The organism is Curtobacterium sp. MCBD17_023 (genome assembly GCF_003224415.1).
Taxonomy (GTDB): domain Bacteria; phylum Actinomycetota; class Actinomycetes; order Actinomycetales; family Microbacteriaceae; genus Curtobacterium.
Genome location: NZ_QKLJ01000008.1, coordinates 1 through 57,671 on the forward strand (window position 1 = coordinate 1; position 57,671 = coordinate 57,671).

A 57,671-nucleotide genomic window follows, 5' to 3' on the forward strand; every position below is an offset into this window, starting at 1 on the left:
GAGGCACCGCTCGGCGTGTTGATGACGATGTCGACCTCGTTGCGGGCGAGCAGGTCGACGACGCTCTCCTGCCCCTGGCTGTACTTGCCGACCGTGCCGACCAGGATGCCGTTGCGGCGGAGCACCTCGGCGGTGCCCTCGGTCGCGATGATCCGGAACCCGAGCTGCTGCAGGCGGTGCACCGGCAGGACGATGGCGCGCTTGTCCGTGTCGGCGACGCTCACGAAGACCGTGCCGCTGGTCGGGAGCCCGCCGTACGCGGCCTCCTGGCTCTTCAGGAACGCCCGCGGGAAGTCGCGGTCGATGCCCATGACCTCGCCGGTCGAGCGCATCTCCGGGCTGAGCACGGAGTCGACGACCTGCCCGTCGGCGGTGCGGAAGCGCCGGAACGGGAGCACGGCCTCCTTGACGGCGACCGGCGCCTGCGCCGGGACGAACGCGCCGTCGCGGGCGGGCAGCATCCCCTCGTCGACCAACCCGTCGATCGTCGAGCCGGTCATGATGCGCGCGGCGGCCTTCGCCAGGGCGATGCCCAGTGCCTTCGACACGAACGGCACCGTGCGGCTGGCACGCGGGTTCGCCTCGAGGACGTAGAGCACGCCCGCACCGATCGCGAACTGCACGTTCAGCAGACCGCGGACGCCGACGCCCCGCGCGATCTCCTCGGTCGCGTCCACGACGGCCTGGATCTCGGCGCGACCGAGGCCGACCGGGGGCAGGGTGCAGGACGAGTCACCGGAGTGGATCCCGGCCTCCTCGATGTGCTCCATGATGCCGCCGACGTACAGCCGCTCGCCGTCGTACAGCGCGTCGATGTCGATCTCCACCGCGTCGTCGAGGAAGCGGTCCACCAGCAGCGGCAGGTCCGGGCCGATGATCGCCTGGTCGGCCATCCGGTCGAAGTAGTCGGCGAGGGCGGCGGAGTCGTAGACGATCTCCATGCCGCGCCCACCGAGCACGAAGGACGGGCGGACGAGCACCGGGTAGCCGATGCCCTCGGCGACGGTGGTCGCGCTCGCCAGGTCGTGGGCGGTGCCGTTCTTCGGGGCGAGGAGGCCGGCGTCGTCGAGGATGCGGGAGAAGGCCCCGCGCTCCTCGGCGAGGTCGATGGCGTCCGGGCTCGTGCCGAGGATCGGGATGCCCGCGGCCTCGAGCGGCTTCGCCAGGCCCAGCGCGGTCTGCCCGCCGAGCTGCACGACGACGCCCACCACCTGCCCGGACGCCTGCTCGGCCTCGATGACCTCGAGGACGTCCTCGGCCGTGAGCGGCTCGAAGTACAGGCGGTCCGAGGTGTCGTAGTCGGTCGAGACCGTCTCCGGGTTGCAGTTCACCATGATCGTCTCGAACCCGGCGTCGCTCAGCGCGAAGGACGCGTGCACGCAGGAGTAGTCGAACTCGACCCCCTGGCCGATGCGGTTCGGGCCGGAGCCGAGGATGACGACCTTCTTGCGGTCGCTCGGGGCGACCTCGGTCTCGGTGTCGTAGGACGAGTAGTGGTACGGCGTCAGTGCGGGGAACTCGCCCGCGCAGGTGTCGACGGTCTTGAACACCGGCCGGATGCCGAGCGCGTGCCGCTGGTCGCGGGCCTCCTGCTCGGTGATGCCCCGGAGCGCGGCGATCTGCACGTCGCTGAAGCCGTGCTCCTTCGCCCAGCGGACCGTGTCGGCGTCGAGCGTCGCAGCGTCCCGGACCTCGGCCGCGACCTCGTTGATGAGGACGATCTGGTCGATGAACCAGGGGTCGATGCCGGTGGCGTCGAAGACCTCCGCCGTGGTGGCGCCGGCGACGAGGGCCTGCTGGACCGTGACGATCCGGCCGTCCGTCGGGACGCGCGACTTCTCGAGCAGGGCGGCCTTGTCGAGCTGGTCCGCCGGGACGTCCCAGTGGAAGCTCGACCCGCGCTTCTCGAGCGACCGGAGCGACTTCTGCAGCGCGGTGGCGTAGTTGCGGCCGATGGCCATCGCCTCGCCGACGCTCTTCATCGTCGTGGTGAGCGTCGCGTCGGCGGCGGGGAACTTCTCGAACGCGAAGCGCGGGGTCTTCACGACGACGTAGTCCAGCGTCGGCTCGAAGCTCGCCGGGGTGACCTGCGTGATGTCGTTCTGGATCTCGTCGAGCCGGTACCCGATGGCGAGCTTCGCGGCGATCTTGGCGATCGGGAAGCCCGTCGCCTTCGACGCGAGGGCCGACGAGCGGGAGACGCGCGGGTTCATCTCGATGACGATCACGCGACCGTTCGAGGGGTCGACCGCGAACTGGATGTTGCAGCCGCCGGTGTCGACGCCCACCCGACGGATGATGTCGATGCCGATGTTCCGCATGTTCTGGTACTCGCGGTCGGTCAGCGTGAGCGCGGGGGCGACCGTGATCGAGTCACCGGTGTGCACACCGACCGGGTCGACGTTCTCGATCGAGCAGATGACGACCGTGTTGTCGGCGTTGTCCCGCATCAGCTCGAGCTCGTACTCCTTCCAGCCGAGGATCGACTCCTCGAGCAGGACCTCCGTCGTCGGGGACGACTGCAGGCCGTCGCCGACGAAGCGGACGAGCTCCTCCTCGTTGTAGGCGAAGCCCGAGCCGAGCCCGCCCATCGTGAAGGAGGGCCGGACCACGAGCGGGTAGCCGAGGTCCTGCGCGAACTCCTTCGCCTCCTCGAGCGTGTGCGCGATGTGGCTGCGGGCGACGTCCGCGCCCGACTCGAGGACGAGCTCCTTGAAGAGCTGTCGGTCCTCACCGCGCTGGATGGCGTCGACCTTCGCGCCGATGAGCTCGACGCCGTGCTTCTCGAGGATGCCGGCCTCGTCGAGCGCGATCGCGGCGTTCAGGGCGGTCTGCCCGCCGAGCGTCGGCAGGACCGCGTCGGGCTGCTCGATGCGGATGATCTCCTCGAGCGAGGCGTTCGTGATCGGCTCGATGTACGTCGCGTCGGCGAAGTCCGGGTCGGTCATGATCGTCGCCGGGTTCGGGTTCACGAGGATGACCCGGACGCCCTCGGCGCGCAGGACGCGGCACGCCTGGGTGCCGGAGTAGTCGAACTCGGCGGCCTGCCCGATGACGATCGGACCGGAGCCGATGACCAGGACGGAGCTGATGTCGGAGCGCTTGGGCATCAGTTGCCCTCCTTCGTGGTGTCGGCGGTCGTGACGTCGGCGGCGGGGGTGGTCGCGTCGGCGGTGGCCGCGTCGAGCGGCCCCCCCTGTCGTCGGGCGAGGACCATGTCCCGGAAGCGGTCGAACAGGTACATGCTGTCGTGCGGTCCGGCGGCCGCCTCGGGGTGGTACTGCACGCTGAACGCGGGGATGTCGAGCGCGCGGAGGCCCTCGACGACGTTGTCGTTCAGCGAGTAGTGCGACACCTCGACCCGGCCGAAACCGACCGGCGACTCGAGGGTCTCCCCGACCGGGGCGTCGACCGCGAAGCCGTGGTTCTGACTCGTGATCTCCACCTTGCCCGTCGTGGTGTCGAGCACCGGCTGGTTGATCCCGCGGTGGCCGAACGGCAGCTTGTAGGTGCCGAAGCCGAGCGCGCGGCCGAGCAGCTGGTTGCCGAAGCAGATGCCGAAGAACGGTCGGCCGTCGCGCAGGCTGTCCTGCAGGAGCGACACCTGGGCGTCGGAGGCGGCCGGGTCGCCGGGGCCGTTCGAGTAGAACAGCGCGTCGGGGTCGAGCTCGCGGAGCCGCTCGACGGTGACGTCCTGCGGCAGCACGTGCACCTCGAAGCCGCGCTCGGACAGGTACCGCGTGGTGGACGCCTTGACGCCGAGGTCGAGGACGGCCAGCGTGCCGATCCGCTCCCCGACCGGCGCGACCACGTACTCCTCGGCCGTGGAGACCTCGGCGGACAGGTTCCTGCCCGTCATGCCGGTCTGCTCGGTGACGATCCGGAGCTGCTCGTCGGCGTCGAGCGTCGCGTCGGCCCCGCTGAAGACACCGCCCTTCATCGCGCCGGCGTCGCGGATGCGCCGGGTCAGGGCCCGGGTGTCGATCCCGGAGATGCCGACGATGCCGTCGCGCACGAGGTGCTCGTCGAGCGAGGCGTTGGCCCGGTGGTTCGACACCACCCGGCTGGGGTCGCGCACGACGTACCCGGCGACCCAGATGCGCCGGGACTCGGGGTCCTCGTCGTTCACCCCCGTGTTGCCGATGTGCGGTGCCGTCTGCACCACGATCTGGCCCGCGTACGACGGGTCGGTGAGCGTCTCCTGGTAGCCGGTCATGCCGGTCGCGAAGACCACCTCGCCGAGCGTGCGCCCGCGGGCGCCGTAGGCCCAGCCGTCGTACCGGGTGCCGTCCTCGAGGACCAGTACGGCCCGTTCGCGTGTCATCAGTTCGTCCCTTCGCCCGCGGTGTGCGGGGAGTCGTTCGTCGTCGCCGGTCCCTGCAGCGCGCGGAGCGCGTCCGCGTCGCCCTGGGGGAACCGGAAGTAGGTGTCGAGGTCCGTCGCAGCTGCGGCGCCGGTCGCCGTCCATCGCAGTCGGACCAGTCCCCCGGGCTCGACCACCCGGTCGATGGCCCACGTGGCCCGGTCGGCACCGCGCACCGCGCTCCGGGCGATCCAGCGGTCGTCCGTGCCGGCGTGGTGCAGCACGACGCCGGACCGGTGGACCGTCACACCGCCGCGGCCGCGGAACCCGAGGCCGCCGGCCGTGATGCGTTCGAGCGGCTCGTCGGCGCGGGTCGTCGCGACGGTGAACCCGTCCCACGACCCGACCACGGGCCCGGGGTCCGCTGGGACCGGGACGGGAGGCACGGCCTCCGCCTGCCGTCGGCTGCGCGTCCGCCACGTGCGGGCCATCGCGACGAACAGCGCCGCCACCGCGAGCAGGATCACCCCGCCGAGCAGCCAGCGCGCCGTGTCACCGCTCATGCGGTCGCCGCCCGCTCGTGCGCGGCCCGTGCCGCGACCGTCCCGGCGTCGAGCAGTTCCCCGTCGAGGACGGTGGGCATGCCGTGGTGGAACGTGGCGACCACCCGGCCGGGCAGGCGCATGCCGAGGTACGGCGAGTTCTGCGACTGTCCGTGCAGGTCGTCGACCGAGAACGTGCGCACGGCGGCCGGGTCGTACAACGTGACCTCGGCCGGTGCCCCCTCGGCGATCGCGTGCCCGTGGCCGGCGACCTGGCCGATCCGGGCCGGCGCGCTCGAGAGCACCCGGGCGACGTCGGCCCAGTCGAGGCGTCCGTCGGCCACCACGGCGGCGTGCACGACGCTGAGCGCCGACTCGAGCCCGACCATCCCGTTCGCGGCGGCCGGCCACTCGCAGTGCTTCGCCTCGGCCGGGTGCGGCGCGTGGTCGGTGGCGACGATGTCGATCGTGCCGTCGGCGAGGGCCGCGCGGAGCGCGTCGACGTCCTCACGACTGCGGAGGGGCGGGTTGACCTTGTAGCGGGCGTCGTACCCGGGCGCACCGTCGTGGCCCGCGATGAGGTCCTCGGTCAGGACGAGGTGGTGCGGGGTGACCTCCGCCGTGACGTCGATCCCGCGGGACTTGGCCCAACGGATCACCTCGACGCTGCCCGCCGTCGAGACGTGGCAGACGTGCAGCCGGGCACCGACGTGGTCGGCGAGCAGGACGTCGCGCGCGATGATCGACTCCTCGGCCACGGCGGGCCATCCGGCGAGGCCGAGCTCGGAGGACAGCCGGCCCTCGTTCATCTGCGCGCCGATGGTCAGACGGGGTTCCTGGGCGTGCTGCGCGAGCACCCCGCCGAAGCCCTTGATGTACTCGAGCGCGCGCCGCATGAGCAGCGGGTCGGCGACGCACGAGCCGTCGTCGGAGAACACCCGGACGGCCGCGCGCGAGGTCGCCATCGCGCCGATCTCGGACAGGTGCGTGCCCTGCAGGCCCTGCGACACGGCGCCGATCGGCCGGACCGTGACGTAGCCGGCGTCGTCCCCGAGCGCCTGCACCTGCTCGACCACCCCGGCGGTGTCGGCGACCGGCGAGGAGTTCGCCATCGCGTTCACCGCGGTGAACCCGCCGGCGGCGGCGGCCCGTGAGCCGGACAGCACGGTCTCGGACTCTTCGTGGCCGGGTTCGCGGAGGTGGGTGTGCAGGTCGACGAGACCGGGCAGGGCGAGCAGCCCGTCGGCGTCGACGACCGTGGCACCGGCCGTGTCGAGACCGGACCCGACCGCGGTGACGAGCCGACCCTCCAGGCGGATGTCGGCCCGGGTGCCGTCGACCAGCTGCGCGCCGCGGATGAGGTGTGCGGTCATGCGACGGTCTCCTTCTGGTGGTCACCGGTGAGGGCGAGGTAGAGCACGGCCATCCGGACCGAGACGCCGTTCGCGACCTGCTCGACCACGGTGGAGCGGGCGTCGTCGGCGGCCGCGCCGGCGATCTCGAGCCCGCGGTTCATCGGGCCGGGGTGCATCACGAGCGTGCGCTCGGGCAGCCGGGCGAACCGCGCGGCGGTGAGCCCGAAGTGGCGGGTGTACTCGCGCGGGTTCGGGAAGAAGGCGTCGTTCATCCGCTCCTGCTGGATGCGCAGGGTCATCACGACGTCCGGGTCCTCGGCCAGTGCGGCGTCGAGGTCGTGCTGGACCGCGGCGCCGAAGGGGCGGTCCACCGCGGGCAGCAGCGTCGGCGGCGCGGCGAACGTGACGTGGGCGCCGAGGGTCCGGAGCAGCCAGGCGTTGCTGCGGGCCACGCGGCTGTGCAGGACGTCGCCGACGATGAGCACGCGGACGCCGTCGAGGCCCTGCCCGCGGCTCGCCGTGCCGTGCAGCCGGCGGCGCATCGTGAACGCGTCGAGGAGCGCCTGCGTGGGGTGCTCGTGGGTACCGTCGCCGGCGTTCACGACCGGCACGTCGATCCAGTCGGCCTCGGCCAGGACGCGCGGGGCGCCGGACGCCCCGTGGCGGATGACGATGCCGTCGATGCCCATCGCGTCGAGGGTCTGCACGGTGTCCTTGAGCGATTCGCCCTTCGAGACGCTCGAGCCCTTCGCGGCGAAGTTGATGACGTCCGCGGAGAGGCGCTTGGCGGCCGCCTCGAACGAGATCCGCGTGCGGGTCGAGTCCTCGAAGAACAGGTTGACGACCGTCCGGCCGCGCAGCGCCGGCAGCTTCCGGACCTCGCGCGTGTTCACCTCCGCCATCTCCTCGGCGACGTCGAGGATGCGGACGGCTTCCTCCCGCGACAGGTCCGCGGTCGAGAGCAGGTGCCTCATGCTGCACCGCCCTGCTCGATGACGACCTCGTCGATGCCGTCGGTCTCGGTCAGGTGCAGCGAGACCCGCTCGTCGCCCGCGGTCGGCAGGTTCTTGCCGACGTGGTCGGCCCGGATCGGCAGCTCGCGGTGGCCCCGGTCGACGAGGACCGCCAGGCGGACGGCGCGTGGTCGGCCGATGCCCTGCAGGGCGTCGAGCGCTGCGCGGACCGTCCGGCCGGAGTAGAGGACGTCGTCGACGAGGACGACGACCTTGCCGTCGACGCCGCCGGCGGGGATGACCGTCCGGTGCGGGGACCGACCGATGCCCCGACCGAGGTCGTCGCGGTACATCGTCACGTCGAGTGCTCCGACGCGCTCGGTGCCGATGCCGCCGGACGCGGACTCCCACCCGGGCTCGATGTCGGCGAGGACCCGACCCAGGCGCTCGGCGAGGACGGCCCCGCGGGTCGGGATGCCGAGCAGCACGAGGTCCGAGCCGCCGTGGTTGGCCTCGAGGATCTCGTGTGCGATGCGTGTCAGGGCACGCGTGATGTCGGACTGCTGCAGGACCGTTCTGGTGCCCACGCCGACCTCCTTCCTCGTCTCTCTGGACGACCCCCGCCTCACTGGACGGCATCAAAGGATGCTGGTTGCGTTCGAGCCTAGCGGGACTCCCGGTCCTCCGCGACAGTCCGACCGGACGGTCCACGGCCCTCCGCGACGGCGCCGAGGACGCCGTTCACGAAGCCGGCCGAGTCGTCGGTGGACAGCGACTGGGCGAGCTCGACGGCCTCCGCGATCGCCACGGCGTCCGGGACCTCCGGGTTGAACCGGATCTCCCACACGCCCATGCGCAGGATGCAGCGGTCGAGGACCGGCATCCGGGCGATCGCCCAGCCCTGCGCGTGGTCGGAGATGACGCCGTCGATCTCGTACCGGGCCTCGTCGACGCCCGTCACGATCTGCCGCGCGTAGTCCCAGCTGGAGGCGCGCTCCGGCTGGTCGAGGTGGCGGACCGTCTCGGTCGCGAGGACGTCCGCGATCGGCAGCTCGCGCACCTCGGCCACGTACAGCATGTCGAGGGCGCGCTTGCGGGCCTTCGAACGAGCACTCATACGGTCAGCGCCTAGTCGTTGACGCGGCCGAGGTAGTTGCCGTCGCGGGTGTCGACCTTGACCTTGGTGCCGGACTCGAGGAAGAGCGGGACCTGGATCTGGTACCCCGTGACGATCGTCGCCGGCTTCGTGCCGCCGGAGGAGCGGTCGCCCTGCAGGCCGGGCTCGGTCTCGATCGTGGTGACGATCGAGGTCGGGAGCTCGACGTAGAGCGGGTTGCCCTCGTTCATCGCGATGGTGACCTGCGCGGACTCGAGCAGGAAGTTGCGCGCGTCACCGACGACGGCCGCCGGGACGTTGACCTGGTCGTAGGTGTCCTGGTCCATGAAGACGTACGAGTCGCCGTCCTCGTAGAGGTACTGGAAGTCGCGACGGTCCACCGTGGCGGTCTCGATCTTCGCGCCGGCGTTGAAGGTGCGGTCGACGACCTTGCCGGAGACGACCTGCTTGAGCTTGGTGCGCACGAAGGCGCCGCCCTTGCCCGGCTTCACGTGCTGGAACTCGACGACCGACCAGAGCTGCCCGTCGATGATGAGAACGGCGCCGTTCTTGATGTCAGTGGTACTCGCCATGGGTCTTCCGTTCGATGGTGTTGTGAAGGTGTCCAGGCTCGTGGAGCCCCGGACGAGTGTAGCGGACGGGGCCCGGCGTGCCGGGACCGGACCGCCGGCCTACTGCCGTCTCCTCGCCAGCCACGCGTCGACGGCCGCCCACGCGAGCAGCACGACACAGGTGCCGCCGAGCAACGCCCCGGCCACGAGCGTGCTGATCACGGCCGTCGGCCGGGCCGGCGCGGCCAGGTAGACCACGGCCAGGAGGCCCGCCCCGGCTCCCAGGAGCACGAGCAACACCCGGCGGATCATGCCGGAGACGGTCTGGCGGTCACGCCGGTCGCTGAGCAGCCGGATGTTCACCGACAGCCGCCCCGCCTCGACCGCCTCGGTGATCTTGTCGATGCGGCGCGGCAGCCGCCGCGCCGAGGTCACCAGCCCGAAGAGCTCGCGGACGAGGACGCTCCGCACCGCGGCGGGCCGGAGCTGGTCGCGGATCTGCTCCGCCGCGAGGCCGCGCGACTCCTCGAGCAGGTCGAACGACGGCGCGAGCGTGCGGAGCGTCCCCTCGAAGATCGCCAGCGCGCGGGCGGCCGCCACGAAGTCGGCCGGAGCACGCAGCCGGTAGCGACCGAACACCTCGACCGCGTCGTCCACCGTCTCGACGCCGATCCGCGCGCCCGGACCGAGTTCCTCGGCGACGAACCGCGCCATGTCGCGCCGGAAGTCCGCTTCGTCCTCGGGGTCGCGGACCGGCGCCATCCGGAGGACCGCGTCCGCGATGCGTGAGGTGTCGTCCTGCAGGTAGGCGGCGAGCAGTTCCTGGACCGTGTCCCGGAGACCCGGGTCGAGCCTCCCGACCGATCCGAAGTCGATGAGCGCGGGCCGTCCGTCGGGCAGGAGCAGGACGTTCCCCGGGTGCAGGTCCGCGTGGTAGACGCCGTCGAAGACGACCTGACGGAGGAACGCGCGGAGGACCGAGCGCATCGGCTCGTCGAGGTCGCGGTCCGAGCGCTCGGCTCGGATCGCGCTGAGCGTGTCGCCCTCCAGGAACTCCATCACGAGCACGCGTCGCGTGGACAGGTCGCGGTACGGCTCCGGGAACCGCACCTCGTCGGGACGCGCGCTCCGGGCCTGGGCCGCGCGGAGCGACTCGAGGTTCCGCAGCTCCGCGGTGAAGTCGACCTGTCGGACGAGGTCGGCGCCGTACTGCTCGGCCACCTCGACCACGCCGAGCTGCCGCGCCTGCGCGGACGTCCGGGTCAGGAAGCGCACGAGCCGCAGGGCGATGTCGACGTCCCGCCGGACCGCGGCGTCGATGCCCGGCCGCTGCACCTTGACCGCGACCGCGGTGCCGTCGGCGAGCCGTGCGCGGTGCACCTGCGCGATGGAGGCCGCGGCGACGGGCTCCGGGTCGAAGGACGCGAACACCCCGGCCACCGGCGCGCCGAGCTCGGCCTCGAGCAGCGCGGCGACCTCGTCGGGCGCGGCGGGACGCACGCTCCCCTGCAGGAGCGCGAGGCGCTCCGTCCACTCGTCGGGCAGCAGGTCGTCGCGTGTGGACAAGACCTGGCCCATCTTCACGAAGCCACCGCCGGCCTCCTCGAGCGCCAGGCGCAGGTGGTCGGCCTGGTCCCGGCGGAGGTCGGCCGTGGCCGGCTCCCGCGAGAAGTCGAGCCGACGGATCGGCAGGAGCCCGTGGCGCCGTGCGATCCCGAGCACCTCGGCGAACCGACGGGCCCGACCGCGGGCGGTCCCCGCGTCCGGACGCTGCTGGGTGGAGAAGTCGCTGAGACGGGGCGGGTTCGGCACGTCCTCAGTCTGCTCCGTGGGCCTGGGGCGGACCGGGGTGCCGGGACCCGTCGGACCTCAGGCGCCGACCTCCTGGTATGCGGTGAAGAGCAGGTGGTCCTCCGGGCCCTCGAGCGTCACCGGCTTGCCGATCCCGTCGAGGATGATGAACCGGAGCATGCCGGCGCGTGCCTTCTTGTCCCGACGCATGGTCGCGAGGAGGCTCTGCCACCGTCCGAGCGGGTAGGTGGTGGGGAGCGAGAGCGAGTCCAGCACCGCCCGGTGTCGGTCCACGGTGGCGTCGTCCAGGTGCCCGGTCAGGCGTGCGAGTTCGGCGGCGAAGACCATGCCGACGGAGACCGCAGCGCCGTGTCGCCACTGGTACCGCTCGGCGTGCTCGATCGCGTGACCGAGGGTGTGCCCGTAGTTGAGCACCTCGCGACGGCCCTGCTCCGTGAAGTCGTCCGACACGACCTGCGCCTTGAGACCGATCGCGAGTTCGACGACGCGACGGAACTCGGGCGTCGTCGGGTCGGTGACGCGATCGACGTCCGCCTCGATGACGTCGAGGATCTCCGGGACCGCGATGAAGCCGGCCTTGACGATCTCGGCGAAGCCGGCGAGGACCTCGTTCCGCGGCAGGGTCCGGAGGAGGTCCAGGTCGGCGACCACCGCGCGCGGGGCGGCGAAGGCGCCGACGAGGTTCTTGCCCTCGTTCGTGTTGATGCCGGTCTTGCCGCCGACGCTCGCGTCGACCATGCCGAGCACCGTGGTGGGCATCGACAGGTACGGCACGCCGCGCAGCCACGTGGCGGCGACGAACCCGGCGAGGTCGGTGACGGCGCCGCCGCCGAGCCCGATCACGGCGTCGGTGCGGGTGAAGTCGGACTGGCCCATGACCTGCCAGCAGAACGAGGCGACCTCAATCCGCTTCGCGGCCTCGGCGTCGGGGACCTCCGCGATGAGGGCCTCGAGCCCCGCGTCGACGAGCAGCTGCCGGAGGTCCTCGGCCCGGGCCCCGAGTGTCGGTGCGTGCACGATGAGGACCTTGGCGACGCGCGGGCCGAGCAACGCGGGGACGGCCCCGAGCAGGCCGTTCCCGACCGCGACGACGTAGCCGTCGTCGCCGCCGACTCGGATCTCGGTGGTGCCCTCGGGCAGGGTCGACTCGGTCACGGTGCTCCTTCGTCGGAGGTGGTCGGGGTGCTGGGTCGGCCGTCGGTCCGGCCATCGGTCCGGGCGCTCGCCGGCGTCGTGCGCCGGACCCATGCGACGACGTCCTCCGCCACGCGGGACATCGGCCGCCGCGAGGTGTCGAGCACCAGGTCGGCCAGCCGCTCGTACGTCGGTGCCCGCTCGTCGAGGATCGACTGCCACGCCGTGATGCCGCCGGTCGCGATGAGCGGCCGGTCGCTACCGAGGATCCGGGGCGCGACCGCCTCGGCCGAGACGGTCAACAGGACGACGTGCGCGTCCGCGATCGCCGCGCGCGTGCCCTCGTGCATGACGGCTCCCCCGCCGAGGGACACGACGCCGCCGGTCTCGACCGCTCGTCGGACCGCCTCGGCCTCGAGCTCGCGGAACACGGGCTCGCCGCGCTCGGCGAACAGCCGCGGGATCGGTCCGTGCTCGCGGGCGATCACCCGGTCGGTGTCGGTGAACGGGACGCCGAGTGCCTTGGCCACCCGGCGGCCGACGCTCGACTTCCCCGCGCCCATCGGTCCGATGACGACCACAGGCCGGGGCACGGCCGCGTTCACCGGGCTGGCGTCGGCGCGGTCGGGTCGCTCCGGCGCGTCCGGAGCGTCTCCGGGATCGCGGCGAGGTAGCCCTCGAGGTTCCGCTTCGTCTCGGCCACGCTGTCACCGCCGAACTTCTCGAGCACGGCGTCGGCGAGCACCAGGGCCACCATCGCCTCGGCGACGACGCCGGACGCCGGCACCGCGCAGACGTCGGAGCGCTGGTGGTGCGCACTCGCGTCCTCGCCCGTCGCGACGTCGATGGTCTGCAGCGCGTGCGGGACGGTGGCGATCGGCTTCATCGCGGCACGGACGCGGAGGACCGTACCGGTGGACATGCCGCCCTCGGTGCCGCCCGCACGGTCGCTCGTGCGCACGATCGCACCGTCGGCGCGCTGCAGTTCGTCGTGCGCGGCGGACCCGCGGCGGGCCGCGGTCGCGAAGCCGTCACCGACCTCGACGCCCTTGATCGCCTGGATGCCCATGATCGCCGCTGCCAGGCGCGCGTCGAGCCGACGGTCCCACTGCACGTGCGACCCGAGTCCCGGCGGGACCCCGTAGAAGAGCACCTCGACCACGCCGCCGAGGGTGTCGCCGTCCTTCTTCGCGGCCTCGACCTCGGTCACCATGCGGGCGGAGGTCGCGGGGTCGGCGCAGCGGAGCTGGTCGTCGTCGAGGCGGTCGACGTCGGCGGGCACGGGCAGTGCGGCGTCCTCTGGCACGCGGACCGTACCGACCTGCAGCGTGTGCGCGACCGAGGTCATCCCGAGTTCGGCGAGGAAGGACTTCGCCACGGCGCCGAGCGCGACCCGGGCCGCGGTCTCACGGGCGGACGCGCGCTCGAGGATCGGTCGGGCCTCGTCGAAGCCGTACTTCTGCATCCCGACCAGGTCCGCGTGCCCGGGGCGCGGGCGCGTCAGCGGGGCACCGCGGCCGCGGGAGGCGTCGGTCTGCTCGACGGGCTCGGGGTTCATCACCTCGACCCACTTCGGCCACTCGGTGTTGCCGATGCGGATCGCGATCGGGCTGCCCATCGAGAGACCGTGGCGGACGCCACCGGACAGGTGCAGCTCGTCCTGCTCGAACTTCATGCGGGACCCACGGCCGTAGCCGAGCTTGCGGCGCGCGAGGTCGGCGCGGATGGACTCGTACGACACCGGGACGCCGGCCGGGAGGCCTTCCATCATGGCGATGAGTTCGGGTCCGTGGGACTCTCCAGCGGTCAACCAACGAAGCATGGAGCCATCCTCCCACAGCGCACGGCCGTGCGACGTGCCGTGCGCTGCGGGAGGGACTACTGGTACTCCGGGTGCGCCCGCAGCCAGCTGCGGAAGCGCTCAACCGCGACGAGGTGCTGGTCGTACGTGTCCGAGAACACGGTCTCGCCGGTCTCGAGGTCGACCGTGACGAAGTACAGCCAGTTGCCCGTCGCCTGGTGCACGACCGCGTCGATCGCGATGTCACCGGGGTTCGAGATCGGCGCCGGCGGCAGTCCGTCGTGCTGGTAGGTGTTGTACTCGTTCGACGCGTCCGCACGCTCGGCGTCCGTGGTCGTCACGGTGTGCGTGTTCCCGGTGCCGTAGGCGACGGTCGCGTCGGACTGCAGCCGCATGCCGTCGTCCAGCCGGTTCTGGAACACCCGCGCCACCTTCGGGTAGTCCGCGGCGAGACCGGCCTCCTTCTGCACGAGCGAGGCGAACACCACGACGCGCTCCTGGTCGGCCTCGGCGACGCCGGCCTTCTCGAGCCGCTGCTTCATCGTGTCGACCATGGCCTGGAAGTACTGCTTCGCGGTCCAGTCGGGCTTGATCGGGTAGGTCGCCGGGAACAGCCAGCCCTCGAGGGTCGTGACGCCCGCCGGGAGACCGTACGCCGAGACGTCCTCAGCCGCGGCGGCGACCTCGGCCTTGCTCAGGCCGGCCTTCGAGACCATGCCGGCCTCGATGTCCTGCAGGGCCGTCCCCTCCGGGATGACGAGTGACGGGTCCTCGACGCGGTTCGCCTTGTCCTGCAGCGCCGAGAGCGCGGCCTTCGAGCTCATCTTCTTCTTGAGCGCGTAGGAGCCCGGCTGGAACTGGACCTCGGGCGACGCGAGCAGCAGTTCGTAGAACGCGCTCGAGGTCTTCACCACGCCGCTGCGTTGCAACGTGGCGGCGACGTCCTCGCCGATGTCGCCCTCCTTGATCGTGATGGTCACCTTCGAGGTGCCGTCACCGGTGTAGTCGTCGGTCTCCTTCGCGCCGGAGATCGCGCTCATCACCGCCTTCACCTTCGGTGCGGCGAACGCGTAGGCACCGCCGGCGGCGGCGAGCACCAGCGCGACGATGACGATCCCCGCGATGAGCGGACCCTTGCGACGGGCGGGACGGTCGTCCCGCGGCGGACGGGAGGCTCCCCGGCGCCCGCCCCGTCGGCCGCCGTCGTCCCCGCCCGCGCCACCGCGTCCGGCACCGCCGCGGGGCCCGTCGCCACCGGGTCCGTCGGCACCGGGCCCGTCGCCACCGGATCCGTCGGCACCGGACGCGTCGTCGTCCGTGGCGCCGCTGCCCGTGCCGGTGGACCCGACCGGAGCTGCTGCGACGGTGCGTGCGGCAGGAGCGACGCCGTCGTCGGCGCCGACCCCTTGCCAGGTCCCGCGACGGCGGACCGGGGTCTCGTCGTCCGCCTCGTCGCGCGTTCCTCGACCGGCGGCAGCCGGCACGTGACCGCTGTGCAGGGTGCCGCCGAGCAGGGCGTGCACGTCGGGGTGGACGTCGTCACCCGCCGGGGCGGTGCCGACGCTGCGGCGCGGGCCGGGCCTCCCGGGCTCGCCCGCCGGCTGCTCGGCCGGTGCCGCTGTCGGCTGATCGCGCTGCGTCGCCGCCGACGCGGCCTCCTGTCGCTCTCGTGCCACACGGGCGGCTCGGCGCGAGAGCGGCGCGTGGCCGCTGCTCTGGCCGGAGCCGTCCGTCGGGGTCCCGGTGCGCTCACGGCGCTCGGCGTCGTTGCCGGTCGCGATGATCGCGTTCCAGTCCAGATCGTCTGCCAACGGTCCTCGGTCTCTCGGTCGGGAACTCCGCGGCTCCGGGCCGCGGGTGCGACGTCGGGAGGGCAGCCGATCAGGGGAGCTCGGCCCCGGGTGGGGCGCCGGATGCGCGCTCGTGGTCGAGCGCATGTTGCAGAATGATAACAGCGGCCGCTTGGTCGATCACGGCGCGCGACTTCTTCGTGTTCTTGCCGGCCTGGTGCAGGCCCCGCTGGGCGGTGACGGTGGAGAGTCGCTCGTCCACGAGCCGGACCGGCCGGTGCGCGGCGATGCGGCCGGCGAAGTCGCGCGCGTCGGCGGTGGAGGCGGTCTCCCCGCCCGACATCGACAGCGGGAGCCCGACGACGACCTCGAGCACGTCGTACTCCTCCGCGATCGCCAGGATCCGTCGGAGGTCGGTCGAGTCGTCCCGTCGCACGGTCGCCACCGGGGTCGCGAGCAGACCGTCGCGGTCGCACACCGCGACCCCGATCCGGGCACGGCCGACGTCGACGCCGAGCCGCCGCCCGGAGCGGATCGCCACGATCAGGCCGCGATGCGGTCGGTCACCGCACGGAGCGCAGCGGGGAGGGCCGACGCGTCGGTCCCGCCGCCCTGCGCCAGGTCCGGCTTGCCGCCGCCGCCACCACCGAGCACGCCGGCGGCCTCCTTCGCGAGGGGGCCGGCCTGCACGCCCGCGGCGCGGGCCGCGTCGTTCGTGGCGACGATCACGACGGGCTTCCCGCCGACGACGGCGCCGAGGACCACGACGGCCGCATCCGAGCCGAGCTGACCGCGGACGCCGGTGGCGAGGGAGCGGAGGTCGTCGCTCGACGTCAGCCCCTCGACCACCTGCGCGACGACCGAGATGCTCCCGGTGCGCTGGGCAGTGCGGGCGATCGACGGCACGCGCTGCTGCAGGTTCGCCGACTCGAACTCGGCGATCCGCTTCTGTGCGGTCTTGAGGTCCTCGAGCAGCGCCTGCACGCGGCCCGGCAGGTCGTCACGCTGTGCCTTGAGGGCGCTCGAGAGCTGCGAGACGATCGTCCGCTCCACGGCGAGCTCGCGGAAGCCCTCGAGTCCGACGAGCGCCTCGACGCGGCGGTTCGTCGATCCGACGCTCGCCTCGCCGACGAGGTTGACGAGGCCGACCTGCGCGCTCGACGCGACGTGGATGCCACCGCAGAGCTCGCGGGACCACGGGCCACCGATGTCGACCATGCGGACCTCGGCGCCGTACTTCTCGCCGAACAGCGCCTGCGCGCCGAGTGCCTTCGCCTCGTCGATCGGCAGGATGCGGGTCGACACCTCGAGGTCGGAGCGGATCGCCGTGTTCACGACCTCCTCGATCTCGGAGCGGGTCTCGAGCGACACCGGCTGGCTCCAGGAGAAGTCCAGGCGCATGTAGCCGGCCTTGTTGTACGAGCCGGCCTGGAGCGCTTCCGGACCGAGCACGTCCCGGAGCGCCGCGTTCACGAGGTGCGTCGCCGAGTGCGCCTGCGTCGCGCCGCGGCGGTACTCGGCGTCCACGACCGTGGTGGCGGGGTCGCCCACGCCGACCTCGCCCGAACGCACCTGCACCGTGTGGCTCCACAGCCCGGAGACCGGGCGCTGCACGTCGAGGACCTCGAGGTCGAACCCGTTGCCGACGATCGAGCCCTGGTCGGCGTCCTGCCCACCGGACTCGGCGTACAGCGACGTCTCGCCCAGGATGACCTCGGCGATGTCCCCGGCGACCGCGCGGTCGACGCTGCGCCCGTCGACGATGAGGCCGAGCACGCGACTCTCGGCCTGGAGGGCGTCGTAGCCGAGGAACACGGTCTCCCCCGCAGCCCGGAAGGCGCTGTAGACGCTGAGGTCCGCGAGCGCGGTCTTCTTGCTCTTGGCGTCGGCCTTCGCGCGGGCGCGCTGCTCCGACATGAGCGTCTCGAAGGCGGAGCGGTCGACGTGGACGCCGGCCTCCTCCGCCATCTCCATGGTCAGGTCGATGGGGAACCCGAAGGTGTCGTGCAGCAGGAACGCGGTGTCGCCGCCGATCGCCTGCCGGCCGTCCTGCTTGGCTCGGTCGACCGCGACGTCGAGGATCGTCGTGCCCTGTGCGAGCGTGCGGAGGAAGGTCTCCTCCTCGGCGTAGGCGATGCGGGCGATGCGGTCGTACTGCTCACCGACCTCCGGGTAGGCGTCGCGCATGGCGTCGCGGGAGGCCGGGAAGAGCTGCGGGAAGGTCGCGCCCTCGACGCCGAGCAGGCGCATCGCACGGACCGTGCGACGGAGCAGCCGACGGAGGATGTACCCGCGGCCCTCGTTCGACGGCGTGACGCCGTCGGTGATGAGCATGAGCGCCGACCGCACGTGGTCCGCGACGATGCGCATCCGGACGTCGTCCTCGTGGTCGGCACCGTAGCGCCGTCCGGAGACCTCGGCAGCCTTGTCGAGCACCGGGCGGACCTGGTCGATCTCGTACATGTTGTCGACGCCCTGCTTGATGAAGGCGACGCGCTCGAGCCCCATGCCGGTGTCGATGTTCTTGCTCGGCAGCTCGCCGGTGATCTCGAAGTCGACCTTCGACCGCACGTCGGCGATCTGGTACTGCATGAAGACCAGGTTCCAGATCTCGACGTAGCGGTCGTCGTCGGTGGCCGGACCGCCGTCGACGCCGTACTCGGGACCGCGGTCGAAGAAGATCTCCGAGCAGGGCCCGGCCGGCCCGGGCTGGCCGGTGGACCAGTAGTTCGTGTCCTTGCCGAGCTTCTGGATGCGGTCGTCGGGCAGCGTCGAGTGGCGCTTCCAGAACGCGATCGCCTCGTCGTCCTCCTCGTACACGGTCACCCAGAGGTCGTCGGCGGAGAACCCGAGCCCGCCGTCGGACTCCGGGTCCGTCAGGAACTGCCAGGCGTACTGGATCGCCTGCTCCTTGAAGTAGTCCCCGAACGAGAAGTTGCCGTTCATCTGGAAGAACGTGCCGTGCCGGGGGGTCTTGCCGACCTCTTCGATGTCGTTCGTGCGGATGCACTTCTGCACGCTCGTGGCACGGGGGTACGGCGCCGGGATGAGCCCGGTCAGGTACGGGATGAACGGCACCATGCCGGCCACCGTGAACAGCAGCGACGGGTCGTCCGAGACGAGCGACGCGGACGGGACGACGGTGTGGCCGCGGTCACCGAAGAACTGGAGCCAACGGCGGCGGATCTCTGCGGTCTGCATGGTGCTTCCTGTAGGGCGTGTGGCGGGGACGGGAGGCTCGGGGCCGGTGGAACGGGACCGCGCGTCCTGAGGGGACGGTGCGGCTGAGGGGACGGTGCGGTGGTGTGGGAGGGCGTCAGTCGTCGACGCCGTGGCCGGTGGGACGCAGCTCGGCCTCGCGCGAGCGGTACCCCTCGGCCACGGCGCCCGTGAAGGCCTTCGCCCGAGCGTCGACCTGGGCGAGGAGGTGCGCGGCGGAGGGCGTCCGGCTGACGCGCTGTGCGGCGACGAACCCGATGACCACGCCGACGGCGACGAAGAACAGCTGCTTCACGGTGCCTCCCTCTCGCGCACGCCGGAGCGCGCGTCCGACAAGCGTATCGCGGCACCCCGACGGCCCGGGTCCCGCGACGGCACGGTCTGCGCGCCCGCGGGGCCCGGGAACGCAGAACGGCGGGCCGCCCTCCGGAGAGGACGACCCGCCGTTGCCACCGACGCTGGGGTCAGCGGGCTGCGTAGTACTCGACGACGAGCTGCACTTCACAGGTCACGGGGACCTCGGCGCGCTTCGGACGACGGACCAGGCGGGCCTGGAGCTTGTCGATCTCGACGTCCAGGTAGCCCGGGACCTTCGGGAGGACTTCCTGGTGACCACCGGCAGCGGCGACCTGGAAGGGCTCGAGCGACTCGGAGCGCTGCTTGACGTGGATCAGCTGGCCCTCCTTGACGCGGAAGGAGGGACGGTCGACGAGCTTGCCGTCGACGAGGATGTGACGGTGCACGATCAGCTGGCGGGCCTGCGCGGTCGTCCGGGCGAAGCCGGCACGGAGCACGAGGGCGTCCAGGCGGGTCTCGAGGAGCTCGACGAGGTTCTCACCGGTCAGACCGGCCGACTTGCGGGCCTCTTCGAAGACGATGCGGAGCTGCTTCTCGCGGATGCCGTACTGGGCGCGCAGACGCTGCTTCTCACGGAGACGGACGGCGTAGTCGCTGTCCGCACGACGGCGCGTGCGGCCGTGCTCACCGGGCCCGTAGGGGCGCTTCTCGAGGTAACGGGCCGCCTTCGGCGTCAGCGGGATGCCGAGCGCGCGCGAGAGGCGGGTCTTGCTGCGGGTGCGGGACTTGGTAGACACAGGGTCCTTTTCTCTGTACTGAACTGAAGATGTCACGGGTCTCGGAGCGCGCACGCACCGACGGACCCCGTGACGGGATCCAGAGGGATGAGCCTGTGGGATCGGACGGCTACAGTCCGAACCTCTGCCCCCGTGCCGGGCTGTTGGACCACACGAGGTGGTCCGACCGCTCCGGCACTGTGTCCTCGACGCAGCCGCACGCGAGGACCAGGACGTAGGCCCGTCAACGATAGCAGCACGACGGCCCCGCGCACAGCCTCCATCCGGTGTCGGCGCGTCGGCGTTCAGTCGCCGCGGATGATGCCGCGCAGGCGGTCGAGCCGGGGGCCGATCTCGCGCTCGAAACCGTTCGCCGTCGGTGTGTAGTACTCGGTGCCGTCGATGGCGTCCGGCAGGTACTGCTGGGTGGCGACGCCGTGCTCGGCGTCGTGCGAGTACACGTACCCCTTGCCGTGCCCGAGCCGCTTCGCCCCGGCGTAGTGCGCGTCCCGGAGGTGGTTCGGCACGACGCCCATCCGCCCGGCCTTGACGTCGGCGATCGCCTGGTTCACACCGTTGTACGCCGCGTTCGACTTCGGCGCGGTCGCGAGGTACACGACGGCCTCGGCGAGCGGGATCCGCCCCTCCGGCATGCCGATCAGCTGCACGGCCTGCGCCGCGGCGACCGCGATCGGCAGGGCCTGCGGATCGGCCATGCCGATGTCCTCCGACGCCGAGATGATGATCCGGCGGGCGATGAACCGCGGGTCCTCCCCCGCCTCGATCATCCGGGCGAGGTAGTGCAGTGCGGCGTCGACGTCGCTCCCCCGCACCGACTTGATGAACGCGCTGATGACGTCGTAGTGCTCGTCGCCGGCCCGGTCGTAGCGGAGCAGTGCGCGGTCGACCGCGGCCGCGACCGTCTCGGCATCCACGACCGGTGCCGTGCCGTCCTCGCGCTCGTCGTCGTCCTGGCCGGCGACCGCCGACGCCGCGGCTGCCTCGAGCGCGGTCAGGGCCCGGCGGGCGTCCCCCGACGCGAGCCGGACGATCGCGGCGCGGGCTTCGTCGCCGAGGACCACGGCGCCGCCGAGGCCGCGTGCGTCCTCCACCGCGCGGTCCACGAGCATGCCCAGGTCGGCGTCGGTCAACGGCTTCAGGGTGAGCAGGAGCGACCGGGACAGGAGCGGCGAGATGACGGAGAAGGACGGGTTCTCGGTCGTCGCGGCGATGAGGATGACCCAGCCGTTCTCGACACCGGGCAACAGGGCGTCCTGCTGCGCCTTGCTGAAGCGGTGGATCTCGTCGAGGAACAGCACCGTCGTCGAGCCGTAGAGGTCCCGGTGCGCGAGGGCCTTCTCCATGACCTCGCGCACGTCCTTGACGCCGGCGGTCACGGCGGAGAGCTCGACGAACTCACGGCCGGACTGCCGGGCGATCGCCTGCGCGAGGGTCGTCTTGCCGGTGCCCGGGGGACCCCAGAGGATCACGGAGACCCCGCCCGGGTGCTCCCGCGTGCCCGACGCCAGCTGCACGAGCGGGGACCCGCGACCGAGCAGGTGCTGCTGTCCCGCCACCTCGTCCAGGCTCGTCGGACGCATGCGGACCGCCAGCGGCACGGAACCCTGCGCGAGACCGGCCCGCCCACCCGTCGTCGGCGCGTTCATCCCCGAGCGGTCTGGTGCCATGCCTCGATGGTAGGCGTCCGCACCGACGTGCTCGCCACCGCACGGCACCGACCCGGGCCCGAGGGGGCGACCCGGTACGCTCGCAACCGACACCGCGACGAGAGGTCAGAAGAGCACCGTGGCACCGAAGAACCAGAGCCGTGAAGCCCGCGAGCGACTCCGTCTCTACCAGGCCAGACAGGGCCTCCACGAGCGTCAGCGACGTCGTCGGGTCCGCGACGACGTCGTCTGGGCCGGGGCCCTCGTGCTGGTCGCCGCGCTCGCGACCGGTTCCCAGTTGGTGTACGCGGCGACGCAGGACGACGACCGCGCCACCGCGTCGGCCAGCGCGACCGGCACCGCCACCCCCACGCCGTCACCCAGCGCGACCGCGGCGGGCACCGGTGACGTGCCGAGCAAGGACATCGCGGCGGGGTCGACCTGGACCGGCTCCCTGACGCTCAACGACGACGTCCGGCTCGGCATCGAGCTCGACGGCGCAGCGGCACCGCAGGCCACCAGCGTCGAGATCGACCTCATCCGCAAGCGGTTCTACCAGGGCACGACCTGCCACCGCCTCGCCGACAGCGACGACTTCCACTTCCTGCAGTGCGGGTCCGCGAACGGGGACGGCACGGGGGACGCCGGCTTCCAGTACGGTCCGCTCGAGAACGTGCCCGAGGACGGCCGGTACGCGGCGGGCACCATCGCCATCGCCCGCGGGTCGTCGCCCGCGTCACAGACCACGCAGTTCTTCATCGTGACGGACGACACCACGCTCGACCCCTCGTCGGGTGGGTACACGGTCGTCGGAAAGGTCACGAGCGGCCTGTCGGACCTCGTGTCGCAGGTGACGTCGAAGGGCATCGCGGACCCCGGCGCCGACGGCTCCGGGAAGCCGGAGGTGCCGACGGAGATCACCGGCGCCACGATCGCCCGGGAGAAGTAGTCCACGGCGAAAGCGCACACGCCCGTCGCACGGCCCGACCGTGCAATAGGCTGACGACCTGACCGTGCCGACGGCGACGTCGGTGATGCACGACCACGATCGAGGCGAGACCTGTGGCATCTGACGAAGCAACGACCTGGGGCAGGGTCGACGAGAGCGGGACGGTCTACGTCCGGTACGAGGACTCGGAACGGGTCGTCGGCGAGTACCCGGACGCGTCCGCCGAGGAAGCCCTCGCCTACTTCGCCCGGAAGTACGCCGATCTCGAGGGCCAGGTGAAGATCGCCGAGCAGCGCGTCAAGGGCGGCGCGTCGGCCGGTGACGTCGCCCGTACCGTCGAGCACCTGCGGAGCCTGGTGGCGGACGCGCGGGTCGTCGGGGACATCAAGTCGCTCGAGGACCGCATCGGCGCACTCACCGACCAGGTGGGCTCCCTGACCAAGGAGCAGGCCGCGCAGGCGCAGCAGGCACTGACCGAGGCGCTCGCGTACCGCACCGCGCTGGTGGAGGAGGCCGAGGCACTCGCCGCGGTCGACCCCGCCCGGGCGCAGTGGAAGCAGGTGACCGCGCAGCTCGACGACGTCTTCGCCCGCTGGCAGCAGCACCAGCACGACGGCCCGCGCATCCCGAAGAACGACGCGAACGACCTGTGGAAGCGGTTCCGGACCGCGCGCTCGACGGTCGACCAGCACCGACGCGCCTTCTACTCGGAGCTGGACTCGCAGCACCGCGATGCCCGGGCCCGCAAGCAGGAACTCGTGCAGCAGGCCGAAGCGCTCGCACCGCGCGGCTCGGACGCGATCCCCGCGTACCGCCAGCTGCTGGACGAGTGGAAGGGTGCCGGGCGCGCCGGCAAGCGTCACGACGACGCGCTCTGGGCTCGCTTCAAGGCCGCCGGCGACGTCCTCTTCGAACAGCGGCACGCCGAGGCGTCCGCCGAGAACGAGGAGTACTCGGCGAACCTCGAGGCGAAGCTGGCGTTGCTCACCGAGGCAGAACCGATCCTGCAGATGCAGGACCGCGCTGCGGCACGCAAGGCGCTGACGGACGTCCAGCGTCGCTGGGACGAGATCGGCCGCGTCCCGCGCGCCGACGTCCGCCGCGTCGAGGACCGCATCCGCGCGGTGGAGGACCACGTCCGTGGCCTCGAGGACCAGCACTGGAAGCAGTCCGACCCGGAGCGCAAGGCACGTCAGACCGGGCTCGCGAGCCAGCTCGAGGGCGCGATCGCGAAGCTCGAGGGCGAGCTCGCCGACGCCGAGGCGAGCGGGGACGCGCGCCGGATCAAGGACGCACGCGAAGCGCTCGACGCCCGCAAGATCTGGCTCGACGCGCTGGGCGGCTGAGCGCTCGACCGACGACGGACGGATGCCCCGTGGCCGATCGGCCACGGGGCATCCGTCTGTCACGTCCCGTCAGGCGGAGACGGGCATGCCCAGCAACGCCCGGATGGCGAGGTCGTCCTGGCGCATCTGCGCGGCGAGCTCGTCCATCCCGCCGAAGGCGACCATCCCGCGGACGTAGGCGACGAACAGCACCGAGATCGTCTCGTCGTACAGGTCGATGTCCACGTCGAGCAGGTGTGCCTCGATCTGCTTCTCCGGGACGCCCTCGAACGTCGGGTTGTTGCCGACCGACACAGCGGCCGGGTACGTCACCCCGTCGTACACGACGCGCGCGGCGTACACCCCGTCGGCCGGGACGAATCCCTCGCAGTGCGGGTCGAGGTTCGCGGTGGGGTAGCCCATCTCGCGCCCTCGCTGGTTGCCCCGCACGACCGTGCTCCGGACGGCGTGCTCGCGGCCGAGCAACCGTGCGGCCTCGGCGACGCGACCGACGCCGAGGAGTTCGCGGATCCAGGTGGAGGACACGCGTCGCTCCCCCGCGGGACGGACGTCGTCGACCAGGCCGACGTCGTCGATGAGCTCGACGAGGAACCCGTGCCGCTCACCGAGCTCCCGGAGCAGGGCGACGTCCCCGGCACCGTGTGCCCCGAACCGGAAGTCGCTCCCGACGAACACCAGACGCGCGTGCAGCGTGCCCACGAGGATCTCCGAGACGAACGACTCGGCGGACTTCGCCTGCAGTTCGGGGTCGAACCGGAGCAGGAGGGTGGCGTCGACGCCGACGTCCGCGAGGAGTTCGCGCCGCTGTGCGGTGCTCGTCAGCGCCGGCGGCACCCGCTGCGGGTCGATCACGTTGAGCGGGTGCTGGTCGAAGGTGACGACGGTCGAGGTGAGACCGCGCGCGCGGGCCGCCTGCTCGAGGTGGGCGATCACGGCGCGGTGCCCGACGTGCACACCGTCGAACTTGCCGATGGTGACGGCACTCGGGCCGAAGTCCGTCGGCACGGCTGCCGGGTCGTCGTAGAACTGCATGCTGGCGTCCCTCCCCGTCACTCGGCGGACCCGAGGTGCTGGTCCGCGGCGGCCGCTGCGGGCGTCGTGCCGCGCTCGACTGCTGCGCGGTGGTGCTTCCGGAGCCACCACAGGCCCGCGATCGGCAGCACGAGCGGCGCGAAGGCGTACCCCATGCCGTAGTAGGACCAGATCGTCAGGTCCGGGAACAGCTGGCGGTCGAGCAGCGAGAGCGTCCCGACGACGAGCACGCCGGTCATCTCGAAGACGATGGTCACGCAGGCCACCCGGTACCAGGTCCGGCCGGGCACGATGAGGGCGACCATGGCGAGGATGTAGACCACGGCGGCGATGGCGCTCAGCGTGTACGAGAACGGCGCGAAGGAGAAGTCCTCCGCGATCTGCACGACGCTCCGACCGGTGGCGGCCAGGGCGAGGATGCCGTAGACCGCGATGAGGACCCGGCCGACACCGGTGGCCAACGAGGACACCCTCGGTGCCGAGGTGCGCTCGGCCGCGGTGCTCGCCGAGGAGGATCCACCTGCAGAGGACTTGGTCGCCATTGCACCGATCCTACCGACCACCCGGGACACCCGGGCACGGTGACGCGGGTAGCACGGCCGTCGCGTGCAGCACCGTTCCCGTCAGTTCAGCGCGAACCAGATCTGGTACATCCGGTACACCATGACCGCGGCGGTGAACGCACCGGCGCCGAGCACGACGGTGCTCCAGCGCGTGCGGTCGATGAGGGCCCAGACGATGGTGGCGGGCGGTACCAGGACCACCGAGACGGCGTAGACCCAGAACTCGAGCACGTTGCCCTGCGGCGGGTTGCCGACGGCCGGGGCGATGAGCGCCACCACGAACTGGACCAGGAGCAGGAGCTCGACGAGGGCCAGTGCGCCGACGGTGGCGTCGTCCGGCTTCCGGCCGACGAGGCCGAGGACGACGGCCGCCACCCCGATGACGCAGGCGATCGCGAACTGCACCCACATGAACCACTCGATCACGCGTTCGCTCCTGCCGCTGTGGGGAAGTTCGTGATGACGCGGAGCTGTCCGCGGCGGACGGCGACGAGCCCGACGAGTCGGTCCCCACCGGTGGCGATGGCGGCCACGGGTCCCTCCGAGTCCGGGTGCTCGACGCTGATCCGCTTGCCGTCACCCAGGTCCTTCGCCTGGTGCCCGTCCAGCTGCACGACCGGGAAGAGTCGCCGTGCCACGTCCGCCGGTCGGGCGAGCGCCCCGTGGACGTCCACGGCGTCGTCCTCGAGGTCGACGGCGTCGTCGACCGTGAAGGGACCGACGACGGTCCGACGGAGCGCGGTGAGGTGTGCGCCGGTGCCGAGCGTGACGCCGACGTCACGGGCGAGTGCCCGGATGTAGGTGCCGGACGAGCAGGACACGACGACGTCGAGGTCGATGACGGGGACGTCGGCTCCGTCGACCGACACGACCCGGTCGACTCGGCCGAGGACCTCGAACCGGTCGACGGTCACGCGCCGGGCGCGGAGTGTGACCGCTTCACCCTTGCGGGCCAGGTCGTAGGCCCGGCGCCCGTCGACCTTGATGGCGCTGACGGTGGACGGGACCTGGTCGATCGGACCGCGGAGCGCGGCGACGGCGGCCTCGATCGCCTGGTCCGAGACGCTGTCCGCAGCCGCACCGACTGACGACACCGGCTCGCCGTCGGCGTCGTCCGAGTCGGTGCCGACACCGAGCCGGATCGTCGCCGTGTAGGTCTTGCCGAGTCCGACCAGGTGCGTCAGGAGCCGGGTGGAGGGGCCGACGCCGAGCAGGAGCAGCCCGGTCGCCATCGGGTCGAGGGTGCCGGCGTGGCCGATCTTCTTGAGGCCGAGTCGTCGGCGGGCGATCGAGACCACGCGGTGGCTCGAGATGCCCTGCGGCTTGTCGACGAGGATGATGCCGTCGGGCGGGGTCACGAGCACCGCAGCAGCGTAGCAGCGGGACCGGCCGCCGTCGCGTCCGCTCGGCCCGACGTGCGGCCCGGACGGCCCACCGGTCGCGGCGGGCTCAGCAGGCGTCGTTCCACTCGCGCCGCGGGTGCTCGGGGTCGGTCACGTCGAGCACGGCCGATGCGGCGATCTTCACGTCCGCTCGGCGCTCGAGCCGCCCGGCCTCCTGCTCCACCCAGAGGGACCAGCGCCACAGCGACCGTGTCCCCGGCGCGAGGAGCCCGGCTCCGTGCACGACGAGCACGCCGTCGCCCGCGCCGGTGGTCCGGAACGGGGTCACGAGGTCGGCGCGGAGCGTGTCGGCGTCGGTCGAGGGAGCAGCGGCCGCCATCGCGTGGACGCCGTGCCGCTCGAAGCCGGCGACGAGTGCAGCCGCCACACGTTCGAGGTCGAGGCCGTCCTGTCCGTCGACGGCGACCACGGTGCGGTTCGTCCCGACCTGCGCGATCACCTCGCTCGCGATCGCGGCCATCGTGTCGGTCTCCTGCGGTGCCCAGCGTGCCATGCCACCACCGTAGGCTGTCGTGGTGAACGCGGGCCGAGCCTCCAGTCCGTCGGTGGACGACACCGGCCTCCACACGCGATCCGCCTTCCTGTCCCCCGTGCTCGACTGGTTCCGCCGGGAGGCGCGCGACCTGCCCTGGCGGCGGCCCGGGTTCCCGGCATGGGGCACGCTGGTGAGCGAGGTCATGCTGCAGCAGACGCAGGTCGCCCGCGTCGTCCCCCGACTGGAGGCGTGGCTCACGCGCTGGCCGACGCCCGCGGACCTCGCGGCGTCGCCGCCTGCAGAGGCGGTGCGGGCCTGGGACCGGCTCGGGTACCCGCGCCGTGCGCTGGCGCTCCACGCGGCGGCCACCGCCATCGCGGAACGACACGGGAACGTCGTGCCGCGGGACGTCGACGAGCTCCTGGCCCTGCCCGGCATCGGCGACTACACGGCCCGCGCGGTCGCGGTGTTCGCGTACGGCGACCGGCACCCGGTCGTGGACGTGAACGTGCGGCGGGTGCTCGCCCGGGCCGTGCTCGGGCAGGGCGAGCCCGGACCGGCCAAGGCGAAGCAGGACCTGCCGCTCATGGAGTCCGTGCTCCCGGTCGAGCGCGACGCCGCGGCCGCCACGAACGCGGCCGTCATGGAACTCGGGGCGCTCGTGTGCGTCGCCCGGGCGCCGGCGTGCGACGCGTGCCCGATCGCCGACCGCTGCGCCTGGCGGGCCGCCGGGTACCCGGACCACGACGGCCCACGCGCACCGAAGCAGGCGCGCTTCGCCGGCAGCGACCGTCAGGTGCGGGGCCTGCTCATGGCGGAACTGCGCGCCAGCGACGTGCCGGTCACGACGGACGAGATCGCGCTGGTCTGGCCGGACGCCGAGCAGCGGGACCGGGCGCTCGCCTCGCTGCTGCGCGACGGACTGGCCGAGGGCGACGATGCCGAGGGGTACCGGCTGCCACGTGGCTGAGACGCACGGAGCGCCCGCCACCGACCGGTGACGGGCGCTCCGTGTGCCGATGCGGTCAGCTCCGCGCGGCGTCCGACTCGTCGTCGTCCGACGCCTCGTCGTCCGACGCGTCGTCGTCCTCGTCCTCGTCCTCGTCCTCGTCCTCGTCGTGCTTGTACGGGTCGGCCTCGCCGGCGTACGTGGCGCCGACCGCCGCGGCCTTGACCTGCTGGTCGCGCATCTGCGCCTGCGCGAGCAGGTCCTCGAGGTGCGCCGAGGTGTCGGGCAGGGCGTCGGCGATGAACTCGAGCGACGGCGTCAGCCGGGCCGTGATGTTCTTGCCGACCTCGGTCCGGAGCATGCCGGTCGCGGCCTTGAGCGCGGCGGCCGAGTCGGCACGCTCCTCGTCCGTGCCGTACACCGTGTAGAAGACGGACGCGTGCTGCAGGTCACCGGTCACCCGGACGTCGGTGATGGTGACGAAGCCGAGTCGCGGGTCCCGCAGGCCCTTGTCGAGCCGACGAGCGACGACTTCCTTGATGCGGTCCGCCATCTTGCGTGCGCGCTGCGGATCAGCCATGGGTTCCTCCTTGCGGAACGGGGTGAGGCCCCGCCCCTCCGGTCGGAGAGGCGGGGCCCAGGGTACTCAGTGCGATCAGTCGCGCGGCTTCTCGACGAGCTCGGTGGTCTCGATCTCGTCGCCGACCTGGATGTCGTTGAACTTGCCCAGACCGATACCGGCTTCGAAGTCCGTCCGGACCTCGGTGACGTCGTCCTTGAAGCGACGCAGGGACTCGATGGCGAGCCCGTCCGCGACCACGACGCCGTCACGGATGACGCGCGCCTTGGCGTTGCGCGTGATCGTGCCGGACCGGACGATGACACCGGCGATGTTGCCGAACTTGGAGGAACGGAACACCTCGCGGATCTCCGCGACACCCGACTGGACCTCTTCGTACTCGGGCTTGAGCATGCCCTTGAGCGAGTTCTCGATGTCCTCGAGTGCGTTGTAGATGACCGAGTAGAAGCGCACGTCGATGCCTTCACGGGCAGCGCGCTCGCGGGCCTTGACGTCCGGACGGACGTTGAAGCCGACGACGATCGCGTTGTCGATCGTGGCGAGGTCGATGTCCGACTCCGTGATCGCACCCACACCGCGGTGCAGGATGCGCAGCTGGACACTGTCGTCCACCTCGATGTCGAGGAGCGACTGCTCGAGTGCCTCGACGGCACCGGAGACGTCACCCTTGATGATGAGGTTGAGCGAGTCGACCTTGCCCTCTTCGAGTGCACGGGTGAAGTCCTCGAGCGAGATGCGCTTGCGGGCCTTGGCCAGCTGGGCGTTGCGCTGTGCGGCTTCACGCTTCTCGGCGATCTGACGAGCGGTGCGGTCGTCCTCGGTGACGAGGAACGTGTCACCGGCGCGCGGCACCGACGACAGACCCTGCACCTGGACCGGACGGGCCGGCGTCGCGGCGTCGACCGCGTTGCCGTTCTCGTCCGCCATCGCACGGACACGGCCGTACGCCGTGCCGGCGACGATCGCGTCACCGACGTGCAGCGTGCCGGACTGGATGAGGACGGTCGCCACCGCACCGCGGCCTTTGTCGAGCCGTGCTTCGATCGCGACGCCTCGGGCGTCCTTGTCGGGGTTGGCACGCAGGTCGAGCCCGGCGTCAGCGGTCAGCAGCACCGCGTCCAGGAGGTCCTGGATGCCGATGTTGTTGCGCGCGGAGACGTCGACGAACATGACGTCGCCGCCGTACTCCTCGGCCACCAGGTTGTACTCGGTGAGCTGCTGGCGGACCTTCGCCGGGTTGGCGCCGTCCTTGTCGATCTTGTTGACCGCGACCACGATCGGCACACCGGCCGACTGCGCGTGGTTCAGCGCCTCGATCGTCTGCGGCATGATGCCGTCGTCCGCCGCGACCACGAGGATCGCGATGTCCGTCACCTGGGCACCACGGGCACGCATGGCCGTGAAGGCCTCGTGACCCGGGGTGTCGATGAAGGTGATCGGGCGCTCGATGCCCTCGTGCTCGGTGACGATCTGGTACGCACCGATGTGCTGCGTGATGCCGCCGGCTTCGCCCTCGACGACCTTCGAGTTCCGGATCGCGTCGAGCAGTCGGGTCTTACCGTGGTCGACGTGACCCATGACGGTGACGACCGGGGGACGCTGCTGCAGGACGGAGTCGTCCTCGTCGGCGTACTCGGCGTCGATGTCGATGTCGAAGCCCTCGAGGAGCTCCTTGTCCTCGTCCTCGGGCGAGACGACCTGGATCTTGTAGCCGAGCTCCTCGCCGAGGACCTCGAAGGTGGCCTCGTCCAGGGACTCGGTCGCGGTCGCCATCTCACCGAGGTGGAACAGCACCGTCACCAGGTTGCCGGGGCTCGCGTCGATCTTGTCCGCGAAGTCCGAGATGCTCGCACCGCGACGGAGGCGGATGACCGTGTTGCCGTCACCGCGCGGGACCTGCACGCCGCCGAGCGACGGCGCCTGCCGCATCTCGTACTCGGCGCGCTTCGTCCGCTTCGACTTGCGGGCACGGCTCTTGCCGCCACCACGACCGAACGCACCAGCGGTACCACCGCCGGGGCCACGACCACGGCCGCCACCACCTGCGGGGCGCGGACCCGTGAACGCGGGACGGGCGAAGCCGCCACCGGCGCCGGCACCGGCACCACCGGGACGGTTGAACCCGCCACCGGCGCCACCACGACCGCCACCGCCCTGACCCGGGCGCTGCCCGAAGCCGTTCGGTCGGTTGTTCTGGCCGGGACCGCCGGGACGCGGGGCACCCGGGCGGGGCGCACCGGGACGCGGCGGCTGGGGACGGGGGATGCCGTTCCCGCCACCCGCACCGGCGGCCGGGCGCTGGCCCATGCCCTGGTTCGAGGCGAACGGGTTGTTGCCGGGGCGCGGCGGACGTGCGCCCATGCCCTGGCTCGACGCGTAGGGGTTGTTGCCGGGACGCGCGCCGGGCTTCGGGCCACCCGGCTTCGGGGCGGCACCGGAGGGCTTCGAGGCACCGGGCTTCACGGCGTCGCTCGGCCCGGAGTCCTTCGGGGCGTCACCGCCCTGCTGGCCCTTCTGCTCGGCGGCCTTCTGCTCCGCGGCGGCCTTGCGGGCGGCCTCGGCCTCGGCCTGGCGCTGCGCGACCGACTTCGGTGCAGCGGGCACCGGCGCGCCGTCGACGGCGGGGGCAGCGGGTGCTGCCTCGACGACGGGCTCGGGCTCGGGGGCGGGTGCCGGACGCTTCGGGCCGGGCTTGGGGCCACCGGGCTTCGGGGCACCGGAACGCGGTGCCGCGGGGGCCTTGGCGGCGGGGGCTGCGGGCGTCGACGACGCGGACGCGCCCTCGGCCTGCAGGGCTGCACGGAGCTTCCGTGCGACGGGGGGCTCGATGCTCGAGCTCGGGCCCTTGACGAACTCGCCGAGCTGCTTGAGCTTCTCGAGTGCGGTCTTGCTGTCGACGCCGAGCTCGCTTGCGATCTCGTGTACGCGTGGTTTAGCCACTGTTCTCCTTCACGGGTCCCACCCCGTCAAGGGGCAGGACTCACTGGATGACGGGTCTCATTTCGAGCCGCTCATCAGTTGTCCATAAGCCGTTCAGCCTGTTCTGTCATGTCCGGGTGCTCGGGTTCCGTGCCGTTCGGGCTCTGCAGCCCGGCGAGGTACTCACGCACCGCGGACGTGTCGGGATCACGCTCCAGCCGGAGCGCACGGCGGAATGCCCTGCGCTTGACGGCCAGTTCGTACGCTTCGACGGTCGGTGTGAGCCATGCCCCCCGGCCCGGCATGACTGCCTTCGGATCCGCCACGACGGAACCGTCGCTCAGGGCGACGACTCGGAGGAGGGAGGATCGGGTTGCACGACGACGACTGCCGATGCACGTTCTGACGGCGTCCACTCTACTCCTTGACTCCGACGACCGCGATCCGGCGCGCCCGAGGCCTCTCGCCACGAGCGAACCGGACCGCGTCGATGGGGATGTCGCTCAGTCGTCGCCGTCGAGGATCGAGTCCGGCTGGATGTCGATCCGGGCGCCGGTGAGCTTCGCGGCGAGGCGGGCGTTCTGCCCTTCCTTGCCGATGGCGAGCGACAGCTGGTAGTCCGGCACGAGGGCCCGGACGGCCTTGGTCGAGGCGTCGAGCACGAACGCGCTCGTCACCTTCGCCGGTGACAGGGCGCTCGCGACGAAGGTCGAGAGGTCCGAGGACCAGTCGACGATGTCGATCTTCTCGGCGCCGAGCTCGTTGGTGACCGAGCGCACGCGGGCTCCGAGCTCGCCGATGCAGGCCCCCTTGGCGTTGACCCCGGGCTCGTTCGCCTTGACCGCCATCTTCGTGCGGTGTCCGGCCTCGCGCGCCAGGGAGGTGATCTCCACGACGCCCGACGCGATCTCGGGGACCTCGAGTGCGAAGAGCTTGCGCACGAGGCCCGGGTGCGTGCGGGAAACGGTGATCTGCGGCCCCTTGTTGCCGCGGCCGACGCTCGTCACGTACACACGGAGTCGCATGCCGTGCGTGTAGGTCTCCCCCGGGACCTGTTCCTCCGGGGGCAGGATCGCCTCGACGGTGCCGAGGTCGACCATGACCATCTTCGGGTTCGGGCCCTGCTGCACGATACCGGCGACGATGTCGCCCTCCTTGCCGCGGAACTCGCCGAGGATCTTGTCGTCGCCGATGTCGCGGAGACGCTGGTTGATGACCTGCTTGGCCGCGAAGGCCGCGATCCGACCGAAGTCGCTCGGCTGGTCCACGGACTCGCCGATGACGTTGTCGTCCTCGTCACGTTCGGGGACGAACACCGAGACCTCGCCGGACTTCCGGTCGAGCTCGACCCGGGCTTGGGCGTCGACGGGTTCGTCGTTCTCGGCGCGGTGCTTCTGGTAGGCGGTCAGGATGGCAGATTCGATGATCTGGACGAGCTCGTCGAACGGGATCTCCCGTTCACGCTCCATGAGTCGCAGGACTGCGAGGTCGATCTTCACCGAGGTGCCTCCGTATTCAGATGAGTCGCTCCCGCGGATGGGACCGCGCGGAAGCCGTCGTCGATCGTACCGCAGGAACGACGCAAGGCCCGTGGCGGATCCGCCACGGGCCTTGCGTCGGGCGTCCGGCTGGACGCTGGCGCTCAGATCGCGCGCACGGCCTCCAGCAGGTCCACGACGGGGACCTCCCGGCGGTCGCCGGTCGCCCGGTCCCAGAGTTCGACGATGCCGTCGGCGGCGTTCCGGCCCGCGACGACGACGACCGGCATGCCGAGCAGCTCGGCGTCCCGGAGCTTCACGCCGGGCGAGACCTTCGGGCGGTCGTCGTACACGACCTCGTACCGTTCCGCCTCGAGCTGCGCGACGATCGACTCGGCCAGGTCGAACGCGGTCGCGTCCTTGCCGGTCGCGACGACGTGCACGTCGAACGGTGCGACGTGCTTCGGCCAGGCCAGGCCCTTCTCGTCGTTGTGCGCCTCGGCCAGGATCGCCAGGATGCGCGTCACGCCGATGCCGTACGAGCCCATCGTGACGGTGGCGAGCTTGCCGTTCTCGTCCTGCACCTTGAGGCCGAGCGCCTCGGCGTACTTGCGCCCGAGCTGGAAGACGTGGCCGATCTCCATGCCGCGGGCGGTCTCGAGCGGGCCGGAACCGTCGGGGGCCGGGTCGCCGGCGCGGACATCGGACACCTCGGCGACACCGTCGGCGACGAAGTCACGCCCGGCGACGAGACCGGAGACGTGCACACCGCGCTCGTTCGCGCCCGTGACCCAGCTCGTGCCGTCGACCACGCGCGGGTCGACGAAGTAGCGCAGGCCGGTCGCGCTGTCGGCGCCGAGGACCTGCGGGCCGATGTAGCCCTTCACCAGGCCGCGGTGCTTCCGGAAGTCGTCGTCACCGGCGGCCTCGACCTCGGCCGGGGCGAACGCGACCTCGGCGCGCTTGAGGTCGACGTCGCGGTCCCCGGGGAGTCCGACGACCACGACCTCGCGCGTGCCGTCCAGGTGCGTCAGTGCGAGCACGACGTTCTTCAGCGTGTCCGCCGCGGTCCAGGGCGCACCGGCACGCGGGGCGACCTCGTTGGCGTGCGCGACGAGCGACTCGATCGTCGGGGTGTCCGCCGCGGGCAGGAGCACGGGCTCCGGGAGCCCCTCGGTCGACCGCGCCTCGGGCACCGGCGTCACGTAGGCCTCGACGTTGGCCGCGTAGCCACCGGCGCTCCGGACGAACGTGTCCTCGCCGACCGCGATCGGGTGCAGGAACTCCTCGGACTTCGACCCGCCCATCGCGCCGGCGTCCGCCTTCACGATGACGTACTCGAGGCCGAGCCGGGTGAAGATCCGCTCGTAGGCGTCGCGCATCACCTGGTAGCTGCGCTCCAGGCCGGCGTCGTCGAGGTCGAACGAGTACGCGTCCTTCATGGTGAACTCGCGCCCACGCAGCAGACCGGCGCGGGGCCTGGCCTCGTCGCGGTACTTGTCCTGGATCTGGAACAGCGTGACCGGCAGGTCCTTGTAGGAGGAGTACAGGTCCTTCACCAGGAGCGCGAACATCTCCTCGTGCGTGGGCGCGAGGAGGTAGTCGGAGCCCTTGCGGTCCTGCAGGCGGAACATGCCGTCGCCGTACTCGGTCCAGCGGTTCGTCGCCTCGTAGGGCTCGCGCGGCAGCAGCGCCGGCAGCAGGACCTCCTGCGCCCCGGCGGCGACCATCTCGTCGCGGATGATGCCCTCGATCTTCGCGCGGACCTTCAGGCCCAGCGGCAGCCAGGCGAAGATGCCCGGCGACTGGCGGCGGACGTAGCCGGCGCGGACGAGCAGCTTGTGGCTCGTCACCTCGGCGTCGGAGGGGTCGTCGCGGAGCGTGCGGAGGAAGAGGTGAGAGAGCCGTGTGACCACGCCGCAAGCCTAGCGGCGCGCGGTCGCGGTCCGCCGCGCCTGTGGACGGGAGGCTCCCCCGCCGCCGGTTCCGGGCCGTGCGTCCGGAACGGGGCCAGGACCTAGGAGGTGACGACGAGCGGCTTGCCGGTGCCCGCCGCCGGTCCCATCTCCGCGGCGAGGCGGTTCGCCTCGTCGATGAGGGTCGCGACGATCTCGGCCTCGGGGACGGTCTTGATGACCTGGCCCTTCACGAAGATCTGCCCCTTGCCGTTACCGGAGGCGACACCGAGGTCAGCCTCACGTGCCTCGCCCGGACCGTTCACGACGCACCCCATGACGGCGACGCGGAGCGGGACGGTCATGCCCTCGAGCCCGGACGTGACGTCGTTCGCGAGCTGGTAGACGTCCACCTGCGCACGGCCACAGCTCGGGCAGGAGACGATCTCGAGCTTGCGCTCGCGGAGGTTGAGCGACTGCAGGATCTGCAGCCCGACCTTCACCTCCTGCGCGGGCGGAGCCGACAGCGACACGCGGATGGTGTCACCGATGCCCTCGCCGAGCAGGATGCCGAACGCGGTGGCGCTCTTGATCGTGCCCTGGAACTCCGGGCCGGCCTCGGTCACGCCGAGGTGCAGCGGCCAGTCGCCGCGCTCCGCGAGCTGCCGGTACGCCTTCACCATGATGATCGGGTCGTTGTGCTTGACCGAGATCTTGAAGTCGTGGAAGTCGTGCTCCTCGAACAGACTGGCCTCCCACACGGCGGACTCGACGAGCGCCTCCGGTGTGGCCTTCCCGTACTTCTGCAGCAGGCTCGGCTCGAGCGACCCGGCGTTGACGCCGATCCGCAGGCTCACACCCGCGTCCTTCGCGGCCTTGGCGATCGCACCGACCTGGTCGTCGAACTTCCGGATGTTGCCCGGGTTCACGCGCACCGCGGCACACCCGGCGTCGATGGCCTGGAAGACGTACTTGGGCTGGAAGTGGATGTCCGCGATCACCGGGATCTGCGACTTCTTCGCGATGATCGGCAGCGCGTCGGCGTCGTCCTGGCTCGGCACGGCCACGCGGACGATGTCGCACCCGGACGCGGTGAGCTCGGCGATCTGCTGGAGGGTCGCGTTGATGTTCGTGGTCGGCGTCGTGGTCATCGACTGCACGGACACCGGGGCGTCACCACCGACCAGGACCTTGCCGACCCGGATCTGCCGGGACTTGCGACGCGGGGCCAGGGTTTCGGGGGCCTTCGGCATTCCGAGGTTCACTGCGGGCACGGTGGGAACTCTACGCGCTCGTCCACGGAACGCGGTGCGGCCTGCTCACAGGGAGTCGACGACGGTGACGAGCGGGGCGTACAGGCGCATCGCATCGAGCGCGCGGGCGTGGTCGTCGTCACTCGCGCCGGCGCACGCCTCGGCCACGACCGTGACGCGGACGCCGGCGTCGGCCGCAGCGAGCGCGGTCGACAGCACACAGCAGTCCGTGGAGACCCCGGTGAGCACGAGGTGCGGCTGCTCCCCCGTCACCCGTCGGAGGTCCGTCCCCCACTTCCCGAAGGTCGGCACGGTGACGACCGGGGCGCCACCCGCCGCGAGTGCTGCGAACGGCTCCGTGAGCGCGTACAACGGGTCGGCGTCGGGAACGAGGGCGAAGGGCCAGTCGCGGTAGTACGGCTGCCACGCGCCGGACGGGTGCTCCGGGGCGACGAACCGGGTGAGCACCGTGCGGTCGCGGAAGCGCGGGAGGAGCCGCTCGACCGCCGCGGACGCCTCGGCGTAGCGCGGTGCCGCCCAGGGGCTGTCACCCGTGAAGACGTGCTGCATGTCGATGACGACGAGCCACGCGTCGGCGGTGTCGGGTGCGTCGGACGTGCCCGTTGCGTCGGCGGCGTCCGGACCGTCGGGAGCCGCTGCGTCCGCGCGTGCTGGTCCGGCCGTCACGGGCGCAGCTCGTCCGCGGGGACGCGGGACACCGGCTCGGTGACGGGCAGCGCCTCCTGGCGGCGGATCGCGCGTCGGCCGAGCAACACCGTCCCGAGGAACCCGACGAGCAGCGCGACGAGGACGCCGAGGTTCGCGTAGGCCCAGGCGCCGTCACGTCCCCCGAGGCCGAACGGGCCGAGCAGGAAGCCCTGCCAGTTGAGCCAGGCCGGGACGCCGTAGGTGTTCGTGACGAGCCCCCACCCGAGCACGGTGCCGACGACCACCAGCGCGATCGCGGTCCAGCGGACGTCGCCGTAGCGGCCGCGCGGGGTGTCGAGCTCGTCCTCCGCGTACGCCCGCCGCCGGAGCAGCACGTCTGCGACGAACACACCGCACCAGGCTGCGACGGGCACACCGAGCGTCACGAGGAAGGCCTGGAACGGCTGGATGAAGCTCGTCGCGAAGAACACCACGTAGACCGCGCCCGCGATCATGAACACCCCGTCGACGCCCGCCGCGACCGGTCGAGGGATCCGCACACCCGCGCTGAGCAGGGCGAGACCCGACGAGTAGATGTCGAGGACGGCACCACCGACGAGACCGAGGATCGCGACCACCGCGAAGGGGACGAGGAACCAGACCGGCAGCAGGGTCGTCAGCGCGCCGATCGGGTCGGCACCGATCGCGGCGTCCAGGTCCGTCGACGAGCCGGCGAGCATGACGCCGATGACGACGAGGACCGCGGGGGCCAGCGCGCCACCGAACGTCGTCCAGCCGACGACGCCGCGCGTCGAGGCGGACCGCGGCAGGTACCGGGAGTAGTCGGCGGCCGCGTTCACCCAGCCGAGCCCGAAGCCGGTCATCACGAGCACCAGGGCGCCGATGACGTTCTGGGCGCTGCCGGACGGCAGGTCGGCGAGGGTCCCGAGGTCGATCGACGGCGCGGCCAACACCACGTAGACCACCGTCAGCACCGCGGTGACCACCGTGATCCACGTCTGCAGGCGCATGATCACGTCGAACCCGGCGATCCCCGCCCCGATGACGAGTGCCGCGACCACCACCAGGGCGACCGCCTTCGTGACGACGCCGTCGTCCCACCCGAGCTCGCGGAACACCGTGGACGTCGCGAGGACCGCCAGCGAGGCGAGGGCGGTCTCCCACCCGACGGTGAGGACCCAGCTGAGGAAGGACGGCAACCGGTTGCCCCGGACGCCGAACGCCGCGCGGCTCAGCACCATCGTCGGGGCGGACCCGCGCTTGCCGGCGATCGCGACGATGCCACAGAGCAGGAACGAGAACACGACGCCGATGACCGACACCACCGTCGCCTGCGCGAGCGAGATGCCGAAGCCGAGGACGAACGAGCCGTAGGCCAGTCCGAGCACCGAGATGTTCGCGGCGAACCACGGCCAGAAGAGACCGCGGGGACGGCCCTTGCGCTCAGCCTCACCGATGACGTCGGTGCCCTGCTGTTCGACGGTCCGGGTCCGCCCGGCGGTCGACGCCTTCGACGGCTCCGGTCGGGCGACGGGTTCTGCGCTCATGCGCGCCAGCGTAGTGGTCCGACGCGCGGCTCCGGCGCTACCCGAACAGGTCCACCGGTCGGACCAGGTCGGCGTAGATGAGCAGCGCGCTCATGCCGGCGAGCAGGACGACCACGACCATCGTGAGCGGCATCGTCTTCGCCAGGTCGATCGGCCCCGGGTCGGCCTTGCCGAAGAGCCGGAAGGCACGGCGCTTGACCGCTTCCCAGATGGCCCCGGCGATGTGCCCGCCGTCCAGTGGGAGGAGCGGCACCATGTTCAGCACGAACAGGCCGATGTTGAGCGAGGCCAGCAGCCCCAGGATCGTGTACACCTTGTCGACCACGGGCACGCCGCTCATCGAGGACACCGTGCCGATCGCCCGGCCGACGCCGACGACCGACACCGGACTGTCCTGGGAGCGTTCCTGCGCCCCGAACGCGGCGTTCCAGACGGCGACGAGCCGCTGCGGCAGGTCGACGATGAGGTGCGCCGAGGCAGCGATCTGTGCGCCGGTCGCGGGGAGCACCGCGGCGGGCGACTGCCGGACGAGTGTCTGTCCGATGCTCACCCCGACGACGCCGACGCGCTCGGTCTTCGTGGTCCCGTCGCTGTCCTTCGCGACCGACCCGTCCTCCGTGTAGACGTCGCGGATGGCGAGCTGCGGGGTGACCTGCAGGGTGCGTTCGGTGCCGTCCCGCTCGACGACCACGGTGACCTGCTCGCCCGCGGAGCGCTGGAAGAGGTCGGAGACCTGGGTGATCGTGGGGTTGCGGCGGCCGTCGACGGCGACCACCACGTCGCCCGCTCGGATGCCGGCCTCCTTCGCCGGGGACACCGCGTCGCCGTCGGCGCAGGTCGTCCGGGCACTCGTCGGCAGGACGCAGTCGACACTCGAGGTGAACGTCGTGGTCGGTGCACCGAACCCGACGAGCAGCACCCCGAACAGCAGGATCCCGATCACCAGGTTCATCGCCGGCCCGGCGACCATCACGATGATCCGCTTCCAGGGGGTGAGCCGGTAGAAGGCCCGGGAGTCGTCGCCGCCGGACTCCGCGATCTGCTCGGCACTCGCGGCCCGGGCGTCCTGCACGAACGCCGAGTACATGCCGGTGTTCGTGATCTCCCGCCCGGAGGCACGCGGCTTGAGCATGCCGACCATGGAGATGTACCCGCCGAGCAGGATCGGCCGGATGCCGTACTCGGTCTCGCCGCGCCGGAAGGACCAGATCGCCTTGCCGAACCCGAGCGAGTACTGGGTCACCTTGACGTTGAAGAGCTTCGCGAAGGCCAGGTGGCCGAGCTCGTGGAGGCCGATCGACACCAGCAGCCCGATGACGAAGACGACGACGCCGAGGACGAAGAGCAGGACGGTTCCGACGGTCACCGGGAAAGGGTACGGGACGCTCGCCATGACGAAAGCCGTGAGCGACCTGGGTGGTGCTGCGTGCCTCCCGGTCGGAGCGACCGACGGGAGGCCCGGCGCGCGTCAGCGGGCGAGGATGCGGTCGGCCTGCTGGCGGGCCCACCGCTCCGCGGCGAGGACGCCGTCGAGCGACGGCTCCCCCGCCGTGTGGTCGTCGACGACCCGCGCCACCGTGTCGACGATGTCGAGGAACCCGATCGCCCCCGCGTGGAAGGCGGCGACGGCCTGCTCGTTGGCGGCGTTGAACACGGCGGGGAAGGTGCCGCCGAGCGAGCCCACCCGCTTGGCGAGGTCGACGGCGCCGAAGGCGGCGGCGTCGAGCGGCTCGAACGTCCACGTGCTCGCGGTCGTCCAGTCCAGCGGCACGCCGACGTGCGGGACCCGGTCGGGCCAGGCGAGGCCGAGGGCGATCGGCAGCCGCATGTCCGGCGGAGACGCCTGCGCGATGGTCGAGCCGTCGACGAACTCCACCATCGAGTGCACGACCGACTGCGCGTGCACGGTGACGTCGATGCGGTCGTAGGGGACGCCGAAGAGCAGGTGCGCCTCGATGACCTCGAGGCCCTTGTTCACCAGGGTCGCCGAGTTCGTGGTCACCACGAGGCCCATGTCCCACGTCGGGTGGGCGAGCGCCTGCGCCGGTGTGACGTCCACGAGGTCGTTCCGCGAGCGCCCGCGGAACGGACCGCCGCTCGCGGTGAGGACGAGCCGACGGACCTCGGCGTCGGTGCCCGATCGGAGCGCCTGGGCGATCGCGGAGTGCTCGCTGTCGACCGGGACGATCTGCCCGGGTGCCGCGGCGGCCTGCACGAGCGGGCCCCCGACGATGAGGCTCTCCTTGTTCGCCAGCGCGAGCGTCGCGCCGGTCTCGAGGACCGCGAGGGTCGGACCGAGCCCGACGGATCCGGTGATCCCGTTGAGCACGACGTCGGCCTCGACGCTGCGGACGAGTCGTTCCGCGTCGGCGGCCCCGAGCGCGGTGTCGCGGACGCCGTACCGGTCGGCCTGCTCGGCGAGGGTGGCGGTGTCCGTGCCCGCGGTCAGCCCGACGAGCTCGAAGCGGTCGGGGTTCCGCTCGATGACGTCGAGCGCCTGCGTGCCGATCGACCCCGTGCTGCCGAGGAGGACGACCCGGCGGCGGCCCGACACCGGGCTCAGCCCTTGGCCAGCAGGTCGACGACGAACACGAGGGTCGCGTTCGCGGGGATGCCCGAGCCCTCCGGCGGGTTGGCGCCGTAGCCGTCCTCCGGCGTGACGACGATCATGACCTGCGAACCGATCTTCTGCCCGACCAGTCCCTTGACGAACCCGGGGATGAGCCCGCTGTTCGAGATCGTGAAGGTGGTCGGCGAGCCCTTCGACCACGAGGAGTCGAACTCCTTGCCGCCCTTGTACGCGACGCCCTTGTACTGCACGAGCGCGGTGTCGCCGTCCTCGATGACGTCACCGTCGCCCTGCTTGATGACCTCAGCCGTGGTCTTCGTGGGTGCGTCGGTGTCCGGGATGGTGATCTCGGGCTCGCCGTCCGCCTTGTCCTCGACCGTGGGGAGCGCCGGGTCCTGGTCCTGCGGCGTGCCGGTCGACTTGGTCGGGGTCTGCTCGACGACGTCCGCGACGACAACGATCGACCCGCTCGTGTTGAAGCCGAGTGCGGCGGCCTGACCGACGACGGCGACGCGGTCACCGACGTGCGCACAGGCGAGGAGGGCGCCGAAGCCGGTGCCGCCCACGGAGAGGACCTGGGGGTTCCCCTGGTCGAAGCCGACGGTCACGAGGTTCTTCGCGTCCTTCGCGTCGTACGCGGAGTACGCGACCTGGACGAAGTCGCCCTCGGCGAGTGCGGCGCCCGTGCCCTTCACGGTGCGGGTCGCCTGCGGCGGGTCGGCGGTGAGGCCGTCGTCGAACGTCACCTTCGGCGCCCGGGAACCACCGACGTCGCCCGTGGCGTCGATCGAGTCCGACGCTCCGCCCGGCTTCGGGCACGACGTGATCGGCGCGGTCGTGGCCTTCGGGGTGGACGATGCGGAGGCCGAGGCGTCCGAGGAGCCGGACCCCGAGCAGGCTGCGAGGCCGAGGATCACGGCGGGCACGAGGGCGATCGGGAGCAGGCGGAGACGCTTCACACGGGTCATCCTGCCGTACCCACCGATGCGTCGGCTCCGAGGACGACGATCTCGGGCTCGTGGTGGACGGGGAACGCGACGGACCGCGCGATGAAGCACAGCCGGTTCGCTTCGGCGTGTGCCGCCCGTGCGTCCGCCACCCGGTCCGCCTCGCGGATCGTCACGAGGGGACGGAGGACCGCACCCGTGAGTTCGCCCGAGCCGTCGCGGTGGAGGTCGAGACCGGCCGTGGCACGGTCCTCGTACGCGACCACCGTGAAGCCCGTGGTCACGGCGACGTGCAGGTAGCTGAGCATGTGGCACTGGCTCAGGGCGGCGAGGACGAGCTCCTCGGGGTTCCACCGGTCGCGGTCCCCGCGGAACGTCGGGTCGGCGCTGCCGGGGACGTCCGGCTTGCCCGCGGCGCTGACGACGTGCTCGCGTCCGTAGTCGCGGTGCCCGCTCGTGCCGGTCCCCCGGTCGCCGGTCCAGTGGACGGAGACCTCGTAGGAGTGGTCGTTCATCGCGGTCCTCTCGTCGTGTGGGTCGTCGGTAGGATCGCGCCATGCGCACGGCCACCAGCACCGACCGTCATCCTCTCACCGCCGACGGCTCGGTCGAACTGGCCGTCCTCGAACGGTCCGGCTTCGACGAGAGCCGTCACGTCGGCGCGGGCGTCGTCGTCGGCGCGGACGGCACCGTGCTCGACGCCGTCGGCGACGTGGGCGCCAGCATCTACCCCCGTTCGACGATGAAGCCCCTGCAGGCGCTGGCGGTCCGACGTGCCGGGGCGCTCTTCTCGGGCGCGGAGCTGGTGATGACGACGGCGAGTCACGCCGGGACACCGTCCCACCAGTCCCTCGCGATGCGGATGCTCGAGCGCTTCGACCACGTCGAGGAGGACCTCGGGTGCCCGCCCGACCTGCCGTTCGACCGGGACACCGCCCGGAGCATGACGGGTCCCCGTCGGCTGGCGATGAACTGCTCGGGCAAGCACGCCGGCATGCTCGCCGCGTGCCGGGTGCACGGGTGGGACGAGGCGACGTACCTCGACATCGAGCACCCGCTGCAGCAGGCGGTCCGGAGCACGGTGGAGGACGCCACCGGCGAGGTCGTCGACGTCGTCGGGACCGACGGCTGCGGCGCACCGGTGTTCCCGCTCACCCTCACCGGACTGGCGCGGGGCATCGCCGGGGTCGTGGCGCGTGCTGACGAGGACTCCGCCGCCCTGACCGACGCGGTCCTGGCGGATCCGTGGGCGATCGACGGCGTCGGGCGGGCGAACACCGTCACCATCGAACGACTCGGTCTCCTCGCGAAGCTCGGGGCGGAGGGCGTCATGGTGATGGGTGTGCCGGGCGGGCCGGCCGTCGCCGTCAAGGTGCTCGACGGAGCCCTCCGTGCCGGGACGCTCGCGGCCCTGACGCTGCTCGTCCGCAACGACCTGGTCGACGCCGTCGCCGCGGACGAGGTGCTGCAGGCGACCGGCGAGCGTGTCCTCGGTGGCGGTCTGCCGGTCGGCGCGGTCCGCGTCGGAGCGGGTCTCCGCTGAACTGACCGGGGGCGACGAGACCGGCCCTCCGGACGCACCGGGCCGGATGGACACGTCCCGGACCCGACCGGGGAAGCCGACGCCCTCTCGGTCCCCCACCCGGGCCCGCTGTGGTCGTCGGCGAGGGACGAGCGCTCGTCCGCGGAGAGCACGAGGAGCGGCAGCGTCGGCATGATGACCGTCCCGACGTCGTCGTCCTCGGCGGTGTCCGCGGTGCCCCCGGCCCGGTGTCTCCCGGTCAGCCGGCACCCGTAGCGCGTCACCTCCACGACGGCACCCGTCCGGCGCGGGGTGGCCGCGAGCCCGGGGACCAGGACGACGGTCCCGAGCAGGGCACCGTCGTCGTCGACCGCCGCCGCCGCCGCGTGCCCCTCGGGGAGCCCGGCGCGGACGGTGCGGCGGCCGAGCACGCCCGTGTCCGCCGCGACACGGAGCTCTGCGCCGGGCACGTCCGGTCCGGCGCGCGGCACGAGGCTCTCGAGCTGGTCAACGAGGGCTTCGAAGACGGCGCGGGCCAGCGCGCCGCGACCACGCACGACGACTCCGCCGGCAGCGTCGACCGTGACGATCCGGCCCGCGGGGTCCCGCCCGGCGACCAGTTCCCCACCCGGTGTCGGCGGGAACGCGCAGACGTCCGCGTCTGGCCCGGTCTCGCCGCACCGGTCGTCCGCGGGACCGGCCGCCGATGCCTCGCCGCCGCACCGGTCGTCCGCGGGACCGGCAGCCGGGCCTGGCGGGACGACGACCGTCGGTGCTCGCGGAGAACCGTCAGCCGGTCGCGCCGCGAGACCGAGCACCGCGACGACGGCCGCCGCCACGAGCAGCACCGTCCGGTCGTCGCCGGTGGACACGACGGCCCAGACCGTCACGAGGATGGCGACGGCCAAGGCGACGCTCCGAGCGGTCCGCGGGTCCATGCACCCATCGCACCGCACCTGACCGTTGCGCGGTGCTCGCTCCGGGCCGCTGTGGAGAACCGGCGCGGAGCAGGTCGGTCGTGGACGAGCGGTCCCGACACGGGTCGGTGCTGCGCGCGCACCGGCCCGACCTCACTGGACGAGGAAGAACTGCTCCCCGATGTCGACGCGTGCGCCGCGCTCGACGCGGTACCGCCGTCCGGGCTCGCACCGCCGGATCGACCCGTCGATGTGCCGGATCATCGTGCCGTTGCCCGAGTAGCGGTCGGAGACCCAGAGGTCGTCACCGTCCCGCCCGAGTTCCAGGTGGGTCTTCGAGACGGACTTGCCCGGGTCGCGGATCGTCAGCAGGCCGTCGAACTGCTCGTCGGCTTCGGGGCGCGGGAGTCGGCCGAGCAGTGCGGACCCGTGCACGCCGAGGCGCTCGCCCGTGCTGAAGTGCAGCAGGAACGGAGCCTGCGCGGGTGCGCGGGACACGATCCGGGTCTCCTCGACGTCCTCGTCCGGGCCCGCGTCGTGGTCCGTCGGAACGGCGGCACCGGTCGCCTCGGTCCCGCCGGACCGCGGCTGGGCGACCGGCGGGAGCGGGGCGGCGACCAGCGGGAGCGGGGCGGCGACCGGCGGGACGGGAGCACCGTCGGTCGTGAGCCGGGGGCTCGTGCCGGGCAGGGCCTCCGCGCCGGGTCGGTCGGCACGGTCGACGGACCGCGCACTGACCGACTCATCGGGTTGTACGTCGGACGCTCCAGCCGAACGGGCCGCACCGCGGTCGTCGGCGGCGTCGCCCGGCACGACGTCCGTCGTCCCGTGGGTCCCGGCCTGGCCGGCGCCGTCATCGTGACCAGCGCAGTCATCGTGACCAGCGCCGTCGTCGTGACCAGCGGCGCCGTCGTCGTGCGCGTCGTCGGAGGTGGAGGAGGGGCGACCAGCCGCATCCGAGTCCGCGGCGGCAGGGGCTCGCGGGGTGCTCGTGCTCACCGGACCGCTGTCCGGACCGCGGTCGTCGAGCTCCTCGTGGCCGTCGCGACCCGCCGACGCGTCCCGGTCGTCGGACGGGTCGACAGCACCGGAGGCATCGGGTGTCTCGGCGCCGTCGCGCCCACCAGGGGCGACGTCGTCCCGGCCGTCCGCGTCCGGACCGCTGCGGGCGGCGTCGTCGTCCGCGTCGGGGAGCTCGCCGGAGTCCGCGTCCGGCAGTCCGTCCGACTCCTCGGTCAGGTCGTGGGCGTCGGAGACGGCGCTGCGGAGGGCGTCCTCGTCGGCGGCCCAGTCCGGGCGGGCGAGCGGGAGGGGCATCACCGGCCCCGTGAAGGCGGCGGTCACGGCGGGGCGGACCGATCCGCACTCCTCACAGAAGATGTCGTCCGGCTCGAGGGTGTGGCCGCAGACGTGGCAGACCGTGCTCTGGCTGCCCGGGGCGACGAGCGGTGTGGGGCGCGGAGCCCGGCGCTCGGCCGGCAGCTGGAAGACCGCGGTGTCGCCCGGCCGCGGCGCATCGTCCGTCCGCTGCACGCCCGCGTCGTCGCCGGTCCCCCCGGGAGTCGTCTGCTCGCTCGTCGCCTCGGCGGACGGGGCGCGACCGATCCACCAGGACGGTCCGGTCGGAGGGGCGGCGGGCGTCGACGGCGGTGACCAGACCGGCTCGACGACGGCCGACCCGGCCCCTGTCGACGGGGGCGTGTCCCCCTGGTCCGCCGCTCCGCGCTCGTCCCAGGCGTCGGCGCGCTGGACCTCCGGGTCGTCCTGCGGCGCGAGCGTCTCGGCGGGGAAGGCATCGGGGTCGAGCGTCGGTTCGACGGGTTCCGCTCCGGGACCCTCGGTCGAGCGTCCGGTCCAGTCGCCGAGACCGGTTCCGGAACCGTGCACGTGCGACGGCGCGCTCCGCGGGGCGAGGTCGTCCGCTGCGGGAGTGCCCCGATCGACGGAGGCGTCCGCCTGCCCGGAGCCCGCTCGCGGGGAGCCGGGAGCGTCGTGGTCCTGGTGCTCCGTCCCGGTCCGGTCCTGGCGACCCGCCGTCGTGGCGTCCGCGACCGGGGACGCGCCGTGGTCGGCACCGGTCAGCCATGCGCGCGTGGCCGGGTCGAGGGTGGACTCGGGCAGCCAGCCGTCGGCAGCGGGATCGACCCCGCGTCCGGGGACGCCGGGCTGCTGCAACGGGGGTGGGGTGCCACGGTCGACGGCTTCCGCGGGTGCGGTGCGACGCGCTGCCGAGGTCGTGACGGCTCGTCCGCACTCACCGCAGAAGATCGCTCCGTCCGGGAGCGTCGATCCGCAGTGTTCGCATCTGATCACAGGGTGCCTCTGTCCTCGTCCGACCGTCCGTCAGGTGGTTCCGGCCTCCCGACATCGTAGTCACCGCCGCTCCGAGCGCCCTCCGCTCGTCCGGAGTCAGCGGACCCAGCGGCCGGAGCGGAGTGAACGCACCGAGACGGCGGCGCGGAACCGCTCCCGTCGCGTCCGCCCGGACCGCAGCTCGGCCACGGCCGCGTCGGTCGCGTCCCACATCCGGTCCGCCGTCCGGTCGTCGACGTCCGACGGCCCGAAGACCGCCCGGTCCGCCAGGGCCGAGAGGCCGGTCGCGGCGTCACCCGGTGCTGCCACCGCGACCTCGCGCCGGGTGGCGGTGGCGGCGACCGCGTGACCGTGGTCGAGCAGGGCGTCCCGGTACTCGTCCCAGGCGCCGACGACCCGGGCCCGCGCGGCCGGGGCACGGCGGCGACGCCGACGGCGGAGGCGCTTCAGGACGAGCACGACGAGGACCGGCAGGAGCACGAGCGCCGCGACCCCGAGCACGCCCAGTGCCCACGGCAGCACCGCGAGGAGCAGCTGCAGCCAGAACGGACGCGCGGGCGGGGCGTCCGGGTCGGCCTGCGGCGGCGTCTGCTGCTCCTGCACCTGGGGTTCCGCGGGCGGCGGCGGGACGATGGTCTCGGGACGGGTGACGGGCTGCGGCGTCTGGTCGGACTCCTCGGGGATCTCCCGGACGACGGGGTTCGGGTCGAGCAGGACCCACCCGTACTCGGCCGTGTCCACCTCGATGCGTGCCGTGACGTCACTCCCCCGGAACGTCGTGCGGCCACCGGCACCGGTGGCGGGCGTCGTCCCGGAGTCACCGCCCGCCGTGAACCCCATGACGACCCGCGCCGGGAAGCCGATCTGCTGCGCCATGAGCGCGGCCGCGACGGCGTACTGCTCCTGGTCCCCCACCACGGGCTGGCCGGTGAGCAGCTCCTCGATGCGGTCGGCCCCGTGCCCGGACCGGCTCGCGCGGTCGTCGCCGACGCCGTGGCTCACGTACCCGGTGCGGGCCAGGGCCGAGAGCGCTGCGACGAGTCGGGCCCCGTCGGACGCGCCGGGCTCGGACACGGCCTGCACGGCGTCCCGGACCGCGTCCGGCACGGCCCGTGGCGTCGGCACCGAGGCCGTCCCGGGGCGGGCCGCCGTGAGTTGGCGCTCGGACGGCTGGGCGGGCAGGACCGCGGAGAGCGTGTAGCGGGTGCCCGCGGAGACGCCGCCGACGAGCGCACCCGTGCTGGTCGCGCGGTCGTAGAAGAACCCGGTGCGGTCCCGGTCCGCGGTGCGTCCCTGGAAGGTCACCGTCTCGAGGTCGCCGACGGTGGGCAGCCAGACGTCCCGGTACCCGTCGACCGTGACGCCCACCCTGACGCGCGTGCCGCGGACACCGGACACGTCGACCGAGGTCGGGACGCGCTCGAACGTCCCGGACGCGGTGGCGCCGTCCGGGCCACCCACGCGGTAGACGACGCCGTCGTAGGTGTCGAGGGTCGCGATCCGGACGAAGCCGCCGCGCGGCAGGCCGGTGACGGTGAGCTGCGGGACGTCGACCTGGTCGTCCTCCTGGTAGGCGCGGAAGCCGCTCAGCGGGCTGACGTGGTCGCGCGGGTCGAACGGCCGCACGACGTCGGTCCGTGCCACGGTCCGGCCCGTCGACGGCGGGACGAGGAGCCCGAGCCCGGTCGCGACGAGGGCCGCCGCCGCGATCGTCGCGGTCCCGACGAGCGCCGGCCGCACGACCGCCCGGAGCACCGGGACGGGCTGGCCGACGGTCTCGGCGACCGTCGTGGCCCGCCGGACGTGCCGGACGCTGAGCGCCCAGACCAGTGCGGCACCCACGAGCGCGACCGCCAGGGCGACCGAGGTGGCCAACCGGGTCGGTCCGACCGCCACCCCCGCGGCGAAGACCACGAGCGGTGCCAGCCCCGCCGCCTCCGGACGGGAGGCCCGGGTCGCGACCGTCACGCCCACCACCGTCGCGAGGAGGGCCGTCACGAAGTACGGCACGAGCAGCGCCTCGTAGGACCCGACCGGCAGGCTGACGGTCACGAGCTGCCGCCACCCGAGCGCGACGCCGGCGAGGAGGTCCACGACGCCCGGTCCGGTCGGGAGGACCCCGTCCGCGCGGTCCGGGACGGCCGCGGGCACCCCGGTGACGACGAAGCCGACGACGGTGAGCACCGCGACCGCGGCCGCCGGCAGCCGGAGGACGAGGCCGAGGAGCGCCACGAGGGTCCCGACCACCACGGCCGTCGTGCCGGCGACGACCATCGCGCCGTCGCGGTGCACGGGCCACCAGGCGACGCTCGCCAGGGCGACGAGGACCCAGACGGCCGCGGTGCCCGCGACGAGGCGCCCGACGGGACGACGACGACGCGCCGGCGGTCGACGTTCGGCGCCGCGGGGCCGTTCGCGGAGGGGCGTCGTCGTCATGCGGCAGCCGACCGGTGCAGCGCGTGCCGGAGGTCCTCGAGGTACCCGATCGTCAGCACGGTCAGTCCGGCGACCCGGACCGAGCGCGGGACGGCCTCGGGCTCGCACACGACGGCGACGACCTCGACCCCGACCGGGAACCGCGTCGCCGCGAGGCGGAGGGCGGGCAGGCCGACCGCGCTGCCGACGACCAGGAAGGCGACCGAGATGCCTGCCGCGTCCCGCCCGACGAGTCGCGCGACCTCGGCGACCGGCAGGCATGCCTCGGCGAGGCCGACGCTCGCGAAGGCGTCGAGCAGCCGCGTCGGCGTGACGGTCGGCAGTGACTCGAGCGCGTACACCGGGCGCTTCGCGAACTCGGGGGTGCGTTCGGACACCACGACGGTGACCTCTCGGCCGTCCCGGACCGCTCGAGTGCCGAGCGAGGCGGCGGCGCTGACGGCCAGCTCGAACTCGTCCTCGTCGCGGTACTCGGTGTCCGAGACCCCGAGGGCGACGACGAGGTGCGACCGACGCGTGTCCTCGAACTGCCGCACCATGAACGCGCCGGTCTTCGCCGTCGACTTCCAGTGGATGGTGCGCGGGTCGTCTCCGGGCATGTACTCGCGGACGGCGTGGAAGGCGATGTCGGCCGGGGACAGGTCGTTCGTCGCCTGCCCCTCGAGGTCCCGCACCAGGCCGGTGCTCGTGGAGGGGATCGCGACCGTGCGCGGGTGGACGATGACCTGTTCCTGCTCGGCCCAGACGAGCTCCCGTCGGACGAGCCCGACCGGGTCGGCACGGACGCCGGTGACGGGACCGACGTCGAGGACACCGCGGCGCATGGTCGGCACCGGCACCCGGCGGACGTGGGTCCCGTGCGGCGCGACGACCGGCACCGCCACGTCGACGAGCCCGTTGCCGACCGGCAGTTCGAGCGTCGTGGGCACGGACGGGAGGCGCGTGGGGTTCTCGGCGGTGACGGTCACCTCGGCGGGGTCGCCGACCGCGACGCGGTGCTGCGGGAGGGTCATGCCCACGACGAGGCGCGACCGCCCGACGAGCGCCACCGCCGCCACGACGGCGAGGACCGCGCCGGCCCACCCGACGACGACGACCTCGCGGAGGCCGAACCGGTACCCGACGACGAACGCGACGACGGTCAGTGCGAGCACGGTCCAGCCGAGCCCGGTGACGACGGCGGCGACCTCGTCCCGGACACGCGTGACGAGCCTCCCGGCCGTGCGCCACACGCGGACGACACCGACGACCGCCTCGGCGGCGACGCCGTCGCGGTCACCGACCAGACGGGTCCGGACGTTCGTCATGCCGGCGACCGTCCCGGTGCGACCGTCGACCGTGGCACGACGCGACCGCGTCGCGGACGGGCGACGCGAGCGCGTGGCGACGGGCCGGCGGTCGGTCACCGCGGCGTCCGGTCCGCGGGCGGCGGCGTCTCGACGAGGATCTGTCCGATGACGCTCGACGCGCTGACGCCGTCGAACTCCGCCTCGGCGTCCAGGACGAGGCGGTGGGCGAGCACCGGCTCGGCCAACGCCTTGACGTCGTCCGGTGTGACGTAGTGGCGCCCCTGCACCGCGGCGTAGACGCGTGCGGCGCGGACGAGGCCCATGGCACCGCGGACGCTGACGCCGAGTCGGACCTCGCCTGCGGCGCGGGTCGCGTCGACCAGACGAGCGACGTAGTCGGCGATGACCGGGTCGACGTGCACGGTGCGGGCGAGCGCGGCGAGTTCGGTGACGCTGGCGGCGGGGACGACGCTCGCGAGCGGGACGGCGGCGGACGGCGCCGAGGACGTCTCGAGGATGCGGACGGTCGCAGCGTGGTCCGGGTAGCCGATCGAGGTCTTCATGAGGAAGCGGTCGAGCTGCGCCTCGGGGAGCCGGTACGTGCCGGCCTGCTCGACCGGGTTCTGCGTGGCGATCACCATGAACGGCGCGCCGAGGCGGTGGCTGACGCCGTCGACCGTGACGGCGGACTCCTCCATCGCCTCGAGGAGTGCGGACTGGGTCTTCGGGCTGGCGCGGTTGATCTCGTCCGCGAGGACGACGTTGGCGAAGACGGGCCCGCGGTGGAACTCGAACTCCTGCGCGCGCTGGTCGTAGACGCTGATGCCGGTGATGTCGCCGGGCAGCAGGTCGGGCGTGAACTGGATGCGGCTCGTCACGCCCTGCACGCTCTGCGCGAGGGCTCGGGCGAGGCTCGTCTTGCCGGTGCCCGGGACGTCCTCGAGCAGCAGGTGCCCCTCGCTGAGCATCGCGGTGACCGCCAGGCGGATCACGAAGGCCTTGCCGAGGAGCACCTGCTCGACGTTCGTCACGATGCGGGCGGCGACGTCGGCGAAGCGGGTGGCCTGCTCCGGGGTCATGGTCATGCGGGTCGTTCCTCGTCGGGTCGGGCGGGGTGCGGGCTGGCGGAGTGCGGGCTGGCGGAGTGCGGGCTGGCGGGGTGCGGACTGGCGGAGTGCGGTTGGCGGGGTGCTGCGGGCCGGGTCGGTGGGGTCTGGGTCGTCGCGGTCCGGGTCGTCGCGGCCTGGCGGGGCACGGCTGACGAGCCGTGTCTGCCCGCGGGGCGGCCCGGCGGTCAGCCGGACGCGCCCTGGCCGGGCGGGTCGCCCGTCCCCGGTGGGTCGCCCTGTCCCGGGATCGGTGCGGGGTCGGGCGCGGGTGCGTCCGGGTCGGGGCCGACCTCGACGGGGTCGGAGTCGGTGCCTGTACGGGTCAGGTCCGCGTCGAACGACGTGGTCACGGACGCCCGGACCGACACCGTCGAGGCGTCCGTCGGCGGGGTGGGCCCGACGCTGGACCCGTCCCACGGGTTGCCGTCCCCCACGGGCAGGACCGTGCCGTCCGCGTCGTACCAGGTGGCGGTGTAGCGGACCGATCCGACGGCGCTGCCGTCCGGGCCGCTCACCACGATCGGGTGCCCCTGCGCCGCCGTCGTCACGGACGCGGACAGGTCGAGGGCGCCCGCGGTCGCGGAGGTCCGGTCCGAGCAGAACGCGTCACCAGGGGCACCACACGCTTGCAGGGCGACCTTCACGGCGGTGTTGCGCGACCCGGCACCGGGGACACCGGTCCAGGAGTCACCGGGCGCCAGGTCGACCGTCCCGCTCCCGGTGTCGAGGCGGTAGTGGTCGACCTTCGTGGTCGGGGCCGTGACGCGCGCGTCGACGCGGTTCGGCTGGCCTGACGCGACGAGGCCGACCGACGGAGCGACCGGAGCCGCGGGCCGTTCGTAGGCGACCGTGTCCGTGACGGCCACGCTGCAGAACAGGCCGTTGTCGGCGACGACCGCGTACCGCGTCACGCCGGCCGGCACGCCCCGGTCGACGGCGCCGGACGCCGTCCCGACGGGCGTCTCCCCGGCGAGGCTCCGGCAGGTCGGCGTCGAGCCCGCCGCGATCCGGTACGCGGCGTACGACGGCCCGCTGCCGCCCTGGCCGTCCGCCGCGCCCCAGGTCACGGTCACGGTGGACCGCCCGTCGGTGTCGGGCGTGCTGCCGGTCGAGGCGCTGAGGGCGGTGACGGTCCCGGGCGTCCCGACCGCGGCGCCCGTCGCGGAACCGGTGTTCCACTGCACGGCGGTGCCGTCGCGGGCCGCGTCGTTCCGTGCCGAGACCGTGACCGCGTACGTCGCACCGCTGAGGGCACCGTCGAAGGTCGTGGCGGTGGCACCGCGGACGGTCTTCGTGGTGCTGAGCCCCGGCCCGGCGACGGTGACCACGTACTGGTCGACGAGGCTCCCCCGCGACGGACGCGGCACGGCGTCCCAGCGGACGTCGAGCCGGTTCGGCGTGGTGCGGTCGGGGGCGACCGTCGTGCCGGTCGGTGCCGCGGGCACGAAGTCCGCGCTCATCGCGGCCGACTGCGCGGACGAGTCCGACCGACCGACGGCGTTCGCGGCGGTGACGGAGAACCGGTAGGACGCCGTCGGGTCGAGTCCCGTGACCGTGCAGACGGTCGCGGTGCCGCAGTCCTGTGACACGCCGTTCGTCCCCGTCACCCGGTAGCCGGTGATCGCCGAGTTGTTCGCCCGCGGGGTCGACCAGGAGAGCGTCACGCGGCCGCCCTCGGACGACCCGGTCCGGGTCGGGGTCCCGGGCGCGTCGGGCACGTCCTGCACCGAGATCGTGACGTCGCCCCACACGGACCGTGCCGTGTCCCCGGTGACGTCGGCGACGCGGTACTGCAGGTGCGCGTCGACCGGCCTCGCGTCACGCGCGACCGTCACGCGGAGGCGCGAGCGGTCGGCACTCGGGGTCACCGAGACGCCGGACGGCAGCCCGCCGCCGAGCCCGCGGATGTCGGTCACGCGGAGCGGCTCGCCGGGGAACGGGTTCGTCGGCCGGTCGTTCGCCAGGACGTCGACCGTCGTGGTCGTGCCACGGGCGACGACGGCGCTGTCCGGCGCGGGCTGCACGAGCGGTCGGGTCGAGGTCACGACGTCGACGACGATCCGGCCCGCGCGACCGGCGTTGGTCGCGTCCGCGACGCCGACGCCGACGGAGGTGCTCGTCCCGGTCCGTGCGGACTCCGGCACCCGCACGGTGAGGCGCTGCCCGGTCACCGAGGCGGTGGTGCCGCCACCCGGTCGGTCGACCACCGAGTACCGCAGCTCCGGCAGGTCGGCCGGGTACGGGTAGTCGGTGAGCTTCGTGAGGTCGAGTGTGCGGGTGTCACCCGGCTGGAGCTCGAGGGTGGTTCCGCTCAGCGCCGGCGGCTGGTTCGACCGGGGCGTGACGGTGATCGGCAGGACCAGGGTCGCCACCCGCCCCTTGCCGCCGTCGGCGTCCGAGCCGTCGGTGACCTCGAACGAGATCGACGCGTTGCCGTAGTACAGCTCGGCGGAGGTGAACTGCAGCGTCGAGCGGTCGACGACGAGCGAGCCGCCGCTGGCGTGGGTGGCCTTCACGGCACCGCGGTCGGTCAGCGTCGCGGTGCGACCGGTGGCGGTCACGACGTAGCGGTCGAGCGGGATCCGCACCGTCGACTCGCTCCGCACCGTGACGGCGGGCGCGGACCGGTCGACCTGGGGCAGGGCGTCGTCGGTGCCGGGCACGTGGACGAAGCCGAGCGAGACGATGTCCGGCTGGTCGCGCAGGGCCACCGAGAACGGGATCACCTGCGACCGTGCCGTGATCCGCACCGCGATCCGGTCGTCGTCGGTGACGCGGGCGCCGCTCCGGTGGCCACCGACGAGGCCGACCCGGAGGTCCGCGCGCGTGCCCTCGGCCGCGAACACGTTCCGGAGCACGTCGACCGTGACGGAGTCGCGCCCGAGGACGTCCTGCAGGTCGAGCACGGTGTCGTCGACCTCGGGCCGGAGCGGCGACGCGTCGGGGTCCACCGTGACGGTGAGGAAGGCGGTGCTGGACCCGGCCCGCTCGTTCGTCACGGTGTACAGGACGGCGAAGTCACCCGCGCGCGCGGACGCGGGCGGCGTGACGCGCACCGTCTCGCCGCCGAGGACCCGGGCCCGCACGCCCGACCCCGTCGGCTCGGCGGACGCGACGCGGAGCCGCCCGCCCTCGGGGTCCGAGTCGTTCTGCAGGACCCGGACCGTCACGGTGCCACCGGGCCGGATCGTGACGCGGTCGGCCTGCGCGACCGGGTCCGAAGCCCGGTCGGCACGCGGCGCGATGCCGACGCGGACCGTTCCGGTGGCGCGGGCGCCGAGAGCGTCGACCACCGTGTACGTGAACTCGTCCGTGCCGGCGGAGTAGTCGCCGGCCTCGTACGTCAGCGCATCCGTCGTGACCTCCGTGACAGCGCCCTTCTCCGGGTTCGACCCGACGCCGACGAGCTGTACGGAGTCGCCGTCCGGGTCGGTGTCGGCGAGGGGCACCGCGATCCGGACCGTCTGCCCGGCGACGACGCGGGCCGTCACCGTCTGGGGCACCGGGGCGCTGTTCGTCGTCCGGTCGCGGTCGCGGACCGAGATGGAGACGGTCGCGTCGGCGGTCTGCCCGTCCGGGCCGGCGACACGGTAGGCCGCCGTGTACGTGCCCGGCGTGGTCGGTGCGAGGTACCGGAGCCGGTCGCCCGACACGAACAGCAGGCCGCTGCCGCCCGGGACGTCCTGCACCAGGTCGGGCAGCAGCGTCAGCGAGCCGCCCTCGGGCTGGGTGTCGTTCGCGAGGACGTCGATGTCCGTCACGTCCCCGACGCGGACCGTCGCCGTGTCCGGCTGGGCCACCGGCGGCTGGATGCGGTCCGGCTCCGGGATCTCGACGACGGTCACCGTGCCGGTCGCCGAGGCCAGTCCGTTCGACACCGTGTACCGGAAGGACACCGGGCCGGCCAGCGGGGCGGTCAGCGTCACGCGGACCACGTGCTGGTCGAGGACGCTCGCCTGCACGCCCGATCCGTCCGCGGGGCCGTCGAGCCCGGTCACGAGGAGGACGCCGCCGGACGGGTCGGAGTCGGTCGCCGTGACGTCGGTGTCCTTCGTGCCGAGGGTGTTGACGAACACGGTCTTCGGCGTCGTGACCGGGGCGCTCGAGGCGTCGGGCGGCGCGAGCACCGTGACCCGGACGACGCCGCTCGTGGTCTTGACGCCGTCGGTGACCGTGTACTCGAGTTGGGCGTCGCCGGCGGCCCGCGCGACGACCCGGAAGGTGCCGGCGTCGTAGGACGGGGTGACGGTCAGGCCGGACGCGGACGACACGCTCGTCAGCGTCACCGTGCCGTTCCCGCCGCGGACGTGCTCGAGCGGGTCGACCGTGAAGGGCTTGCCGGCGTACCCGGAGACGGGGAACGAGTCGGCGCGGAGCGGGACGTCCCCGGGCGCGGCGACGTCGACCGTGACCGAGCCCCGACCCTGGTCGCGGCCGTCGCTCACGACGACCCGCTGCGTCCGCTCGCCGGTGCGGCCGCTGTCGTTGCGGTAGTCGAGCAGCCCGTCCGGGGTCGTCGAGGCCGCGTCCCCGTCGGACGGCGTCGCCGACCGGAGGAACACGGGGTCGCCGTCGGGGTCGATCCAGTCCCCGAGGACGTTCGTCGTGACGTGACCGCCGCGCACGACGTCGGCCCGCGTGTCCCGGACCTGCCGCGGCGGCTCGTTGACCGAGTCGGAGCGGACCGTGACGCGCACGGCGGCCGTGTCCGAGCCTCCGTTACCGTCCGTGATCGTGTACGGGAAGGTCAGGACGCCGGACGCGTCGTCGGGCAGGGTGACCTGCAGCCGCTGCCCGTCCGACACGATCGCGACGGTGCCGCGAGCCGCCGGGACCGTGCCGACCTCGCTCACGACGAGCGGGTCGCCGTTCGGGTCGTGGTCGTTGAGGAGGACCGGGAGGGTCGTGGTGCGTCCGGGACGCGCCCCGAGGTCGTCGTCGACGGCGACCGGCGGCGCCTGGTCCTCCTGCACCTCGGGGTCGTCCTCGGCGATGCGCTCCTGCTGGCGGTCGTCCGCGCGGTCGACCAGGTCCGCCCAATTGTCGATGAGCTGCCCGCTCCGCCCGACCGCCCACGTCCGGCCGCTTTCCGGGTCGTTCGCGACCACCGCGGCGCCGTTGTGCACGATCCGGAGGGCGGCACCCCCCGGGACGCGGTCGAGGTCCTGCACGGCCCGGCCGGCGCACGTGTCGACGGCCTGACCACCGTTCCAGGCACCGTACGTGCACGAGCCGCTGACGAGGGGTCGTGCGGCCCGCCCGGAGACGGCGAGCGGGACGGCGTCGACGGAACCCGACGGCCCGACCCGGACGAGGCCGGTCGCACCGGCGACGGTGACGCTCGCACCACCGTCCGACGACCGCTGGAGCGCGGGTGCCGCGCCGACACGGCTCGCGAGGTCGACCCGGCGCCCGTCCACCGCGAGCACACCGTCGGTCTGGTCGAGCACGGCGACGTGGTCGCCGAACGCGGCGACCTGTAGGTCGTGCGTGCGGTCCATCCGGACCGTCCACCGGTGCGCGACGGTCGGCGTGGCACCGAGGTCGACGAGGGACGCGGTCGACGTGCGGGGCGAGTAGACGGCGACGCGGTCGTCGGCGGCGTCGAACACCGCGTCGGCGCCGAGCGTCAGGTCGGCCTTCGTCGAGGCGTCGAAGTCCTCGAGCGCGGACGCGGGCGTGGTCCAGAGCTCGCCGGTGTCGCCGTTCCCGACGACCGCGGTGCGCCCCGCGAAGAAGACGTCCGGGCTGCCCGCGGGCAGCGTGACGGCGTCACCCAGGGTGGCGTCCGCGACGTCGACCCGTGCGACCGTCCCCTTCGTCCGGTCGACGCTGTACACGGTCGACCCGTGCTGCAGGACGTCGACGGCGTCGGAGGACGTCGACACCGCGGTGTTGAGCTCGAGCACCCCGGGGTTCGCGCGACCGACCGCGCCGTACTCCGCGGACGGCACCCAGACCGTGCCGTCACCGAGGTCGACACGCTGCGTGTGGTACCCGGTCGACACGAGAGCCGTCCCGGTGACGACCGCGCCGACGACGACGGCGACCACGGACGTCAGCGCCGCCGACCGGTGCGCGCGGAACAGCCGCCGGATCACGAGGCGCCGCCGATCGTCGCGCACCGCTGGTCGCTCACGGCCCCGGTACGCCCGTCCCGGTTCACCGCGACGGTGACGCACTCCTCGACACCC

Annotated in this window: 45 protein-coding genes and 1 pseudogene (1 of these 46 running past the window's edge); 4 read left to right on the plus strand and 42 right to left on the minus strand. The window is 72.8% G+C overall.

Annotation, left to right across the window (positions count from 1 at the left end):
- The 18 genes from carB to DEI84_RS10630 form a co-directional block, all read right to left on the minus strand.
- Nucleotides 1-3,110, minus strand: a 3,110-nt coding sequence (gene carB, locus DEI84_RS10545; RefSeq protein ID WP_110890803.1) for a carbamoyl-phosphate synthase large subunit, incomplete at its 3' end; no start/stop codon positions are given.
- Nucleotides 3,110-4,324: a glutamine-hydrolyzing carbamoyl-phosphate synthase small subunit gene (gene carA / locus DEI84_RS10550; protein ID WP_110890804.1), complete on the minus strand. Its 1,215-nt coding sequence runs from the start codon at nucleotides 4,322-4,324 to the stop codon at nucleotides 3,110-3,112. The genes carB and carA, both read right to left, overlap by 1 nt.
- Nucleotides 4,324-4,866 (minus strand): hypothetical protein, encoded by a 543-nt coding sequence (locus DEI84_RS10555; protein WP_110890805.1) that lies wholly within the window; start codon nucleotides 4,864-4,866, stop codon nucleotides 4,324-4,326. The genes carA and DEI84_RS10555 overlap by 1 nt, the downstream gene beginning before the upstream one ends.
- Nucleotides 4,863-6,218 (minus strand): dihydroorotase, encoded by a 1,356-nt coding sequence (locus tag DEI84_RS10560; RefSeq protein ID WP_110890806.1) that lies wholly within the window; start codon nucleotides 6,216-6,218, stop codon nucleotides 4,863-4,865. The genes DEI84_RS10555 and DEI84_RS10560 overlap by 4 nt, the downstream gene beginning before the upstream one ends.
- The gene (locus DEI84_RS10565; protein ID WP_110890807.1) at nucleotides 6,215-7,174 is read right to left on the minus strand and encodes an aspartate carbamoyltransferase catalytic subunit; all 960 of its coding nucleotides are present in this window, start codon (nucleotides 7,172-7,174) and stop codon (nucleotides 6,215-6,217) included. Before DEI84_RS10565 ends, DEI84_RS10560 begins: the two co-directional genes overlap by 4 nt.
- Nucleotides 7,171-7,740, minus strand: coding sequence for a bifunctional pyr operon transcriptional regulator/uracil phosphoribosyltransferase PyrR (gene pyrR, locus DEI84_RS10570; RefSeq protein WP_110890808.1), 570 nt, complete (start codon nucleotides 7,738-7,740; stop codon nucleotides 7,171-7,173). The genes DEI84_RS10565 and pyrR overlap by 4 nt, the downstream gene beginning before the upstream one ends.
- Nucleotides 7,741-7,817: 77 nt before the next feature.
- Nucleotides 7,818-8,270, minus strand: coding sequence for a transcription antitermination factor NusB (gene nusB, locus DEI84_RS10575; protein WP_110825069.1), 453 nt, complete (start codon nucleotides 8,268-8,270; stop codon nucleotides 7,818-7,820).
- Between the two features lie 11 nt (nucleotides 8,271-8,281).
- Nucleotides 8,282-8,842: an elongation factor P gene (gene efp / locus DEI84_RS10580; protein WP_110825070.1), complete on the minus strand. Its 561-nt coding sequence runs from the start codon at nucleotides 8,840-8,842 to the stop codon at nucleotides 8,282-8,284.
- A gap of 99 nt (nucleotides 8,843-8,941) precedes the next feature.
- Nucleotides 8,942-10,633 (minus strand): AarF/ABC1/UbiB kinase family protein, encoded by a 1,692-nt coding sequence (locus DEI84_RS10585; RefSeq protein WP_110825071.1) that lies wholly within the window; start codon nucleotides 10,631-10,633, stop codon nucleotides 8,942-8,944.
- 57 nt (nucleotides 10,634-10,690) lie between these two features.
- Nucleotides 10,691-11,773, minus strand: coding sequence for a 3-dehydroquinate synthase (aroB, locus tag DEI84_RS10590; RefSeq protein ID WP_110825220.1), 1,083 nt, complete (start codon nucleotides 11,771-11,773; stop codon nucleotides 10,691-10,693).
- An 11-nt stretch (nucleotides 11,774-11,784) separates the two neighbouring features.
- On the minus strand, nucleotides 11,785-12,330 hold the full coding sequence (locus DEI84_RS10595) for a shikimate kinase (protein ID WP_110890841.1): 546 nt from the start codon (nucleotides 12,328-12,330) through the stop codon (nucleotides 11,785-11,787).
- A gap of 38 nt (nucleotides 12,331-12,368) precedes the next feature.
- Nucleotides 12,369-13,589: a chorismate synthase gene (aroC, locus tag DEI84_RS10600; protein WP_110825072.1), complete on the minus strand. Its 1,221-nt coding sequence runs from the start codon at nucleotides 13,587-13,589 to the stop codon at nucleotides 12,369-12,371.
- Nucleotides 13,590-13,645: 56 nt separating this feature from the next.
- Complete coding sequence (gene mltG / locus DEI84_RS10605; RefSeq protein WP_110890809.1) at nucleotides 13,646-15,379, minus strand: endolytic transglycosylase MltG; 1,734 nt, start codon at nucleotides 15,377-15,379, stop codon at nucleotides 13,646-13,648.
- 70 nt (nucleotides 15,380-15,449) lie between these two features.
- Nucleotides 15,450-15,902 (minus strand): Holliday junction resolvase RuvX, encoded by a 453-nt coding sequence (ruvX, locus tag DEI84_RS10610; RefSeq protein ID WP_110890810.1) that lies wholly within the window; start codon nucleotides 15,900-15,902, stop codon nucleotides 15,450-15,452.
- Nucleotides 15,902-18,559 (minus strand): alanine--tRNA ligase, encoded by a 2,658-nt coding sequence (gene alaS, locus DEI84_RS10615; RefSeq protein WP_110890811.1) that lies wholly within the window; start codon nucleotides 18,557-18,559, stop codon nucleotides 15,902-15,904. The genes ruvX and alaS overlap by 1 nt, the downstream gene beginning before the upstream one ends.
- Before the next feature lie 115 nt (nucleotides 18,560-18,674).
- Nucleotides 18,675-18,872 carry a hypothetical protein gene (locus DEI84_RS10620; RefSeq protein WP_110825076.1) on the minus strand — a complete coding sequence of 66 codons (198 nt, stop codon included), beginning with the start codon at nucleotides 18,870-18,872 and terminating at the stop codon, nucleotides 18,675-18,677.
- Nucleotides 18,873-19,041: 169 nt separating this feature from the next.
- Complete coding sequence (gene rpsD, locus DEI84_RS10625) at nucleotides 19,042-19,671, minus strand: 30S ribosomal protein S4 (protein WP_110825077.1); 630 nt, start codon at nucleotides 19,669-19,671, stop codon at nucleotides 19,042-19,044.
- A gap of 284 nt (nucleotides 19,672-19,955) precedes the next feature.
- A complete protein-coding gene (locus DEI84_RS10630; protein WP_110890812.1) occupies nucleotides 19,956-21,317 on the minus strand; it encodes a replication-associated recombination protein A in 1,362 nt (453 codons plus the stop codon).
- Nucleotides 21,318-21,456: 139 nt separating this feature from the next.
- Between DEI84_RS10630 and DEI84_RS10635 the strand changes: the two genes are divergently transcribed.
- Complete coding sequence (locus DEI84_RS10635) at nucleotides 21,457-22,266, plus strand: peptidylprolyl isomerase (protein ID WP_110825079.1); 810 nt, start codon at nucleotides 21,457-21,459, stop codon at nucleotides 22,264-22,266.
- A gap of 113 nt (nucleotides 22,267-22,379) precedes the next feature.
- A complete protein-coding gene (locus DEI84_RS10640; RefSeq protein WP_110825080.1) occupies nucleotides 22,380-23,612 on the plus strand; it encodes a DUF349 domain-containing protein in 1,233 nt (410 codons plus the stop codon).
- A 69-nt stretch (nucleotides 23,613-23,681) separates the two neighbouring features.
- Here DEI84_RS10640 and DEI84_RS10645 read toward each other — a convergent pair whose 3' ends face one another.
- The 5 genes from DEI84_RS10645 to DEI84_RS10665 all read right to left on the minus strand — a co-directional run bounded on the left by DEI84_RS10645 (nucleotide 23,682) and on the right by DEI84_RS10665 (nucleotide 27,103).
- Nucleotides 23,682-24,644 (minus strand): bifunctional riboflavin kinase/FAD synthetase, encoded by a 963-nt coding sequence (locus tag DEI84_RS10645; protein ID WP_110890813.1) that lies wholly within the window; start codon nucleotides 24,642-24,644, stop codon nucleotides 23,682-23,684.
- Between the two features lie 17 nt (nucleotides 24,645-24,661).
- The gene (locus DEI84_RS10650) at nucleotides 24,662-25,186 is read right to left on the minus strand and encodes a hypothetical protein (protein WP_258367555.1); all 525 of its coding nucleotides are present in this window, start codon (nucleotides 25,184-25,186) and stop codon (nucleotides 24,662-24,664) included.
- A gap of 81 nt (nucleotides 25,187-25,267) precedes the next feature.
- Entirely contained in the window at nucleotides 25,268-25,633 is a 366-nt protein-coding gene (locus tag DEI84_RS10655) for a hypothetical protein (protein ID WP_110825082.1), read from the minus strand.
- Nucleotides 25,630-26,571 carry a tRNA pseudouridine(55) synthase TruB gene (gene truB / locus DEI84_RS10660; RefSeq protein WP_110890814.1) on the minus strand — a complete coding sequence of 314 codons (942 nt, stop codon included), beginning with the start codon at nucleotides 26,569-26,571 and terminating at the stop codon, nucleotides 25,630-25,632. The genes DEI84_RS10655 and truB overlap by 4 nt, the downstream gene beginning before the upstream one ends.
- A gap of 85 nt (nucleotides 26,572-26,656) precedes the next feature.
- Nucleotides 26,657-27,103, minus strand: a complete 447-nt coding sequence (locus tag DEI84_RS10665) for a hypothetical protein (protein WP_110858047.1) — start codon at nucleotides 27,101-27,103, stop codon at nucleotides 26,657-26,659.
- Nucleotides 27,104-27,155: 52 nt separating this feature from the next.
- Here DEI84_RS10665 and DEI84_RS10670 point away from each other — a divergent pair, with 52 nt between their 5' ends.
- Nucleotides 27,156-28,055 (plus strand): A/G-specific adenine glycosylase, encoded by a 900-nt coding sequence (locus DEI84_RS10670; RefSeq protein ID WP_110825085.1) that lies wholly within the window; start codon nucleotides 27,156-27,158, stop codon nucleotides 28,053-28,055.
- A gap of 55 nt (nucleotides 28,056-28,110) precedes the next feature.
- On the opposite strand, the gene rbfA is transcribed toward DEI84_RS10670, so the two are convergent.
- From rbfA to DEI84_RS10730, 12 genes are all read right to left on the minus strand, one after another.
- A complete protein-coding gene (gene rbfA, locus DEI84_RS10675) occupies nucleotides 28,111-28,614 on the minus strand; it encodes a 30S ribosome-binding factor RbfA (RefSeq protein ID WP_110890815.1) in 504 nt (167 codons plus the stop codon).
- Nucleotides 28,615-28,689: 75 nt separating this feature from the next.
- Nucleotides 28,690-31,554: a translation initiation factor IF-2 gene (infB, locus tag DEI84_RS10680; RefSeq protein ID WP_110825087.1), complete on the minus strand. Its 2,865-nt coding sequence runs from the start codon at nucleotides 31,552-31,554 to the stop codon at nucleotides 28,690-28,692.
- A 74-nt stretch (nucleotides 31,555-31,628) separates the two neighbouring features.
- Nucleotides 31,629-32,003, minus strand: coding sequence for a YlxR family protein (locus DEI84_RS10685; protein ID WP_309146387.1), 375 nt, complete (start codon nucleotides 32,001-32,003; stop codon nucleotides 31,629-31,631).
- Between the two features lie 33 nt (nucleotides 32,004-32,036).
- Nucleotides 32,037-33,032: a transcription termination factor NusA gene (gene nusA / locus DEI84_RS10690; RefSeq protein ID WP_110825089.1), complete on the minus strand. Its 996-nt coding sequence runs from the start codon at nucleotides 33,030-33,032 to the stop codon at nucleotides 32,037-32,039.
- 143 nt (nucleotides 33,033-33,175) lie between these two features.
- On the minus strand, nucleotides 33,176-34,927 hold the full coding sequence (locus DEI84_RS10695; RefSeq protein ID WP_110890816.1) for a proline--tRNA ligase: 1,752 nt from the start codon (nucleotides 34,925-34,927) through the stop codon (nucleotides 33,176-33,178).
- A 101-nt stretch (nucleotides 34,928-35,028) separates the two neighbouring features.
- A complete protein-coding gene (ispG, locus tag DEI84_RS10700) occupies nucleotides 35,029-36,159 on the minus strand; it encodes a flavodoxin-dependent (E)-4-hydroxy-3-methylbut-2-enyl-diphosphate synthase (protein ID WP_110825091.1) in 1,131 nt (376 codons plus the stop codon).
- Between the two features lie 66 nt (nucleotides 36,160-36,225).
- Nucleotides 36,226-36,846, minus strand: coding sequence for a cysteine hydrolase (locus DEI84_RS10705; protein ID WP_309146388.1), 621 nt, complete (start codon nucleotides 36,844-36,846; stop codon nucleotides 36,226-36,228).
- Nucleotides 36,843-38,375 (minus strand): cytosine permease, encoded by a 1,533-nt coding sequence (locus DEI84_RS10710; protein WP_110890817.1) that lies wholly within the window; start codon nucleotides 38,373-38,375, stop codon nucleotides 36,843-36,845. Before DEI84_RS10710 ends, DEI84_RS10705 begins: the two co-directional genes overlap by 4 nt.
- A gap of 37 nt (nucleotides 38,376-38,412) precedes the next feature.
- Nucleotides 38,413-39,741, minus strand: coding sequence for an RIP metalloprotease (locus DEI84_RS10715; protein ID WP_181420423.1), 1,329 nt, complete (start codon nucleotides 39,739-39,741; stop codon nucleotides 38,413-38,415).
- Between the two features lie 102 nt (nucleotides 39,742-39,843).
- The gene (locus tag DEI84_RS10720) at nucleotides 39,844-40,929 is read right to left on the minus strand and encodes a 1-deoxy-D-xylulose-5-phosphate reductoisomerase (protein WP_110890819.1); all 1,086 of its coding nucleotides are present in this window, start codon (nucleotides 40,927-40,929) and stop codon (nucleotides 39,844-39,846) included.
- A gap of 5 nt (nucleotides 40,930-40,934) precedes the next feature.
- Nucleotides 40,935-41,903: an FKBP-type peptidyl-prolyl cis-trans isomerase gene (locus DEI84_RS10725; RefSeq protein ID WP_110890820.1), complete on the minus strand. Its 969-nt coding sequence runs from the start codon at nucleotides 41,901-41,903 to the stop codon at nucleotides 40,935-40,937.
- A gap of 5 nt (nucleotides 41,904-41,908) precedes the next feature.
- A complete protein-coding gene (locus DEI84_RS10730) occupies nucleotides 41,909-42,406 on the minus strand; it encodes an OsmC family protein (protein ID WP_110890821.1) in 498 nt (165 codons plus the stop codon).
- Between the two features lie 41 nt (nucleotides 42,407-42,447).
- Between DEI84_RS10730 and DEI84_RS10735 the strand changes: the two genes are divergently transcribed.
- Nucleotides 42,448-43,434, plus strand: coding sequence for an asparaginase (locus tag DEI84_RS10735; RefSeq protein WP_110890822.1), 987 nt, complete (start codon nucleotides 42,448-42,450; stop codon nucleotides 43,432-43,434).
- 1,049 nt (nucleotides 43,435-44,483) lie between these two features.
- On the opposite strand, the gene DEI84_RS10740 is transcribed toward DEI84_RS10735, so the two are convergent.
- The 7 genes and pseudogenes from DEI84_RS10740 to DEI84_RS10765 form a co-directional block, all read right to left on the minus strand.
- Nucleotides 44,484-46,505, minus strand: coding sequence for an FHA domain-containing protein (locus DEI84_RS10740; RefSeq protein ID WP_220032892.1), 2,022 nt, complete (start codon nucleotides 46,503-46,505; stop codon nucleotides 44,484-44,486).
- A 69-nt stretch (nucleotides 46,506-46,574) separates the two neighbouring features.
- A pseudogene (locus tag DEI84_RS16095) lies at nucleotides 46,575-46,643 on the minus strand (zinc-ribbon domain-containing protein); the annotation flags it as partial.
- A 96-nt stretch (nucleotides 46,644-46,739) separates the two neighbouring features.
- Complete coding sequence (locus DEI84_RS10745; RefSeq protein ID WP_110890824.1) at nucleotides 46,740-49,079, minus strand: transglutaminase-like domain-containing protein; 2,340 nt, start codon at nucleotides 49,077-49,079, stop codon at nucleotides 46,740-46,742.
- On the minus strand, nucleotides 49,076-50,386 hold the full coding sequence (locus DEI84_RS10750; protein WP_110890844.1) for a DUF58 domain-containing protein: 1,311 nt from the start codon (nucleotides 50,384-50,386) through the stop codon (nucleotides 49,076-49,078). The genes DEI84_RS10745 and DEI84_RS10750 overlap by 4 nt, the downstream gene beginning before the upstream one ends.
- Before the next feature lie 95 nt (nucleotides 50,387-50,481).
- Nucleotides 50,482-51,453, minus strand: a complete 972-nt coding sequence (locus tag DEI84_RS10755) for a MoxR family ATPase (protein ID WP_110825101.1) — start codon at nucleotides 51,451-51,453, stop codon at nucleotides 50,482-50,484.
- Between the two features lie 209 nt (nucleotides 51,454-51,662).
- Complete coding sequence (locus DEI84_RS10760; protein ID WP_110890825.1) at nucleotides 51,663-57,602, minus strand: Ig-like domain-containing protein; 5,940 nt, start codon at nucleotides 57,600-57,602, stop codon at nucleotides 51,663-51,665.
- Nucleotides 57,575-57,671, minus strand: partial view of a serine/threonine-protein kinase gene (locus tag DEI84_RS10765; protein ID WP_110825103.1) — the end only. It continues 1,316 nt past the right edge of the window; only the last 97 of its 1,413 coding nucleotides appear in the window; its start codon lies off the right edge, out of view; the stop codon is at nucleotides 57,575-57,577. The genes DEI84_RS10760 and DEI84_RS10765 overlap by 28 nt, the downstream gene beginning before the upstream one ends.

Excerpts from the sequence above, each read along its gene's own strand:
- efp (WP_110825070.1), bottom strand. The coding sequence starts at position 8,842 with ATGGCGAGTACCACTGACATCAAGAACGGCGCCGTTCTCATCATCGAC.
- DEI84_RS10735 (WP_110890822.1), top strand. The coding sequence starts at position 42,448 with ATGCGCACGGCCACCAGCACCGACCGTCATCCTCTCACCGCCGACGGC.
- DEI84_RS10630 (WP_110890812.1), bottom strand. The coding sequence starts at position 21,317 with ATGAACGCGCCGACGACGGGTGGGCGGGCCGGTCTCGCGCAGGGTTCC.
- DEI84_RS10555 (WP_110890805.1), bottom strand. The coding sequence starts at position 4,866 with ATGAGCGGTGACACGGCGCGCTGGCTGCTCGGCGGGGTGATCCTGCTC.
- DEI84_RS10730 (WP_110890821.1), bottom strand. The coding sequence starts at position 42,406 with ATGAACGACCACTCCTACGAGGTCTCCGTCCACTGGACCGGCGACCGG.
- DEI84_RS10565 (WP_110890807.1), bottom strand. The coding sequence starts at position 7,174 with ATGAGGCACCTGCTCTCGACCGCGGACCTGTCGCGGGAGGAAGCCGTC.
- ispG (WP_110825091.1), bottom strand. The coding sequence starts at position 36,159 with ATGCCGAAGGCCCCCGAAACCCTGGCCCCGCGTCGCAAGTCCCGGCAG.
- DEI84_RS10665 (WP_110858047.1), bottom strand. The coding sequence starts at position 27,103 with ATGGCACGCTGGGCACCGCAGGAGACCGACACGATGGCCGCGATCGCG.
- DEI84_RS10595 (WP_110890841.1), bottom strand. The coding sequence starts at position 12,330 with ATGGGCGCGGGGAAGTCGAGCGTCGGCCGCCGGGTGGCCAAGGCACTC.
- DEI84_RS10750 (WP_110890844.1), bottom strand. The coding sequence starts at position 50,386 with ATGACGAACGTCCGGACCCGTCTGGTCGGTGACCGCGACGGCGTCGCC.
- nusB (WP_110825069.1), bottom strand. The coding sequence starts at position 8,270 with ATGAGTGCTCGTTCGAAGGCCCGCAAGCGCGCCCTCGACATGCTGTAC.
- DEI84_RS10650 (WP_258367555.1), bottom strand. The coding sequence starts at position 25,186 with ATGGCGACCAAGTCCTCTGCAGGTGGATCCTCCTCGGCGAGCACCGCG.
- DEI84_RS10560 (WP_110890806.1), bottom strand. The coding sequence starts at position 6,218 with ATGACCGCACACCTCATCCGCGGCGCGCAGCTGGTCGACGGCACCCGG.
- DEI84_RS10745 (WP_110890824.1), bottom strand. The coding sequence starts at position 49,079 with ATGACGACGACGCCCCTCCGCGAACGGCCCCGCGGCGCCGAACGTCGA.
- rbfA (WP_110890815.1), bottom strand. The coding sequence starts at position 28,614 with ATGGCTGATCCGCAGCGCGCACGCAAGATGGCGGACCGCATCAAGGAA.
- DEI84_RS10710 (WP_110890817.1), bottom strand. The coding sequence starts at position 38,375 with ATGAGCGCAGAACCCGTCGCCCGACCGGAGCCGTCGAAGGCGTCGACC.
- DEI84_RS10755 (WP_110825101.1), bottom strand. The coding sequence starts at position 51,453 with ATGACCATGACCCCGGAGCAGGCCACCCGCTTCGCCGACGTCGCCGCC.
- DEI84_RS10645 (WP_110890813.1), bottom strand. The coding sequence starts at position 24,644 with ATGCAGTTCTACGACGACCCGGCAGCCGTGCCGACGGACTTCGGCCCG.
- carA (WP_110890804.1), bottom strand. The coding sequence starts at position 4,324 with ATGACACGCGAACGGGCCGTACTGGTCCTCGAGGACGGCACCCGGTAC.
- aroC (WP_110825072.1), bottom strand. The coding sequence starts at position 13,589 with ATGCTTCGTTGGTTGACCGCTGGAGAGTCCCACGGACCCGAACTCATC.
- alaS (WP_110890811.1), bottom strand. The coding sequence starts at position 18,559 with ATGCAGACCGCAGAGATCCGCCGCCGTTGGCTCCAGTTCTTCGGTGAC.